Raw genomic sequence first — 55405 nt, 5'->3', positions numbered from 1 at the left:
CCAAGAGCTGGACTGTGCCACGCGGGCGGCTGGCATCCGCCGCCTTGCGGCAGGCTGCTGCCCGAAATCGAAAACGTCTATGGCAGCCGCTGCGCTAGTGCGATAGCTTTAGCCATGCGTTATGTGATTGTCATTGCCGCCATCGCGTTCTTCCTGATCTGGGACGGTCTCTACAATCAGGGCCGGTATCTCGACGTCACGGTCAGGGAACTCTCCCATGTCGTGCGCTACGTCACCGGAAAAGCCTGATATCCCCTCTTGAGATAGCAGCCTGGCGCCTCATTTGAGGTGCTCACCGGCGTGAGACGAGGTCCAGCCCGATCGAGGCGCGTCGCAAGGACGCGTGGCGCCATGACCGGTTGACGCAAAGAGACCGCCGTCACAAAAGACCCCGACATTTCAGATCGAGGAGGCGGGATTGATCCGGCATATCGTTTTCTTCAGCGCGCGCCGCAAGGAAGATGTGGAAGCAGTTCGCACCGGACTGCTGGCGCTTGGGGACATTCCTCATTCCAGTCTCTTCGAGGTCACGTTGAACACCAAGGTCGACCCGCTGTCGGATGAAGTCGATGTCGTCGTCTACGCGGAATTTGCCGATGACGCGGCGCTGGCAGCCTACAAGTCGCATCCGCTCTATGCGCAGACCACCAGCAAGGTCAAACCATTGCGCGAGCTGCGCTATTCCGCTGATGTCGTCGCTGGAAGCTGATCCCGTGCCGGGGATAGCCTCATGTCAAGTCGAGTTGCGGCGGAAGGGAAAAGTCCACGACTGTTCCAGGTGGTTGTTGCGGGGCCGCCGCCGGCGGCATTGCGATCAAGTCTTGAACCGATCTTCCGAATGATGCACATCGCGCTTCCATGACCTCGTCAGGCATTCATCCGCTCGATCATCTGGTTCTGCCGACGCAGAGCCTCGATGTGGCGCGTGCCCGGCTCAACGCCCTTGGCCTCGTCGTCGCTCCGGCCGGAATCCATCCGTTTGGCACGGAAAACTGCTGCGTTTTCCTCGCCGACGGCACCTATCTGGAGCCGCTTGCGATCGGCCGTGAACAGGCTGCGACAGAGGCGGCTGCCGAGGGCAATGTCTTCGTTGCGCGCGATCGCCTCTATCGCGAAAGCCGTGGCAACGAGGGATTTTCCGCGGTGGTCCTCGGCACGGACAATGCCGATGACGACCATGAACGCTATGTCGAAGCGGGTCTGTCGGCGGGAGACAAGCTGAGCTTCTCCCGAGCCTTCACAGACACGGCGGGCAAAAGCGATACGGCGTCATTCAAGCTCGCCTTTGCCGCGGCTCTCGGCCAAACGGACGCATTTCTTTTTGCCTGTCAGCGCATCAACGCGCCGAGAGTGGACCGAGGAGCCTTGCAGGCTCACCCCAATGGGGTCGACGGAATTGTCGAGGTGATTGCAATCAGCAGCGCTTCCGCCGAGCAGCATCGGCTGATTTCAGTGGCGGTCAATGATCAGGCCGCCGATGCGCACGACGGCGTTTTTCATCTGCCGAACGCGGTCTTGACCGTGCTGGACACCGCCGCTTTCACGGCGAGATTCGGCATACCGGCCGGTACGCCATCAGAATTGCACTTCGCCGCCGTGGTTTTTTCGATCCGCGACATTGGCGCCACCGCAGGTCTGCTTGCGGCCAATGCCGTCCAGCACGATATGTCGGGCAATGACATCATCGTGCGGCCGGCATTTGGGCAGGGCGCAGCCTTCATCTTTCGGGAGATCCCATGAGCAACCCCCTGGCGCCCAATTCGTCAGTAACCGTCGGCAACGTCGTCTTCGACAATGCGGGCCCCCTGGCGCTGATCGCCGGCCCTTGCCAGTTCGAATCGCGCCAGCATGCCTTCGACATGGCCGGCACGCTGAAGGAGCTGACCGGCAGGCTCGGCATCGGCCTCGTCTACAAGACGAGTTACGACAAGGCCAATCGCACCTCGCTGTCGGCAACGCGGGGTGCTGGCATGGACGCCGCGCTTCCCGTCTTCGACGAGTTGCGCAAGGAATTCTCGCTTCCCGTGCTGACCGATGTCCACACCGAGGAACAGTGCGCGATCGTGGCGCCGCATGTCGACGTGCTGCAGATTCCGGCCTTCCTGTCGCGCCAGACCGATATGCTGGTCGCCGCCGCGAGGACGGGCAAGGTCATCAATGTGAAGAAGGGGCAATTCCTCGCGCCCTGGGACATGAAGAACGTCGTCGCCAAGATCACCGGCTCGGGCAATGCCAATGTGCTGACCACCGAGCGCGGCGCTTCTTTCGGCTACAACACGCTGGTGTCGGATATGCGGGCGCTGCCTGTCATGGCCGAGATCGGCGCCCCGGTGATTTTCGACGCCACCCATTCGGTGCAGCAGCCGGGCGGGCAGGGCGGATCGTCTGGCGGGGAGCGCCGCTTTGTCGAGACGCTGGCCCGCGCGGCCGTTGCCGTCGGCGTTGCCGGCGTCTTCATCGAGACCCACCAGGACCCCGACAATTCGACTTCCTCCGACGGTCCCAACATGCTGCCGCTAAAGGATATGCCGGCACTGCTGGAAAGGCTGATGGCCTTCGACAGGATTGCAAAGGGCTGAAAAGCCAATGTCTTGTAGCGGATAAGCCCCGGTTCTAGGCTCGTCCGGCAAATGAGCGCTTTGGCAGGAGGAAGCCAATGTCCGTCGCCCGCGTCACCGAAATCACCTCGTCGTCCAGGAAAAGCTTTCAAGATGCCATCGAGAAGGGAATTGCGCGCGCCGCGAAGACCCTGAAGAACGTCGAAGGCGCCTGGATCCAAGACCAGAAGATCGTCGTCGAGGATGGCAAGATCGCAGCCTATCGCGTCAATATGAAGGTGACTTTCATCCTCGCGGAGTGATTGGGCAGCCGCCAAAAAAGTCGGGAACTTTCGCCCGCGCCCCTCATTGTCAAAGTGCGGATTAACGACAACGAGGAGCAAACAATGACGACGCAAACAGGCCACACCGAAGCCATTGCCGCTTCGCGAGTCATCGGCACGACCGTCTACAACACCCAAGGCGACAGCATCGGCAGCATCGAGGACGTCATGCTCGACAAGACGTCGAACGGCATCATGTTCGCGGTGATTGGATTTGGCGGCTTTCTCGGCATTGGCGAGAAGTACCACGCCATCCCCTGGGCAAGCCTCGACTATGATGAGGCAAGGGGCGGCTATGTCATCCCCTTCTCCAAGGAACAGCTGAAGGCAGCGCCTGCCCATTCCATCAACGAACTGGCCGGCGCGGATGGCGAGAGCGCGCGCGACGAGTCATACGAATATTACAAGGTCGCGCCCTACTGGCATTGACGCCACAATCGAAAAAGGGGGTCGTTTCCACGGCCCCCTTTTTGATTCAAATGCAACGCTACTCGCTGATGTGCAAAGCCGGCAAAGACGCAATAGCCTTTGGCGGCGACTGCTGGTTGTCGCATGACGTCAGGAACGCCGCGGCGATCAGGAACAGACTGACAATACCGCTCAACTCAGACATGGCGAACCCCTCCTGTTTCGCCCCGCGATAACATTCCTAACCCGAAATGCGCGTCCGGTGGCATGACTTATGATGACAGGAAATTGCGCTTCGTGAATCGGGCGGGCGGCACTATTCGATCAGGCCCCGATTGCCTTTTGCGTCGCTTTGGCTAAGACGGGCGCGACGTTTTCTCCAGATCAATCGAGGACATCGCAATGACCGCCATCATCGACATTGTCGGGCGTGAAATCCTGGACAGCCGTGGAAACCCGACCGTCGAGGTCGATGTTGTTCTCGAAGACGGTTCGATGGGCCGCGCCGCGGTGCCGTCGGGTGCCTCCACCGGCGCCCACGAAGCCGTCGAGCTTCGCGACGGCGGCGCCCGCTACCTTGGCAAGGGCGTGCTCAGGGCCGTCGAGGCGGTCAATGGCGAATTGTTCGAGGCGATCGGCGGCATGGAAGCCGAAAACCAGATCCATATCGATCAGACCATGATTGAGCTTGATGGCACGCCCAACAAGAGCCGGCTTGGCGCCAACGCCATCTTGGGCGTTTCGCTGGCGGTCGCGAAGGCCGCGGCCGATGCAGCCGGGCTGCCGCTCTACCGCTATGTCGGCGGCACCAAGGCGCATGTCCTGCCCGTGCCGATGATGAACATCATCAATGGTGGCGCGCATGCCGACAATCCGATCGACTTCCAGGAATTCATGATCCTGCCGGTCGGTGCGTCGACGCTGCGCGAAGGCGTGCGCTGGGGCTCGGAAATCTTCCACACGCTGCGCAAGAAGCTGAAGGATGCCGGCCACAACACCAATGTCGGCGACGAGGGCGGCTTCGCCCCGAACCTGAAGAGCGCGCCGGTGGCGCTCGACTTCATCATGGAGTCGATCGAGAAGGCCGGATTCAAACCAGGTGAAGAGATCGCGCTCGGCCTCGATTGCGCCGCGACCGAGTTCTTCAAGGACGGCAACTATGTCTATGAGGGCGAGAAGAAGACGCGCGATCCCAAGGCGCAAGCCAAGTACCTCGCCAAGCTCGCGGCCGACTATCCGATCATCTCGATCGAGGATGGCCTTGCCGAGGACGATTGGGAAGGCTGGAAGTACCTGACCGACCTGATCGGCAAGAATACGCAGCTCGTTGGTGACGATCTCTTCGTCACCAACACGGCGCGCCTGCGCGACGGCATCCGCATGGGCGTCGCCAACTCGATCCTGGTCAAGGTCAACCAGATCGGCTCGCTGACCGAGACGCTGGATGCGGTCGAGACCGCGCACAAGGCTGCCTACACCGCCGTCATGTCGCACCGTTCGGGCGAAACCGAGGATTCGACCATCGCCGATCTCGCCGTCGCCACCAATTGCGGGCAGATCAAGACCGGCTCGCTGTCGCGCTCCGACCGCATGGCCAAATACAACCAGCTGATCCGCATCGAGGAAGAACTCGGCAAGCAGGCGCATTATGCCGGCAAGTCCGTGATCAAGGGCTGATCCGGCCGCACATCGTTGATACGGAGAGGGCGGGACATCCCGCCCTTTTTCATTTCAGGCCGGCATGGCGGTCTCCCGTAACCGTCCGTTAAGCACAATCAGGCGAAAAGACTTCGAGCCGTTTGAGTTCGCGGCACGGGGAATCGGTTATGTGGACGCGTCAGCACAAGCAGAGAAACACCGGCCGGCTGATCATTCCCTCGCTGTGCGTGCTGTTCCTGGCTTATTTCGGCTTCCATGCCTATCACGGTGAATTCGGCATCAATTCGAAATACAAGCTTGAGGCCGAGACGGTTGCGTTGCAGGGTCAGCTCGATGCGATCAAGGCACGCAGGATGGAACTCGAGCGGCGCGTCAAGCTCATGCATGACGGCACGCTGGAGAAGGACATGCTGGACGAGCAGGCGCGCAAGGCACTCAATCTGTCGCAGGCCGACGAGATCACCATCATGCTGCCGGCTCCGGCGAAGTAACCAATTTCAGGTTAATCACCAATATTTTCAATGATTTTAATTGCTTAGGCGCATGCCAGCTATGCAATTTCGACATGGCGGAACGCCTTTCTACGTGTTAGCCTCCCATAAATCGAAGGGGAGGGCGATCTCCCCGGAGCAGTTTGATCTTGCTCCAGTGTCCGCAAAGAGACGCCAACAGGGAGTGATGCATGGCCACCGCAGCCAGAAAAGCGCCTGCCAAATCGAAATCCGACGGCAAATCCGGTCTATCAGCACCCAAGCCTGTTGACTTCACCAAGGACGAAGAGCTTGCCGCCTACCGGCATATGCTGCTCATCCGTCGCTTCGAGGAGAAGGCCGGCCAGCTCTACGGCATGGGCTTCATTGGCGGTTTCTGTCACCTCTATATCGGCCAGGAAGCGGTCGTCACCGGCATGAAGATGGCGCTGATCGACGGCGACCAGATGATCACGGCCTATCGCGATCACGGCCACATGTTGGCGATGGAGCTGTCGCCGCGTGGCGTGATGGCCGAGCTGACCGGACGCCGCGGCGGCTTGTCCAGGGGCAAGGGCGGCTCCATGCACATGTTCTCCAAGGAGAAGCATTTCTATGGCGGTCACGGCATTGTCGGTGCGCAGGTGTCGCTTGGAACAGGTCTGGCTTTTGCCAACCGCTACCGCGACAACAACAATGTCTCGCTGACCTATTTCGGCGACGGTGCCGCCAACCAGGGCCAGGTCTACGAAAGCTTCAACATGGCCTCGCTGTGGAAGCTGCCGGTGATCTACATCATCGAGAACAACCGCTACGCCATGGGCACCTCGGTGTCGCGCTCTTCGGCGGAAACCAATTTTTCGCATCGTGGCGCGTCGTTCAAGATTCCGGGCATCCAGGTCGACGGCATGGATGTGCGTGCGGTGAAGGCGGCTGGCGATCTGGCTACCGAGTGGTGCCGTGCCGGCAATGGGCCGATCATTCTCGAAATGCAGACTTATCGCTATCGCGGCCACTCGATGTCTGACCCGGCGAAATATCGCTCCAAGGAAGAAGTCCAGAAGATGCGCTCCGATCATGATCCGATCGAGCAGGTCAAGGCGCGGCTCATCGAGAAGAAGTGGGCGACCGAGGACGAACTCAAGACCGTCGACAAGGAGGTTCGCGACATCGTCGCCGACGCCGCCGAATTTGCCCAGCACGACGCGGAGCCGGATCCGTCCGAGCTCTGGACCGATATCGTATTGTAAGGGAGGGCCAGGACATGCCGATCGAAATTCTCATGCCCGCCCTCTCGCCGACCATGGAAGAGGGCAATCTTTCCAAGTGGTTGAAGAACGAGGGCGACAAGGTCGTCGCCGGCGACGTCATTGCCGAGATCGAAACCGACAAGGCGACGATGGAAGTCGAAGCCGTCGACGAAGGTACGCTGGGCAAGATCCTGATCGCCGCCGGCACCGAAGGCGTCAAGGTCAACACGCCGATCGCCGTTCTGCTGCAGGATGGCGAAAGTTCTGGCGACATCGACAAGGCCTCCAAGGCGGCTCCCGCCTCGACGCAAGACGCGGTGTCAACTGGTGGGCAGCGCGCCGACGCGGCCGAGGAAGGCTCGCAACGGGCGCCGCAGGATGCTGGAGAGGCGCCGAAAGCCTCCGTCCCCGCCGCCCCGGTGGTCAACCTCGCTGCCGATCCGGACATTCCTGCCGGCACCGAAATGGTCTCGACCACGGTGCGCGAGGCGCTGCGTGATGCCATGGCCGAGGAAATGCGCCGCGACGGCGATGTCTTCGTCATGGGTGAGGAAGTCGCCGAATACCAGGGCGCCTACAAGATCACACAGGGCTTGCTGCAGGAATTTGGGCCGCGGCGCGTCGTTGACACGCCGATTACCGAGCATGGTTTTGCCGGCGTTGGTGTCGGCGCGGCGATGGCTGGGCTGAAGCCGATCGTCGAGTTCATGACCTTCAACTTCGCCATGCAGGCGATTGACCAGATCATCAACTCCGCCGCCAAGACGCTTTATATGTCGGGCGGCCAGATGGGCGCGCCGATCGTGTTCCGCGGGCCAAATGGCGCGGCGGCCCGCGTCGCGGCGCAGCACTCGCAGTGCTATGCCGCCTGGTACAGCCACATTCCAGGCCTGAAGGTCGTGATGCCGTATACGGCCGCCGACGCCAAGGGCCTGCTCAAGGCAGCGATCCGCGATCCGAACCCGGTCATCTTCCTCGAGAATGAAATCCTCTACGGCCAGTCCTTCGACGTTCCGAAGCTGGACGACTTCGTGCTGCCGATCGGCAAGGCGCGCATCCACAAGGCAGGCAAGGATGTCACCATCGTCTCCTTCGGCATTGGCATGACCTATGCGGTCAAGGCTGAAGCCGAGCTGCGCGGCATGGGGATCGACGCCGAGATCATCGACCTCAGGACTATCCGTCCGCTCGATCTCGACACCGTCATCGCCTCGGTCAAGAAGACCAACCGGCTGGTCGTGGTCGAAGAAGGCTACCCGCAGAATTCGGTTGGCGACCACATCGCCAACCAGGTCTCGCAGCGCGCCTTCGATTTCCTCGACGCACCGGTCATCACCATTGCCGGCAAGGACGTGCCGATGCCTTATGCGGCGAACCTCGAAAAACTGGCTTTGCCGAATGTCGGCGAGGTCATCGAGGCCGTCAAAGCCGTCGCATATCGCTGAACCGGGTGGGAGGACAATATGCCAATCAACATCACCATGCCGGCGCTCTCGCCCACTATGGAAGAGGGCAATCTTTCCAAGTGGCTGGTCAAGGAAGGCGACAAGATTTCGCCCGGCGACGTGATCGCCGAGATCGAAACCGACAAGGCGACGATGGAGGTCGAAGCCGTCGATGAGGGCACGGTTGCCAAGCTCGTCGTGCCGGCCGGAACCGAAGGGGTCAAGGTCAACGCGCTGATCGCGGTGCTTGCGGCGGAAGGCGAAGATGCCGGCGCCGCGGCGAAAAGCGGCGGCGCCACACCGGCGAAAGCCGAAGCTCCGAAAGCCGAAGCGCCGAATGCTGAAGCGCCAAAGGCCGAGGCCGAGGCCCCAAAGGCGCAGGCGGCTCCGGCCGCCAATGGCAACGCGGCTGGCGACCGCACCTTTGCATCGCCGCTTGCCCGCCGTATCGCCAAGGACGCCGGCGTCGACGTCTCTGCGGTCACCGGCACCGGCCCGCACGGCCGCGTGGTCAAGGCTGACGTAGATGCCGCGATTGCCGGTGGTGGCGCCAAGGCGGCACCGGCTGCCAAGGCTCCGGCCGGCGCGCCTGCCTCCGCCCCGGCGGTAAAGGCGATGTCGGACGAGCAGGTGCTGAAACTGTTCGAGGAAGGCTCCTACGAACTCGTCCCGCACGACAATATGCGCAAGACCATCGCGCGGCGCCTGGTCGAAGCAAAAACCACCATCCCGCATTTCTATCTGACGCTCGACTGCGAACTCGACGCGCTGCTGGCTTTACGCACTCAGCTCAATGCCGCGGCACCGGTGAAGAAGACCGACAAGGGCGAGGCTCCCGCCTACAAGCTGTCGGTCAACGACATGGTCATCAAGGCGATGGCGATGGCCTTGAAGGCGGTGCCGGATGCCAATGCCTCATGGACCGAGAGCGCCATGGTCAAGCACAGGCATGCCGATGTCGGCGTCGCCGTTTCGATCCCCGGTGGCCTGATCACGCCGATCATCCGGCATGCCGATGAAAAGACGCTGTCGGTCATCTCCAACGAGATGAAGGACCTGGCCAGCCGCGCCCGCAGCCGCAAGCTGAAGCCGGAAGAATATCAAGGCGGCACGACCGCCGTCTCCAATCTCGGCATGTTCGGCATCAAGGACTTTGCCGCCGTCATCAACCCGCCGCATGCGACGATCCTGGCGGTCGGCGCGGGCGAGGAGCGGGCGGTGGTCAGGAACGGCGAGATCAGAATAGCCACCGTGATGTCGGTGACGCTGTCAACCGACCATCGTGCGGTTGATGGCGCGCTGGGGGCCGAACTGCTGGTCGCCTTCAAGAAGCTGATCGAGAATCCGATGGGCATGCTGGTCTAGGAAAGGGAAAGGCTGTGCGGATATTCTTCACCAGCCTTTTCGCCTTTTTGATTTCCGGCTTGGCCGGCGGCCTTATCGCGCAATGGTTGGCTGTCGCCACCGGCGCCGAGGAAGAATACATCATCGTCTTCATGTTCTCGGTGCTGGTGACTTTTGTCGTCACCTTCATCTTCTTCGTTGCGCAATTGACGAACGATCCGGTCGCGGCCGTCGCCAGCGCAGGCAAGTGGACGCTGATTGCCTTTGTGGCGCTTCTCGTCCTGCTGGTCGCGCTGATCCTCTACAGCGACAGCAGCGCCGCGGTGGTCAGGAAAGACATACCGGTGGTTGCCGGTCTCGGTCTGCCGGGCCTGGTGACGATCGTCATCCATTGGTTGTTCGTACGCTGGCGCGTGAAGCGCGGCGTGGCCGACACAAAGGCAGGTTGAACGGATGAAGACGGTGCTTTGTTACGGCGACTCGCTGACCTGGGGCTACAATGCCGAAGGCGGCCGTCATGCGCTTGGGGATCGCTGGCCAAGCGTGCTGCAAGCAGGCCTCGGCGAAGGCGTTCAAGTCGTCGCCGAGGGGCTCAATGGCCGCACCACCGCCTTCGACGATCATCTGGCCGGGGCCGATCGCAACGGCGCGCGGCTGCTGCCGGCGGTGTTGACGACGCATGCGCCGATCGACCTGATCGTCATCATGCTCGGGGCCAATGACATGAAGCCATGGATCCATGGCAACCCGGTTGCCGCCAAGCAAGGCATCCAGCGGCTGATCGATATCGTGCGTGGCCACGACTATCCGTTCGACTGGCCGGCACCGCAGATCCTGATCGTTTCGCCGCCTCTTGTCAGCCGCACCGAAAATGCCGACTTCAGGGAGATGTTTGCCGGCGGCGATGAGGCCTCGAAGCAGCTTGCGCCGCAATACGCCGCACTCGCCGACGAGGTCGGCTGCGGCTTCTTCGACGCTGGCACGGTGGCGCAAACAACACCTCTCGATGGCGTCCACCTCGATGCCGAGAATACGCGAAACATTGGCGAGGCGCTGACGCCGGTCGTGCGCGTCATGCTGGAATTGTGATTGAAGGAGAAACCCGTGGCTGAGAACTATGACGTCATCATCATCGGCTCCGGCCCCGGCGGCTATGTCACCGCGGTGCGTTCCGCCCAGCTCGGCTTCAAGACGGCGATCGTCGAGCGCGAGCATCTGGGCGGCATCTGTCTGAATTGGGGCTGTATTCCGACCAAGGCGCTGCTGCGGTCGGCCGAGATCATGCATTATTCCGATCATCTGAAGGATTATGGCCTGAAGCTCGATGGCGGCAAGATCAGTGCCGATACCGCCGCCGTCGTCGATCGGTCGCGAAAAGTGTCGCTCAGGCTCAATGGCGGCGTCGCCTTTCTGATGAAGAAGAACAAGGTCGACGTCATCTGGGGTGAGGCCAAGCTGACAAAACCAGGCGAGATCGTCGTCTCCAAGACGGCCAAGAAGCCGATGGAGCCGCAGCCTCCAGTGCCGAAAGGCGTCAAGGGCGAGGGCACCTACACCGCCAAGCACATCATCCTGGCGACCGGCGCCCGGCCGCGCGCTCTGCCCGGCATAGAGCCGGACGGCAAGCTGATCTGGACTTATTTCGAAGCCATGGTGCCGAAGGAGATGCCGAAGTCGCTGCTGGTGATGGGCTCAGGCGCTATCGGCATCGAATTCGCCTCCTTCTATCGCACAATGGGCGCCGAGGTCACGGTGGTCGAGCTGCTGCCGGCGGTGATGCCGGTCGAGGACGCCGAGGTCTCGAAATTCGCGCAAAGGCAGTTCGAGAAGCAAGGCATGAAGATCATCCTCGAGGCCAAGGTAACCAAGGTCGAGAAGGGGACGAACTCGATTACCGCGCATGTCGAGATGAAAGACGGCAAGGTCGAGAAGATCACCGCCGATCGCATGATCTCGGCCGTTGGCGTCCAGGGCAATATCGAGAACCTCGGCCTTGAAGCACTCGGTGTTAAGACCGAGCGCGGTTGCGTGGTCATCGACGGTTATGGCAAGACCAATGTGCTTGGTATCTACGCCATCGGCGATGTCGCCGGTCCGCCCATGCTTGCTCACAAGGCCGAGCACGAGGGCGTCGTGTGCGTCGAGAAGATCGCGAACTTCCCCGGTGTTCACGCCACGGACAAGCTCAAGATCCCTGGTTGCACCTACTGCAATCCGCAGGTCGCCTCGGTTGGACTGACGGAAGCAAAAGCCAAGGCCGAGGGCAAGGATATCCGCGTCGGCCGCTTCCAGTTCGGGGCCAACGGCAAGGCCATCGCGCTTGGCGAAGACCAGGGCTTCATCAAGACCATCTTCGACAAGAAGACCGGTCAGTTGCTCGGCGCACACATGGTCGGCGCCGAAGTCACGGAACTGATCCAGGGTTTTGTCGTGGCGATGAACCTCGAAACCACCGAGGAAGAGCTGATGCACACCATCTTCCCGCATCCGACGCTGTCCGAGATGATGAAGGAAAGCGTGCTCGACGCCTATGGCCGCGCCTTGAACGCATGATAGATTCCCCGCGGGAGACTCAGCTGTCAAAGCCGTGGGATCTCGACGGCGAGGCAGTTCGTTTCCGAATGCATTTTTACTGGCGCAAGGAGAAGGCATATGCACTTGAACGGCGTGGGCTGGATCGCAGCAATCATTATCGGCGGCCTGGCAGGCTGGTTGGCCGAAATGGTCATGAAGAGCAACACCGGCATATTCATGAACATTATCATGGGCATCGTTGGCGCGGTGGTGCTGAACGCAGTCTTGCAGGCGCTCAACATCGGCGTGTTCGGCGTCGGCTGGACCGCCTATCTGATCACCGGCTTCATCGGTGCCTGCCTGCTGATCTGGGTAGGTCGCCTGTTGCGCCGTTAGTCGATATCGTTTTCGGCTATGCGAAAACGGTTGTAGCGGCATGCGCCGCTGCAGCCTTTTTCTTTGTCCCGAAAAGTCCTAGATGACGTTAAGGTGACGATCGCCGACGGGCGGTCGCAAGAAAGGCCAGGGTTCAGATGGTCACTGTCCTCGACACGATCGCCAACGCGCCGCGGCTGCGGCATCCCGAGAAGGCCCACAAGCCCGACCAGGAGGTATTGCGCAAGCCGGACTGGATCCGCGTCAAGGCGCCGGTGTCGAAGGGATATGCCGAGACACGGGAGATCGTGAAATCGCACAAGCTGGTGACGGTATGCGAAGAGGCCGGTTGCCCGAACATCGGTGAGTGCTGGGAAAAGAAGCACGCCACCTTCATGATCATGGGCGAGATATGCACGCGCGCCTGCGCCTTCTGCAATGTCGCCACTGGCATCCCGACCGCACTCGACTCCGACGAGCCCGCGCGTGTCGCGCATGCCGTCAAGCAAATGGGCCTCAGCCACGTCGTCATCACCTCCGTTGACCGCGACGATCTCGACGATGGCGGTGCGCAGCACTTCGCCGATGTCATCCGTGCGATCCGGGCGGCAACGCCTCTGACGACGATCGAAATCCTGACGCCCGATTTCCTGCGCAAGGAAGGCGCGCTGGAGATCGTCGTGGCGGCCAGGCCCGATGTCTTCAACCACAACCTCGAAACCGTGCCGTCGAATTATCTCAAGGTCCGGCCGGGCGCCCGCTATTTCCACTCGATCCGGCTGCTGCAGCGGGTCAAGGAACTCGATCCGTCGATTTTCACCAAGTCCGGCATCATGGTCGGCCTTGGCGAGGAGCGGAACGAAATCCTGCAATTAATGGACGATCTGCGTTCGGCCAATGTCGACTTCATGACCATCGGCCAATACCTGCAGCCGTCGAAGAAGCACCACCCGGTGATCCGCTTCGTCACGCCGGAGGAATTCAAGTCCTTCGAGACGATCGGCAAGACCAAGGGTTTCCTGCTGGTGGCATCGAGCCCGCTGACACGCTCTTCGCACCATGCCGGCGACGATTTCGCCCGGCTGCGCGCCGCGCGCGAAGCGCAGCTCCAGAAATTGATCTAACGCCGGTTTCATGCCGAAATTCGAAGCCACCCGACGCGTCGCCCACACGCCTGAGCAGATGTTCGCGCTGGTCGCCGACATCGAAACTTACCCGCAATTCCTGCCGCTTTGTGAAGCGTTGGCGGTCCGCTCGCGCAAGGAGCGTGACGGCCGCACCATCCTCGTGGCCGACATGAGCATCGGCTATAAGGCGATCCGGGAGACTTTCACGACGCAGGTGCTGCTCAAGCCCGACGAACATGCCATCGACGTGAAGTATATTGACGGCCCGTTCAAATATCTGAGCAATGTCTGGCGGTTCGAGCCGGATGGTGCCGGTTGTGCCGTGCGCTTCTTCATCGACTATGAATTCAAGAGCCGCATCCTGGGTGCGCTGATGGGCACGATGTTCGATCGTGCCTTCCGCATGTTCGCCGAAGCTTTTGAAAAGCGCGCCGACATCATCTACGGCAAGAAACCGGCGGCCTGACTCTCGCCAAGCGCCTTCAAGCCGATCTCAAGTGCATGATGGACCGTTTCCCGGCGGATGAAGTCACGGCCATTGTCGGCAAACAGCTTGCGTTCAGCCGTCACGGGTCGGCCGTTCACCGCAACGCCAAACCAGACCAGCCCGACCGGCTTTTCCCTGGAACCGCCACCCGGACCGGCAATGCCGGTGACGGCCAGCGCCAGCCCGGCACGCGAACGGGCGAGCGCTCCGGCGGCCATCTCGATGGCTGTCTCGCGGGAGACCGCACCATGCACGTCGAGCGTGGCGGCGCGAACGCCGAGCATGTCCATCTTGGCTTCATTGGAATAGGTGATGAAGCCGCGATCGACTACGGCGGAAGAACCGGCAATGTCGGTCAGCGCGGCGATGATCATCCCGCCGGTACAGCTTTCCGCGGTCGCCAGCATGATGCCGCGCTCCCGGCACGCCTCAAACAGGGCGGTTGCCAGTTCGCTGTTGGTCATTCCGGAACCTCGCCTGGAAACACCACACTGGCGGTGGCGATCGCCGCGATACCTTCCTCGCGGCCGACAAAGCCGAGCTTCTCGTTGGTTGTCGCCTTGACCGAGATGCGGTCGGCGGAAATGCCCAGCATCTGCGAAAGGACTGATGTCATCGCCTCGCGGTGCGGGCCGACGCGCGGCGCCTCGCAGATCAGCGTGATATCGGCATTGGCGATGCGTCCGCCGCGCTCGCGCACCAGTCTTGCCGCATGTTCGACGAATATCCGCGATGCAGCGCCTTTCCACTGCGGATCGGATGGAGGAAAGTGCGTGCCGATATCGCCGGCCCCGCAGGTCGCCAGCAGCGCGTCGGTCAGGGCGTGCAGGCCGACATCCGCGTCGGAATGGCCCGACAATTTCCTGTCATGCGGGATGGCGACGCCACAAAGCGTAACATGGTCGCCGGGCTCGAACGCGTGGACATCATAGCCATTGCCGGTGCGTATGTCGGGAAAGTGTGTCCGCTCGCTGGAAAGTCGCTGGTGCGCCATGGCGATGTCCCGTGCCCATGTGAGTTTGACATTGTCGGGCGATCCAGGAACGAGCTTCACCGGCATTTGCATCCATTCGGCGATCGACGCGTCGTCGGTAAAGTCGGATTTGCCGCTGTTATAGGCTTGCTCATGCATCGTCATGATCGCGAGGAAGGGAAAGCCTTGCGGCGTTTGCGCCGCGTGCAGCCCGCTCCGTGGCACCGTTTCGCCGACCATGCCGGTCGCCGATTCGCGTTTCAGTGTGTCGGCGACCGGCAGGGCGGGAAGCGCGCCTTCACGTTCGCCGATGGCCGCGATGGTGCGGTCGATCAGATCCATGTCGACAAAGGGGCGCGCGGCGTCGTGGATGAGGACCTTGTCCGGCGCGTAGCTTCTCAGCGCCTGTAGCCCGAGCCGAACCGAATCCTGCCTGGTGGCGCCTCCGGCAATTGCCGTTACCCGATCCGCATCGGTTCCGACAGCTTGCTGAAAAAGCTCGCGGTCTTCGGCATGGATGGCCACGACGACCCGGCCGATGAGCGGGTGCGCCAGAAAAATGTCTATGACACGAGCGATGACGGCGCGTCCGCCAATTCGTTGATATTGCTTAGGACCATCGGCTTGTCCGGCGCGCGCGCCGCGGCCGGCCGCGACGATAACCACCGCGACTTTGCCACCCGGATCCGGAGCCTGATTTTCGGTTGCGCCAGTCATGCAGTCCGGTCCTAATCGCGGCCAAGGCCGAAGGCCAGCATTTTCCCAATTGCGCCTTAATGTGGCGTCATTCCGCGTTGCACATTTCTCTCGATCTGGCTAGAGAATGTGCAACGAATGGACGTGCTTGGTTTTTGTGCATGGTTAACTTGACCGGATTGGCCCAGTCTCTCGACGTCGGCGGCGTCAGAATACGCAACCGCGTCTTCCTCGCGCCAATGTCGGGGATCACGGACGAGGCGTTCAGGCAGCGCGCCCATGGGCATGGCGCAGGCCTGGTGGTGTCCGAAATGGTGGCCAGCGGCGAACTCGCCAAGGGCAGGGCGGGTTGTGGTCTGCGGATACGCCATTCCGGGCTGCCCGTCCACATGGTGCAGCTTGCCGGGCGCGAGGCCATGCATATGGCCGAAGGCGCGCGGATCGCCGCCGGCGAGGGCGCCGACATCATCGACATCAATATGGGCTGCCCGGCCAAGAAGGTCACCGGTGGCTATGCCGGTTCGGCATTGATGCTGGACCTCGACCACGCGCTCTCGCTGATCGAGGCCGTGGTAGGCGCGGTCAAGGTGCCGGTGACGGTCAAGATGCGGCTGGGTTGGGACGAAGGCGCACTCAACGCTCCTGTCCTGGCGCGCCGGGCCGAGCAGGCGGGCGTCAGGATGGTCACGGTCCATGGCCGCACACGCTGTCAGTTCTACCAGGGCAAGGCGGACTGGCGCGCCATCGCTCGCGTCAAGGAGGCTGTCTCCATTCCGGTCGTCGCCAATGGCGATGTCTGCTCCCCAAGCGAGGCAGCCGCCGTTCTCGAACAGTCCGGCGCCGATGCATTAATGGTCGGCCGCGCCCATTATGGCGCGCCGTGGGTCGCCGGCGGCATCGCTGCGGCTGCCGCCGGGACATTTTCGCCCGGCATTCCCGAGACCCCGCAAGCGCTTACCGATTATGTCGTCGCCCACTACGAGGACATGCTGGCGCTTTACGGCATCGAGAGCGGCCTGCGCCAGGCGCGCAAGCATCTGGGCTGGTATCTCGATCGACATGCCGGGGGTGTCGCTGGCGAGAGTAGGAAAGCGATATTGACCGCGTCCGAACCGGCCCGCGTCATTGCCTTGCTGCGTGACGTGTTTTCGCGCGACCCGCAAACCTTGAACCTGCGGAGCGCCGCATGACCGCAATTCCTGGCCAAGGCGTTGAAATGGCGGATGCTGCCCAGATCGTACTAAACACGATCCGCCGCCCGGTGATCATGATCAGCGAGGAAGGCTTCATCACCTTTGCCAATGCCGATGCCGAGGACTTCTTTCGCTCCAGCGCGACCATGCTGGCGCGCAACACCCTGTCCAAGCTCATACCCTTCGGCAGTCCGCTGCTTACACTGGTCGACCAGGTGCGCGAGCGCCGCGCGCCCGTCAACGAATATCGGGTCGACGTTTCGTCGCCGCGCCTCGGCATCGAAAAGGTCGTCGATCTCTATGTCGCGCCGGTGCCGGAGTTTCCGGGCTCCGTCGTGGTCATGTTCCAGGAGCGGTCGATGGCCGACAAGATCGACCGGCAGATGACGCATCGCGGCGCGGCGCGCTCGGTGACCGGTCTGGCGGCGATGCTGGCGCATGAGATCAAGAACCCGCTCTCCGGCATCAGGGGGGCGGCTCAGCTGCTCGAGCTGTCCGCTTCCGATGAGGATCGCGCGCTGACGCGGCTGATCACCGACGAGACGGACCGTATCGTATCGCTGGTCGACCGCATGGAGGTGTTTTCCGACGAGCGGCCGATCGACCGCTATCCCGTCAACATCCATGTGGTGCTCGATCACGTGAAAGCGATCGCAAAGAACGGTTTCGCTAGGAAAATCAAGATACTGGAGGACTATGATCCATCATTGCCTCCGGTGTTTGCCAATCGTGATCAGCTGATCCAGGTGTTCCTTAATCTGATCAAGAACGCCGCCGAGGCAATCGGTAGCGACCCCCAGGGCGAGATCGTGCTGTCCACCGCCTTCCGGCCCGGTATTCGCGTTTCGGTTCCGGGGACGCAGGACCGCGTGTCGCTGCCGCTGGAGTTCTGCGTGCGCGACAATGGTTCCGGCGTGTCGGAGGATATCCTGCCGATCCTGTTCGATCCCTTCATCACCACCAAGCCGAACGGCTCGGGGCTCGGGCTGGCGCTGGTCGCCAAGATCGTCGGTGAACATGGCGGCATCATCGAATGCGATTCGACGCCGCGCGCGACAACATTCCGGGTCCTCATGCCGGCCTGGAAGGAAACGGCGCTTGGCGCTGATCAAGACGGTGAAGGAGACCGCAAATGACCGTTCGCGGCAATATTCTGGTCGCCGACGACGATGCTGCGATCCGCACCGTTCTCAATCAGGCCCTGTCGCGTGTCGGTCACGAGGTGCGCGTCACCTCCAACGCGTCGACCCTGTGGCGCTGGGTCGCGGCCGGCGAGGGTGATCTCGTCATCACCGACGTCGTGATGCCGGACGAGAACGCTTTCGACATGCTGCCGCGCATCAAGAAGGCGCGGCCGGAACTGCCTGTCATCGTCATGAGCGCCCAGAATACCTTCATGACGGCGATCCGCGCTTCCGAAACGGGCGCCTATGAATATCTGCCGAAGCCCTTCGATCTGACCGAACTCCTCAACATCGTCAACCGCGCTTTGTCCGAGCCCCGGCGGCCGAAGATCGATGCCAGGCAAGAAGAGCCGCCCGAAACGATGCCGCTGGTCGGCCGTTCGGCGGCCATGCAGGACATCTACCGCATGCTGGCGCGCATGATGCAGACCGACCTGACGGTGATGATTTCGGGCGAATCGGGCACCGGCAAGGAACTGGTGGCACGAGCGCTGCATGAATATGGGCGCCGTCGTGGCGGCCCGTTCGTTGCCATCAACATGGCGGCTATCCCGCGCGACCTTATTGAATCGGAACTGTTCGGTCACGAGAAGGGCGCCTTCACCGGCGCGCAGAGCCGCTCGACTGGCCGTTTCGAGCAGGCGGAGGGCGGCACGCTGTTCCTTGACGAGATCGGCGACATGCCGATGGAGGCGCAGACGCGCTTGCTGCGCGTCCTGCAGCAGGGCGAGTACACGACTGTCGGCGGCCGCACGCCGATCAAGACCGATGTGCGCATTGTCGCCGCCACCAACAAGGACCTGCGTACGCTGATCAACCAGGGCCTCTTCCGCGAGGATCTTTTCTACCGTCTCAATGTCGTGCCGCTCAGGTTGCCGGCCTTGCGCGAACGCTCCGAGGATGTGCCCGATCTGGTGCGCCATTTCTTCAAGCTCGGCGAAATGGAGGGGCTGCAGACCAAGCGCATCTCTTCCGGGGGCATCGAACTGATGAAGCGCTATCCCTGGCCAGGCAATGTGCGCGAGCTGGAAAACCTGGTCCGCAGGCTCGCCGCGCTTTATTCGCAGGACGAGATTTCCGCCGAGATCATCGAGACGGAGCTCAAGACGGGCGAACGCCCCGTGGTCCCGGGTGGCGGCAACCTCATTCCCGACGATCTTTCCATCGGGCAGGCGGTGGAGCACTTCCTGCAGCGCTATTTCGCCTCCTTTGCGGGCGAATTGCCGCCTGCCGGTCTGTACGAGCGTATCTTGTCCGAAGTCGAATATCCGTTGGTGCTGGCTTCGATGACGGCAACCCGCGGCAACCAGATCAAGGCCGCTGAGCTCCTGGGACTCAACCGCAACACCCTGCGCAAGAAGATTCGCGAATTGGGCGTCAACGTTTACAAGTCCTCCCGCCAGACCTGAGCCCGCGCTGCATACAGGATCTTTTCAGGGGACCGACCGGGGAAAGAGTCCTGTAGTTGTCACACTTGTTGCATAATCGCCACAATGCGTTGCATAGATCGGACGCAATCACTGGCTCTAGACGGCGACATGGCTCCGCAGACACCTGTACTCAACAAACCGCTCTTCAGCGAACCTGGCGCGCGCGACGGGCGCCGGCTGCTGGCACTCCCCGGCGTGGTGGCGGTCGTCGGTGCCTTGGTCATGGCGGCTATTTCGTTCGCCATCCTGGTCGGTGCGACACCGATTGCGCCTGACGCCAAAACGACCTGGGCGCTGATCGCTCTCAACGCCGCCTTCGTGCTCTTCCTCATCGCGCTGGTTGGACGCGAGGTGCATCGCATCGTCATGGCGCGCCGGCATGGCAAAGCGGCTTCTCGGCTGCATGTGCGCATCGTTGCCATGTTCGCTCTCGTTGCCGCCATTCCCGCCATCATGGTGGCGATCATCGCCTCGATCACGCTCGATATCGGCCTTGATCGCTGGTTCGAAATTCGCACCAAGACGATCGTCAATTCGTCCCTGTCGATCGCCGACGCCTATGTGCAGGAGAACGCGCGCAACCTGCAGGGTACGACGTTGTCGATGGCCTACGATCTCGATGCGTCGCGAACGCTCTACGGCCTCGATCGCACCGGCTTTCTCGATCTCATGAACAAGGAAGCCGTGGGGCGCTCGCTGGCGCATGCCGCCCTGATCAAGCCCGATGGCTCCTTCGTCATGAGCGCCAAGACCGATGCCGATTTCGCCATGCCGGAACCGCCGGAAGGAGCGGTGGCCACCGCCACCGACGGCAAGCCGGTGCTGATCGAGCCGCGCACGCGCAACATCATGGGCGCCATCGTCAAGCTGCGCGAGCTCGATGGCCTCTATCTCTACACCATCCGTCTGGTCGACCCCGAGGTGATCAAGGCGCGGCAGATCGTCAGGTCCAACACCGACGAGTATCGCAATCTCGAGGACAACAGGCGTACCTCGCAAGTGGCGTTTGCGCTGCCCTATCTGTCGCTGACCCTGATCATCATCCTATCGGCAATCTGGACCGGCATAGCTGTTGCCGACCGGCTCGTGCGGCCGATCCGTCAGCTGATCGGCGCTGCCGACGAAGTCGCGACCGGCAATCTCGACGTCGCGGTGCCGGTGCGGCCATCCGATGGCGATGTCGCCTCGCTCGGCGACACGTTCAACAAGATGCTGCTGGAGCTCAAATCACAACGCAACGAGATCCTGTCGGCGAAGGACCTGATCGATGAGAGGCGGCGTTTTTCCGAAGCCGTGCTTGCCGGCGTCACCGCCGGCGTCATCGGCGTCGACCCTTACGGCATCATCACCATCGTCAATCGTTCTGCCGAATCGATGCTGGCCGTTTCCGCCAGCGCGGCACTTGGGCAGAATCTTTCCGCGATCCTGCCGCATGTCGGCCGCGTCTTCGAGATCGGCCGTAAATCCGGCAAGCCGGTCTACCGCGAACAGGTGACCTTCTATCGCGCCGGCGCCGAGCGGACCTTCAATGTGCAGGTCACCATCGAGGCAGGCGACGACGGCTCGGAGGAAAAATCCTATGTCGTGACCGTCGACGACATCACCGATCTGGTTCAGGCCCAGCGCTCATCCGCTTGGGCCGACGTGGCGCGGCGCATCGCCCACGAGATCAAGAATCCGCTGACGCCGATCCAGCTTTCCGCCGAACGCATCAAGCGCCGCTACGGCAAGGTCATCACCGAAGACCGCGAGGTTTTCGACCAGTGCACCGACACCATTATCCGGCAGGTGGAGGATATCGGCCGCATGGTCGACGAGTTCTCGGCTTTCGCGCGCATGCCAAAGCCCGAGATGAAGGCCATCGACCTGCGCGAATCGCTGCGCGAGGCTTCCTTCCTGGTCGAAGTCAGCCGCGCCGACATCACCTTCGAGCGGATATTCGGCAACGAGCCGCTCAAGGGCACGTTCGACAGCCGGCTGATGGCCCAGGCTTTCGGCAATGTGATCAAGAATGCCGCCGAGGCGATCGACGGACTGGAACATAAGGACGGTTCGCACGGCATAATCCGGATTCAAGCCGGCCGTCAGAATGGCGCGATTCGCATCGATGTCATCGACAATGGCAAAGGCCTGCCGCGCGAGAATCGCCAACGGTTGCTGGAGCCCTATATGACCACGCGTGAAAAGGGCACCGGGCTTGGTCTCGCTATCGTCAAGAAGATCGTGGAGGACCATGGCGGCAGGCTGGAACTCCATGACGCGCCTGCGGATTTCCACGGCGGGCGCGGCGCGATGATCAGCATCATCCTGCCGCCTGCAACCAGCGCGCTGCCGCGCGGCGAAACCAAGGCGGACCACGAAAGAGAAACTGAAAAGGTCGATAATGGCGTCTGATATTCTCATCGTCGATGACGAGGAAGACATCCGCGAACTCGTCGCGGGCATCCTGAGTGACGAGGGTCACGAAACCCGTACGGCATTCGATGCCGACAGCGCACTGGCGGCTATCGCCGACCGAGCACCGAGGCTGATCTTCCTTGATATCTGGCTGCAGGGTTCGCGTCTGGACGGCTTGGCGCTGCTCGACGAGATCAAGACCATGCACCCGAACCTGCCGGTAGTGATGATTTCAGGCCACGGCAACATCGAAACGGCGGTTTCCGCCATCCGTCGCGGCGCCTATGATTTCATCGAAAAGCCGTTCAAGGCCGACAGGCTGATCCTCATTGCCGAACGCGCACTCGAGACCTCGAAACTGCGCCGCGAAGTTTCCGACCTCAAGCTGCGCAGCGGCGAGACTTTCGATTTGATCGGCATGTCCTCGGCGATGAGCCAGTTGCGCCAGACCATCGAGCGTGTCGCGCCGACCAACAGCCGGGTGATGATCGTTGGCCCTTCCGGATCGGGCAAGGAACTGGCCGCCCGCGCCATTCATACGCTGTCGACGCGCAAGGGCGGGCCGTTCGTGACACTGAGCGCCGCCAATATCACGCCTGAACGCATGGAGATCGAACTGTTCGGCACCGAATCGAACGGGGTCGAACGCAAGGTGGGGGCGCTGGAGGAGGCCCATCGCGGCATTCTCTACATCGACGAAGTGGCCGACATGCCGCGCGAGACGCAGAACAAGATTTTGCGCGTCCTGGTCGAACAGCAATTCGAGCGGGTGGGCGGTACTAAGCGGGTCAAGGTCGACGTCCGCATCATTTCCTCGACCTCGCAGAACCTCGAGGCGATGATCGCCGACGGGCGTTTCCGCGAGGATCTCTATCACCGACTCGCCGTGGTTCCGGTCATGGTGCCGGGACTGGCCGAGCGGCGCGAGGACATTCCCTATCTCGTCGACAACTTCATGAAGCAGATCGCCCGCCAGGCTGGCATCAAGCCACGCCGTATCGGCGACGACGCGCTGGCCGTGCTGCAGGCGCACAACTGGCCGGGCAACGTGCGCCAGTTGCGCAACAACGTCGAGCGACTGATGATCCTGGCGCGCGGCGAGGACGTGGACGCGCCGATCACCGCGGATCTGCTGCCGTCCGAAATCGGCGATGTCATGCCGCGCACGCCCAACCAGTCGGACCAGCATATAATGGCGCTGCCGCTACGCGAGGCACGCGAACAGTTCGAAAAGGACTATCTGATCGCCCAGATCAACCGGTTCGGCGGCAACATTTCGAAGACAGCCGAGTTCATCGGCATGGAGCGTTCCGCCTTGCACCGCAAGCTGAAGTCGCTGGGCGTCTGACCCAATCCTCGGTGGCCCACGCGATTGTCCGTTACCTGCACGGCGGAATCGCCTAAACAGGCCGAACCAAATCTCCCGAGGTGACCATGCCGCGCATTGCCTATGTTAACGGGCGCTACATCACTCATGCCGATGCCGCCGTGCATATCGAGGATCGCGGCTACCAGTTCGCCGACGGCGTCTACGAGGTCTGCGAGGTGGCGCGCGGCTTCATCGTCGACATGCCGCGCCACCTTGCCCGGCTGAACCGCTCGCTGACCGAACTGTCGATCGCCTGGCCGGTGACACGCAATGTGTTGCCGCTGATCCTGCGCGAAGTGGTCAACCGCAATCATGTCGTCAACGGCCTGGTCTATGTTCAGGTGACGCGCGGTGTCGCCAGCCGGGAATTTGTCTTCCCATCGGCGAACGTCAAGCCCGCGCTGGTGGTGACAGCCAGGAAGGCTGATCCTGCCGCGGGTGCCAAGCGAGCCGAGACCGGTATCGCCGTCATCACCGTGCCGGAGAACCGGTGGGACCGTGTCGACATCAAGACCGTCGGGCTGCTGCCCAATGTATTGGCCAAGCAGAAGGCCAAGGAAGCGGGCGCACAGGAGGCGTGGTTCGTGGATGCCGACGGCAACGTCAAGGAAGGCGGGTCGTCGAATGCCTGGATCGTTACCAAGGATGGCGTTCTGGTCACCCGGCCGGCCGAACATGGCATTCTGCGCGGCATCACGCGCACCACCATGTTCGAAGTCGCGGCAAGGCTCGGCCTGAAGATCGAGGAACGGGAATTTTCCGTCGCCGAGGCCAAAGCGGCCCGCGAAGCATTCATCAGTTCCGCGACGACTATTGCCATGCCGATCGTGGCCATTGACGGCGATCCCATAGCCAATGGCCACCCCGGCTCAATAACACTTTCGTTGCGGCATGCCTTTTTTGACATTGCGGAAAAAAGTCCAGCCTGATAACCGCACAGGTGGAATGAACATCAATATATCTCGTTCTGCTTGTCGTTACTGACGGCAAGAGGGTGTTTGCGCGCTTGACATGTGCCCGCTAATTTGGCGCATTGGCTGCAAACCGAAGGGGATCGGCGAAAGACAAAAACAATGGCGGAACGATCGCAAAACCTTCAGGACCTGTTCCTGAATTCAGTTCGCAAGAGCAAGAACCCACTCACCATCTTTCTTATCAACGGCGTGAAGCTGACCGGCGTGGTCACTTCTTTCGATAATTTCTGCGTCCTGCTGCGCCGCGACGGTCACTCCCAACTCGTCTACAAGCACGCCATTTCCACGATCATGCCGAGCCAGCCGGTTCAGATGTTCGATGGCGAGGAAAGCCAGGGCGCCTGATTGGCACGTGAGAAGGACGCGGACGGCACGGTTCGCGGAAAACCAGCGCATCATCCCGGGACGGAAGCCAAGGGTCCGACCCGGGCTGTTGTCATTGTGCCTGTGCTTACGCGCCAACCGCGTAACGACGATGACACGAACCGTCCGCGGCTGACGCGCTCGGCCGAGGCGCGCCACGACGAAGCAGTCGGCCTTGCCCGCGCCATCGACCTTGATCTGATCCATACGGCGGTCGTGACCGTCAACGACCCGCGCCCGGCGACGTTGCTGGGCAGCGGCAAGGTCGAGGAGTTCGCCGGGATCGTCAGGGAAGGGCACGCGGAAGTGGTCATCGTCGACCATCCGCTGACGCCGGTGCAACAGCGCAATCTCGAGAAGCAATTCAACGCCAAGGTGCTGGATCGCACCGGGCTGATCCTGGAGATCTTCGGCGAGCGGGCGCGCACTAAGGAAGGCACGCTGCAGGTCGAGCTTGCCCATCTCAACTACCAGAAGGGCCGCCTGGTGCGCAGCTGGACCCACCTGGAGCGTCAGCGTGGCGGTGCAGGCTTCCTCGGTGGCCCCGGTGAAACGCAGATCGAATCCGATCGGCGGCAGTTGCAGGAAAAGATCATAAAGCTGAAGCACGAGCTGGAAACCGTGCGCCGCACCCGCGACCTGCACCGCGCCAAGCGCAAGAAGGTGCCGTTTCCAGTGGTGGCGATCGTCGGCTACACCAACGCTGGCAAGTCGACGCTGTTCAACAAGCTGACCGGAGCAGGGGTGCTGGCGCAGGACATGCTGTTCGCCACGCTGGATCCGACACTGCGCCGCGTGCGGCTGCCGCATGGCACGCCGATCATTCTTTCCGACACGGTGGGCTTCATTTCGGACCTGCCGACGCATCTGATCGCAGCGTTCCGGGCGACCTTGGAAGAGGTGGTCGAGGCCGATCTCGTCATCCATCTGCGCGACATTTCCGATCCCGACACGGCGGCGCAGGCCGAGGACGTCGAGCGCATCCTCGCCGATCTCGGCGTCGACGCCAGCGACACCAGGCGCGTGATCGAAGTCTGGAACAAGATCGACCTGCTGGACGAAGGCAACAGGCAGCGGCTGCTCGCCGATAGCACCGACGGTTCCAAGGAGCCGCCGATTGCCGTATCGGCGGTGTCAGGCGAAGGCATCGATGCGCTGAAAGCGGTTATCGAAACGCGGATGGCCGGCGAACTGCAAGACCTGACGGTGACCATCGAGCCGGCACAATTCGGCCTGGTCGACTGGCTTTATCGCAATGGCGATGTCGTTTCGCGAACCGACAATGACGATGGAAGCGCCACCGTTTCGCTGAAGGCCACGCAAAGCGCCCGAGAAGAGATTGAAAGCCGATTGCGTCGCAAAAACAACGGCTAACGCGCAGAAATTCCAGGATAAGTATCGCGCTTTCCGTCCGGAATTGCCGGAGCTATAGAGGCTTACCTTGCAGTCTTTGCTTCCTGCCAGAGCGCTTCCATCTCCTCCAGGCTAGCTTCCTCCAGCGAGCCGCCTGATTTTTCCAGGGCCTGCTCGACATAGTGGAAGCGTGAGCGGAATTTCTCGTTGGTGCCGCTGAGCGCCGCCTCCGAATCGAGCTTCAGGTGACGGCCGAGATTGACGACGGCAAACAACATGTCGCCGAACTCGTCCTTGATCGAGGCCGTCTCACCCCTGGCCAAAGCCTCGCGCAACTCCCCGATCTCTTCCTCGATCTTGTCCAGGATGGGAGCAGCCTCGCTCCAGTCGAAGCCGACGCGGGCGGCTTTTTCCTGAAGCTTCAGCGCTCGCGTCAAGGCGGGCAGGGCGACCGGAACGCTGTCCAGGAACCCCTTGCCGTTGTCCTCCGGGTCAAGACCGCGCGCGAGCCGGGCTTGTCGCTTCTCGGCCTTCTCCTGCGCCTTGATCTTCTCCCACATGCCCTTGGCCATGCCGGCGCTGCGGGCCTTCTCGTCGCCAAAGACGTGCGGATGGCGGCGGATCATCTTGGTGGTGATGGCCTGGACAACGTCAGGGAAGGCGAATTCGCCGGCTTCCTGCGCCATCTGGGCATGGTAGACGACCTGCAGCAGGAGGTCACCGAGTTCGTCGCGCAAATCGTCGAGATCGCCGCGCGCGATGGCATCCGCCACCTCGTAGGCCTCCTCGATCGTGTAGGGCGCGATGGTGGAGAAGTCCTGCTCGATGTCCCACGGGCAGCCGGTCTTCGGCGCGCGCAACGCCGCCATGATCTCGATCAGGCGTGAAATGTCTTTCGATGGCGTCATGGAGCGGATGCTACCGCGCGAACCGCCACTCGGCCAACGCTGTCAGCCGGCGAGGGGACCTTGTCCACAGGCGCACCGTACCCGCCTCGTCAGTCCAGCACGGAAACGATCGCCTTGGCGAGGTCATCCATGCCGTCCTCGGGCAGGCCGGCCACGTTGATGCGGCTGTCGCCGACCATGTAGACGGCGTGCTCGGCGCGCAGCCTTTCGACCTGCGCTTCCGTGAGGCCGAGCCGCGAGAACATGCCGCGATGACTGGCAACGAAGTCGAAGCGGTCGGAATTGGATTGCCGGCGCAGCGCCTCGGCGAATGCGACCCTAAGCCTCAGCATACGAAGACGCATCTCTTCCAGTTCTGCTTCCCAGTCGGCACGCAGCGCGGCGTCTTCCAGGACGATGCGCACCGCCGCCGCGCCATGGTCGGGCGGCATAGAATACATGGCGCGCGCCGCCGACAGCATTTGGCTCATCGCGACGTCGGCCTGCGCGCCGTCCCTGGCCAGGACCATCGCCGCGCCGACCCGGTCGCGGTACACCGCGAAATTCTTCGAGCAGCTCGACGCGACAACCATTTCCGGAATTTTCGCGGCCAGCAGCCGCAAGCCGAGGGCATCGGTCTCCAGGCCGTCGCCAAAGCCTTGATAGGCGATGTCGACAAATGGCAGCAGGCCGCGCTCGACGACGAGGTCGGCGATGGCCTCCCACTGGGCCGCGTCCAGATTGGCGCCGGTCGGATTGTGGCAGCAGCCATGCAGCAGCACCACGTCGCCGCTGTTGGCCGACCGCAGCGCCGCCAGCATGTCGTCGAAACGAACCGCTCCCGAGGCCGCATCGAAATAGGGATATTCGCGAATCTGCAGGCCGGCGGCACGCATCACCGGCATATGGTTCGGCCAGGTCGGGTCGGAGACCCAGACCGTGGCATCCGAACGCGTCCGCTTGAGCAGTTCTGCCACCAGCCGCAGCGCGCCGGAGCCACCGGGCGCCTGTGCCGCCCGGATGCGCGACAGGTCCGCGCCTGGACCGAAGGCGAGCTTGGCCATCATAGTGTTGAACCCGGTATCGCCGGCAAGGCCGAGATAGGTCTTGGTATCCTGGCTCTGCAGCAGTCGCTTCTCGGCCTCGCGCACGGCCCGCATAACCGGCGTCTTGCCGTCGCGATCCTTGTAGACGCCGACACCGAGATCGACCTTGCCAGGGCGTGGATCGGCGCGATAGAGGCCGATCAGCGCAAGAATCTTGTCGGCGGCAGCTGGCTGCAGGTCTTCGAACATCATTATGGTTCCGTTGGCGCGGCGGAGTGATACGCAAATTGGCCACGTTTCACCAGCGGTTTTGATCGCGCCGGCGCGAAAGGCGGCACCTGCTGGTGCGGCTTTTCAACCACTTCAGAGAAGGCATGCCATGCTCGTCCGTCTGACCATGATCTGCGCCGGTGCCACGGCGGCGACCCGGAAAGGGCGGTTTCCCTCGGATGAACCGCTGGAGCCACGATCGCTGACATTGGCAAAGGCGATGCGCGGGACGCTGCGTCGCGCCGACCGTGTGTGGACAGCGCCGGCGCTTCGCGCCTGTCAGACCGCCGACGCGCTGTCGCTGAACGCGACTGTCGATCCGATGCTGGCCGACCAGAATAACGGACGATGGGCAGGCAAGAGCTTTGAAGAGGTGCAGGCGCGACAGCCTGAAGAAATTGCCGCATGGCTTACGGATCCGAATGTGGCCCCGCATGGTGGTGAGTCGGTGGCCGATGTTGCCCGACGGACCGCTGGATTGATGGATCGATTGATCGCCGAACGTGGCCATACCATCGCCGTGACCCATGCCAGCGTCATCCGCGCCGCGATCCTGCATGTTCTCGGGGCGCCGCTTGCCGCCAGCTCAAAGATCGACGTCGAGCCACTGAGCATCACCGATTTTCGTAGCGACGGCCGCCGGTGGGTGTTGCGCGCGTGCGGTGTCACGGTTCCCCAACCGGCAAAACCACTTGGACCTAAGGGCGCTCACGGCACCTAGGCGAGACGAAATACCTGCAACCGATATTTTCGCGCGAAGAAAAATCGGCAGGGCCGGGATTAAAATCCCCACATGCTCCGTAAACAGGGCATGAAACGGTCGATGCCACGCTTTGACATCCTAGGACAGCTCGGGTCGCTGCGGCGCTACGCCCGTTCGCTGACGCGCGACGGCGTCGAGGCCGAGGATCTCGTCCACGACGCGCTGGTGCGCGCCTATGAGCGGCGCGGCACGTTCCGCTCGGGCGGAAACCTGCGCGCCTGGCTGCTGTCGATCGTCCACAACACCTTCGTCGACCGTCTGCGCTCGCGCCGCTCGGAAGCCGCTCGCCTCGAACAGGCCCGATATCTGGCCGACGGCAGCACCCCGGCGCCGCAAGACCATTCCGTGCGCCTGGCGCAGGTTCGCGAAGCCTTTTTCAGCCTGCCGGAAGAGCAGCGCTCGGCACTGCATCTGGTCGCCATCGAAGGGCTCTCTTACCAGCAGGCAGCCAACGCCAGCGGCGTGCCGCTGGGCACGCTCATGTCGCGTATCGGCAGGGCGCGCGCCGCCCTGCGCCAGATGGAAGAGGCGCCGGCACGCGGAAAAAATCATCTCAGGATCGTGGGAGGTGACTCATGACCGCTCTTGTCGACCCGGTTACGGACGCCGATCTCGACGCCTATGTCGACGACCAGCTCGACGTTAGCCGCCGCATCGAGGTCGAAGCCTTCCTGTCGGCGCGTCCGGACACGGCCGCGCGTGTGATGTCGGATCTGCGCACCCGCGATGAATTGCGCGTGGCGCTGGCCGGCTCCGAAGGCATGGCGCGGCCGGCGACGGCCGATGCCGCGCGGCGGCTGGAGAGGGGGCTTGGCCGGGGCCGCATCTTCGGTGTGCTGCAACGCGCGGCAGCGGTCGCCGCTTTCGTTGCCGCCGGTTGGTTGGCCAACGGCATCGTCGGGCCGATGTCGGTGACCAAGGTCGTCGCTTCACCGCAGCCGCCCGCCTATGTCGACGAGGCGGTACAGGCACACAGGACGACGCTGCTGCGCGAAAACATGCCCTCGCAGACCGAGACGCCTAATTACAATGCCGGCGAGATCCGCGCCGCCACCGCCATCGTCATGCCGGCGCTGCCGAAGGATTGGAAGGTCCGCGACGTGCAGATCTATCCGTCGCGCTTCGGCCCGAGTGTCGAGATTGCGGTCGACACCAAGGAGATGGGCCTGGTTTCGCTGTTTGCGATCCGGCCGGGCACTTTCGATGTAGTCAAGCCGACCATGGCGCCCTCGGGCGACATCTCCTCGGCCTATTTCCAGATCGGCGATGTCGCCTACGCTGTCGTCGCCAAGAGCGAGGTTCATGATCTCGACCGCGCCGCCGAAACGCTCGCCAGAACGCTTTACTGACCAATCCACAAAGGAGACCTCGAATGAATACGCCCAATCTTGGATACCGCGTGGGCACAGGCGCCCGGACTGGAGCCGTCTATGACGAGGGCCTGCGCCAGCACATGCTGCGCGTCTACAATTATATGGGTCTTGGCCTGGTGGTTACCGGCCTTGTCGCCTTCCTGGTGTCGTCGACGCCGGCGCTTTATGTGCCGATCTTTTCCAGCCCGCTGAAATGGGTGGTGATGCTGGCGCCGCTCGCCTTCGTGCTCCTGTTTTCGTTCAAGATGCAGACCATGTCAGCGGCAAGCGCGCAGGCGATGTTTTGGGCCTTCTGTGCCGTCATGGGCCTGTCGCTGGCTTCGGTGTTCCTCGTCTTCACCGGCACCAGCATCGCGCGCACCTTCTTCATCGCCGCCACCATGTTCGGCGCCACCAGCCTCTATGGCTACACGACAAGGCGCGACCTGACGCAGTTCTCGTCCTTCCTGATCATGGGCCTGATCGGCGTGGTGATCGCCAGCATCGTCAACATCTTCCTCGGCTCGACCGCGCTGCAGTTCGCCATCTCGGTCATCGGCATCGCCGTGTTCATTGGCCTGACGGCCTGGGACACGCAGACGATCAAGGAGCAATACGCGGAGAATTTCGATGCGGAGTCGCGCCAGAAGCTCGCCGTCTTCGGTGCCTTCTCGCTCTATCTGAACTTCATCAACATCTTCCAGCTGCTGCTGAATTTTACCGGCGAGCGGGAATAGTCCGGACCGTAGCAGGCAACAGCTTTGAGTCTTGGCTGGCCGGAGGGAAACCTCCGGCCATCTTCTTTCGAAAGGGGCGCCTGGCCCACCATCAAGGTTCATCGTGATCGCGTGAAATGCAAATGCCGTCCGCCACCTTGAGTTCACGCCCGGCCATTTGCTAGCCTGCCGGCCACGCCGGACGAACCGCGAGGACATATGGAACAGGACAGTCTGACGCTTCATGGCGATGGCATATCGGCAACCATCATCGCCCACGGCGCAGAGTTGGTTTCCCTGCGGGATGCACGAGGATTTGAGTTCCTGTGGCAGGCTGGACCGGCCTGGCGGCGCCATTCGCCGGTGCTGTTTCCGATCGTCGGCCGGCTGAAGGGCGATCACCTGCACCATCGCGGCCAGACCTATCCGATGACGCAGCACGGCTTCGCCCGCGACAAGCCTTTTATGTGGGCGGAGAGGGGGCCTCGATCCTGCACGCTGGTGCTCACCGACGACGCGGAAACCCGAACGCACTACCCGTTCGCATTTCGACTGGCCGTGACCTATACGCTGGGCGAGGCGCAACTCGACATAGAATTCGAGATTACCAACCCGGGCGACGAACCGATGCCGGCGTCGATCGGGGCGCATCCGGCGTTCAACTGGCCGGTTCTGCCCGATATGGCCAAGGACGCCTATCACCTGACGTTTGCCCAGGCAGAGCCAGCGCCGATCCGCCGGCTGAAGGATGGCCTGCTCATCGCAACGCCGCAGCCAACGCCGGTCAAAGGCAATGTGCTCGAGCTGTCCGAACGGCTGTTTGACGACGACGCTGTGATCCTGGACCGGCCGGCCAGCAACAGCGTTCGCTACGGCGCCGATGACGGTCCGGCGATCGAGGTCTCATGGCAGGGATTTCAGGAACTGGGCATCTGGTCCAAACCCGGCGGCGCGCCGTTCCTGTGCATCGAGCCCTGGCACGGCATTGCCAGTCCGTTGGATTTCGATGGCGAGTTCACCGACAAGCCCGGCCTGATGCTGATCGCGCCGGGCGCGAGGCGTTCGCTGAGTTACCGGATCAGCCTGGAGCGGGGGCCTCGGTAAAAGTTTTCCTGCAAGCATGAAGCGGGCGCAAAGGCGGACCGGGGCCGTATTCGACCTCAGGTCGGGTCTCAAACCTGCCTGACCAGGGCGCCGATAACATTGACAAGAAGTCGCGCGGCGGTGAGCGCCGACAGGCCGTCGATATCGGCTGGCGGATAGAGCTCCACAAGATCGAATCCGGCGATCCTCGCTCGCTTGCCCAGGCCCGCGATGAGATCGATGACCTGTGTGTAGGTAAGGCCGCCGGGCGTACGCGCGGCCACGCCCGGCATGGTGCAGGGGTCGAGACTGTCGCAGTCGAGGGTAACGACGACGCGCGCGCCTTCCGGAATATGGCCGAGCGCCGCTTCGACACCCAGGGCGTGGACCTCGCGGGCGGTGACGAAACGGCTGCCATAGTGCCGCGCCGCTTCGATTTCCGTAAGGCGCGCGCTGCCGACGCTGCGCAGTCCGACCTGCACCATGCCGGCGACATGCGCCATCTCGCTCGCGCGGCGCATCGGGCTGGAGTAGCCATGGCGTTCGCCATGCACCTCGTCTCGCCAGTCGATATGGGCGTCAATCTGCAGGATCCAGACAGGCCCGTGATCCGCGAAGCCGGCGAGGAAGGGACTGACCACGGAATCGTCGCCGCCGAGCAGGATGGGCACGGCCGCCAAGGACAGGACCTCGCGCGTCTTCGCCTCGATCCGGGCGCGGTTGCCGGCATTGTCATGCATGATGGTCAGGATGTCGCCGGCGTCGACGCAGCAGACCGGCTTGCCGTCGAACAGCGGGCCGCCGAGATCGAAATCCCAATGCTCGACAAGCGCGGCATCACCCTGGCTCGAACCGCGGATAGCATCGGCGGCAAAGGCGTGACCGGTGCTGTCCTTGCCGGGATAGGTGCTGCCGTGCCCGGCGCCGAAGATCACCGCGCGGGGCGCAGTGCCGTCGGCGAGGCGATCGGGCAAGCCGAGAAAGGAAGATCGTGTGGTCATTCTTGATAAGCCTTTGAGTCCAGCCGAGGCGTGATGGATTGAAGCTAGCGTAGTTGCTGGGATGGTCGAATTCCATTGCCGAAATCGCCGTCCAGAAGTTCCGTCGGTTCCAAGCTGGAGGCGGCCCTGAGACGGGGACATTGAGCTTGCTAAAGTGGGTAAACGTTGCAGATTACTGGAACTGCGATAAAGCGAATGGACCGACCGAGGAAAATCCGCATGATCTATCTTTGTTGTCGAGTGCCGCGGTTCTTATGGCTGAACGCATCCGCATAGATGTGGTTGATGGGGAAGGGAATGACATTGCCGAAGTTCTCATGGCAGGCAGGTCTCCTTTTCGGCCTATGCGCTACTCCCGTTGCCTTCCTGCTGGCACTCTTTTCGGCCGGAGCTGGGCATGGCGACTATGTGCTAGCCCGCATTCTCTATCCAATCCCCATGTTGGCAACTCTTTTGACCGACAACACGATTACCAGCCTTTCCCTAGGGTTGGCTGTGGCACAGTTTCCTGCCTATGGGGCATTTGTTGCTCAAGCCGGCCGCGCCGGTTGGTTGGCGCTTGGCCTCGTCCACGTCATTGCAATAGCAACTGCTTTCAGCGGGGTGCTCGACTATTTTTAGGAACGGAATCTGCGCTGGCAGCTATGCCTATTTGCGCGAAAGACAGCCGCCGACTCTCATCGCCTGGGGAACGGAAGATGGCTACATGCCGGCCGCAGTGAAAGGCGCCGGCCACTGGCTTCTGGAAACCCATTTCGATAGCGCGCTTCCGCTGGTGCGGGACTTCCTGACGCGCGTCCATGGCTCAGCACAAGGGTTGAAGAGGTGCAAAAGGAGAAAGATCGATGACGACAACGCCGACCATCGCACGCATCTGGCGCGGCCGTACCGGGGCTGACGTAGGCGACGCTTACGAAGTCTATTTGAGAGCCGAAGGTATTCCGCCGCTTGAGAAAACCGCCCTGGGCGTCCAGCTGTTTCGCGAGGATCGCGAAGGGGAAAGCTGGTTCACCACCATCTCGTACTGGCCCGACCACGAATCGATGACGGCTTTCACCAAGGGTGAGCCAACCAAGGTCCACCATCTCGACCGCGACCCGGAGTTCCTGATCGAATTACCGGAGCGAATCCAGATCTACCGCATCCTGCTCGACCACCGGAGGCTGCCCTGATGCGACCGGTCGCGATGTAGGAACACATGGAAAGCGTCGCGCGCCGCCGCCGCGTCATCTGGCATGATATGCTCGGTACGGGCGTCCGCCAAACCGGACGCGATGTCTCGAGCGACGTGCCGGTGTCGGCGGCGCCGGGTCAGGAGGTCGGGTGAAAATCTATAGTCCGCGTGTAGTGGAGGGACAGGAATGGGTTCTTCCCCAACAAGCCGAGGACTACCAGCTATTCGCGAGCCTCGGCGACCTGGGCCAGAAGCGATGGCGTCCGCCGCGGATGAAATTCCTGCGCGAGCAAGAAGACGGAACACCCCGGCTATATTCGGATTTTCCTTGGCTCGGCGAGCACGTGCTCATTCTGAGGAGCACGCGTTGAAGTTGCTAAGGCCGATTCTAGAACCGTATGGTGACTTCCTGTCGCTTCGTGCTGACGAACCCATATCGCTGTTCAACGTCACCAATGTGGTCGATGCGATGGACGAAGAACGTTCAAGAACCGTCCGGTTGACGATGGCGGTATCATGATGATCGAAAATCTCGTCCTTCGGCCGGAGGCCATCGGCGGGGCCGAGATATTCAAGTTGCCGGAGCGGCCCGATGGCGTGCGACTATCCGATATCTATCTGCAAGAGACCATTGTGCGTCAGATCGGCGAGCTCGGATTCAAAGGCATCGCCTTTGAATTGGTCTGGAATGACGAAGCGGTCGGTCGCGACAGGATCGAATACCGCGGCATGGAGAGGCGTGCGCCAGTTTCATTCGCGAGTTTGAGACGCTTTTGGTCCGGTCTGCTTCGGAAGCGCGGGCTGTGAAGCAGGGCTGTGAGATGGATTCGAGATGCTTTCACGCCGTGATAAAAGTCGCATAAGATAGATTATGGAACCTACACACGTAGCGCGGCCGGGGAATTGCTGCGGTTCCGACCGCTCTCGGCAAACATTATGAATGGGCACCACCGGCACTTCACGACCTCGAACCCATGGTCGAGCGTTCAACGACGACTTGAAACCCCACCTGAGCAGCAGCCTCTACCGGTTTGACTCGTATGGGATTTCGATCACCATGCCATCATAGGCTGGTTCGACATTGTCGGGCGTCTCGGCCATCACGGCGGTGTAATCGAGCGGCACGTGCATGTGCGTCAGCACGGCGCTCCCAGGCGAAAGCGCCTCGATCCAGTCCAGCGCCTGGCCAAGCGAAAGATGGCTTGGATGCGTGTTGTATTGCAAAGCGTCGATGACCAGCATGTCGAGACCTCGCAGCCGTTCTGCGGTGGTCTTGGGAAAGTCGCTGACATCGGGACAGTAGGCGAGCCCACCGATGCGGAAACCCAGCGAAATGATGTCGCCATGGATCTGGGGCAGCGGCTCGAAGGTGAGGGCGCCCCCCTCACCTTCGACCACGACCGGCCTGGTATGATCGATTATGTGGGCGTCGACGATCGGCGGATAGGAACTGCCTGCCGGCGTCTGGAAGCAATAGCCGAACGCCTCGCGCAGCCGCAGCATGGTGGGCTCGTCGGCATGGATGCCGATGCGATGCCGTTGTTCCAGCACATAGCCGCGCAGGTCATCGATGCCGTGGATGTGGTCAGCATGCGGATGGGTGTAGATCACCCCGTCGATGCGCCTGACTGAAGCCATCAGCATCTGCTCGCGGAAATCCGGGCCGGTGTCGATGACGACCGTGGTGCGGCCGCCATTGACGGCAATGCGCTCGACAAGTGCCGCCGTGCGCATGCGCCGGTTCCTGGGATTGGTGGGATCGCAATTGCCCCAGTCGCCGGTGATGCGCGGCGTGCCTGGGGATGACCCGCAGCCGAGAATTGTCAGGCGCAGCCGGTCGCTCATGTCTCGAGCGCCTGCTGGCGAGGCATTTTTCCAAACAGCCGAAAGAAATTATCGGTCGTCACCGCCGCGATCTCAGCCTCGCTGACGCCGATTGTCTCGGCCAGCACCTTCGCGGTTTGCGCGACGTAAGCCGGCTCGTTGCGCTTGCCGCGGAACGGCACCGGCGCCAGATATGGCGCGTCGGTCTCGACCAGCAGCCGGTCACGCGGCAAATCGGCGGCGATGGCACGCAATTCGATCGAGTTCTTGAAGGTCAGGATGCCCGAGAACGACACATAGCCGCCAAACGACACGCCGACCTCGGCGAGCCGCCGTCCCGACGAAAAACAATGCAGGATGAACGGGAAGGCGCCCTTCCCTGTCTCGTCCTCGAGAATGGCGGCCATGTCGTCGTCGGCATCGCGTGAATGGATGACGAGAGGCAGCCCGGTCTCGCGGGCGGCGGCGATATGAGCGCGAAAACCCTGCGCCTGCGCATCGCGCGGTGCCTTGTCGTAGAAATAATCGAGACCTGCTTCGCCGATCGCCACCACCTTTGGGTGAGTGGACAGGCGGACAAGGTCGGCGGTGGTGACGTCGAGCTCCTCGGCGGCATTGTGCGGGTGAGTGCCGACCGAGCAATAGACTTCGTCGAAAGTCTCCGCGATCTCAAGAACTTGCTGAAACCGCTTCACGCGCGTGGAGATCGTCACCATGCGGCCGATTCCGGCCGCCTTGGCGCGGGCGACAATGGCCGCCCGCTCCTCGGCGAAGTCCGGAAAGTCCAGATGACAATGGCTGTCGACGAGCATCAGGCGTTCGCGTCCGTCTGTTCGACATAGCGCGGAAACACGCCCTCCGGCGCAGGCAGCGCCGTCCCGGAAACAAGCGCGTGGTCGGCGTGGACATGCACGAACTCGCGATAATCCGCCGGCACCGCCAGCAGGTCGAGCAGCTTGCCGGCCGAGCCCGGAATGAAGGGCTGGCATAGAACCGCCACGCGCCGGACCACTTCGGCCGTAGTCCACAGCACCGTTTCCATGCGCTCGGGATTGGTTTTCTTGAGCGCCCAGGGTTCCTGTCCGGCGAAATACCGGTCGGCTTCCGCAACCACGCCGAAGATCGCCGCCAGTGCCAGATGGATGCCCTGTTCGGCCATTGCCTTGCGCGCGGTGGCGAGAGCGTCGATCGCTTGATCCAGGATCACCTTGTCGGCTTCCGCCAGGTCGCCGCGCTTCGGTACCACGCCGCCGCAATTCTTGGCGATCATCGACAGCGAGCGCTGCGCCAGATTGCCGAGACCGTTGGCCAGATCGGCGTTGGTGCGGTTGACGATCGCTTCATGGCTGTAGCTGCCGTCCTGGCCGAACGGCACTTCGCGCAGGAAGAAGTAGCGTACCTGGTCGAGGCCATAATGCTCGATCATGGTGAACGGGTCGATGACGTTGCCGACCGATTTCGACATCTTCTCGCCGCGGTTGAACAGAAAGCCGTGGCCGAAGACGCGCTTCGGCAGCGGGATGCCGGCCGACATCAGGAAGGCCGGCCAATAAACCGCGTGGAAGCGCACGATGTCCTTGCCGATGATGTGCGCATCGGCTGGCCAGAACTTCCATTTCTCATCTTTTTCATCGGGATAGCCGACGCCGGTGATGTAGTTGGTCAGCGCGTCGACCCACACATACATGACATGCTTTTCGTCGCCGGGTACCGGCACGCCCCAGTCAAATGTGGTGCGCGAGATCGACAGGTCCTTCAGTCCCGACTTGACGAAGCTCATCACCTCGTTGCGGCGCTCGGCCGGACCTATGAAGTCGGGCTGGCCTTCATAAAGCGCGACGAGCTTGTCCTGATAGGCCGACAGGCGGAAGAAGTAGCTCTCTTCCTCGACCCATTCGACCGGCGTTCCCTGCGGCCCGTAGCGGACATTGTCGGGACGGACCTCGGTCTCCTCCTCGCCGTAATAGGCTTCGTCGCGCACCGAGTACCAGCCGGCATAGCCGCCCTTATAGACGTCGCCATTGGCGGCCATCGCCTTCCAGATCGCCTGCGAAGCAGCGTAATGGCGCTCCTCCGTGGTGCGGATGAAATCGTCGTTGGAGGCGTTGAGCGCGGTCGCCATGCGCTTGAACTCGGCTGAATTGCGGTCGGCCAGTTCGCGCGCAGAAATGCCTTCGCGCTTGGCTGTCTGCAGCATCTTGATGCCGTGCTCGTCGGTGCCGGTAAGGAAGAAGACCTGCTTGCCGTCGAGCCGCTGGAAGCGGGCAAGAGCATCGGTGGCGATCAGCTCGTAGGCATGGCCGATATGCGGCTTGCCGTTCGGATAGGAAATCGCGGTCGTGATGTAGAATGTGTCGCGTGACATGAATGAACCGTCATGAATGTCTGAATGGAGGCCGTGGCGGTGGATATCGCATCGGAATGGCGATTGCCATCCCGAGACCAGTGCATGCCGCCCAAAAGTGGCCCCGGTTTAAGGGGCAACGGCATGCACCAAAAAAGGCCCGTCACATTCGCATTGCAGAATTCAGGCGGTCGATCATGGTCAGGGCGTGCTGCTTTTTATCGAGATTGTAGGTGTCCGTCTCAGATATAGCGTCCAGCGCCTCATGCCAACTGTCCGACAGCGTTTTGGCCCGCTTGAGATCGCCAGCCCGCGCCGCCTGGCTTGCCGCATCCGACAGAAGGTCCAGCGCCCGGCGATTGAAGATGTCGAACTGTATCGCCTGGTCCTTGCCCGCGACCGCCTCGGCCAGGCGATAGGCGCCGCCAATATCGCTCTTTCCCGTCGCCACCAGTCCATCCAGCGTCCGCGCGATCTCCAGCCCGCCATACTGCGTCAACAGGATCGCGTTGCGGGCGCTGCCCCCTGCCCGCTCGACCAATGCAGCCCTCGCGGCCGGATCGTCGGGCGGCGGCGGCTCCGCTGTCTCCAGCACCGCCATCAGTTCGTTGGCGTCGAGCGGTGTCAGCCGCACCACCTGGCAGCGCGAGCGGATCGTCGGCAGCAGACTGCCGGGTGCATGGACGATGAGAATGAACAGGGTCCGTGCCGGTGGTTCCTCGAGATTCTTCAGCAAGGCATTGGCCGCATTGGCATTCATGTCGTCGGCCGGATCGACGATCACCACCCGGTAGCTGCCGTCATGCGAAGTCAGCGACAGAAAGCGGCTGACCTTGCGGATTTCGTCGACGGTGACGACGGTCTTGAAACTCTTGGTCTTGTCGTTCAACGGGCGGGTCAGATGCAGTACGCCGGGATGCGCGCCGGTTGCGATCTGGCGAAACAGCGGCGAGGCCGGATCGGGAACTGCTAGGTTGCCAGGCGCCTGGTCGAAGGCCGGATACTTCAAAAGGTGGTGGGCGAGATGGAAGGCGAGCGTCGCCTTGCCGATCCCGACCGGACCGGCGAAGATAAGCGCATGCGGCAGCTTTCCCGCACGATAGGCGGCGGCAAGCATGGTGACGGCCTGCCCGTGTCCGACCAGACGCGGTGTTTCGGAGGGTTCCGGCACACCGTCCAGCGTATCATGCTGTTCCGGCGCGATGCGTTCGAAGATCATACGGGTGCGACCTGCCTGTTGCGCTCGGACGCCCTTGCCTCCAGTGCCGCGAACACGGTCGCCGTGACGACATCCTCCACCGTGTCCGGATCGGCGGACGCATCGACGACGATGCAGCGTTCCGGCTCTGCCGCGGCGATCGCCAGGAACGCTTCGCGGCGGGCCTGGTGGATGGCCAGCGTCTCTTTTTCGAAGCGGTCGGCTGTGGCATCGCTGCCACGCCGCAATGTCGCGCGCTTCAAACCCTCGGCCGGGTCGATATCGAAGATCAGCGTCATGTCGGGCATCATGCCGTTGATGGCGACCTGTTCCAGCATGGTCATGAATGCCGGATCGATCCCACCCGTAACGCCTTGATAGACACGCGAGGAATCCAGGAAGCGGTCACAAAGCACGATGGAGCCGCGTTCGACCGCCGGACGGATGACCTGCTCGACGTGGTCAGAACGCGCGGCTGCGAAGAGCAGCGCTTCCATCTTGGGCCCGAACGGTTCGGCGGCACCCGAAAGCAGGACATGCCTGACCGCTTCGGCGCCCGGCGAGCCGCCCGGCTCGCGTGTCCGTACGACATCATACTTCTTGGCGCGCATCTTGGTGGCCAGCCGCTCGATCTGTGTCGACTTGCCTGCGCCTTCGCCGCCTTCGAAGGTGATGAAAAAACCGCGCGCCAATCGAGGGCCTTTGTTCGTGTTCGAGTGGATTGTTGGGCTGTAGATAGTCCGCGTTCGGGAAAACGTCCATGCCGTCGGCGCTATCGAAGCCAGCCGATCGCTAGTTCCTTGACGGCATCGAGAGCGCGTTGCGGCAACGTGCCGACGCTGATCGACTCGGCGGCGAACAACGGTGTCTCCTGGCTCAGCGTGTCGCCGATCCAGACGCGCAGTGCGCCCACCGGCTGCCCCTCCTCCACCGGTGCCGCGACCGGGCCGGTGTAGATGATCCTGGCCGTCAGCTTGTCGCGGTTGGTGATCGGCAGGAAGATGTCGATCGGACCTTTTGCCTTGAGCGTCACGCCGGATTTCATGCCGCCAAAAACCTGGGCCTCTCCGACCACCTCGTCCTTGGCGAAGATTTCGGTCTTCTCGAACGAGCGAACGCCCCAATCGAGCAGTTTGCGTGCCTCTTCTGCGCGCTCCTTGTCATTTGCCAGCCCGCTCATCGCCGCGATCACCCTCGTGCCGTTGTGGCTGACCGAAGCCACGATGCCGAAACCGGATGTCTCGCTTGCGCCGACAGCCAGGCCGTCGGCGCCGATGTCCATCGCCAGCAACGGGTTGCGGTTCCTCTGCGAGATCTTGTTCCAGGTGAAATCCTTCAACCCGTAATACCGGTAGAAATCGGGGTATTCGCGCCATAGATGCAGGGCGAGCTGCGCCAATTCGCGCACGTTTGTCTGCTGGCCGTCGGCCGGCAGGCCAGTGGAGTTCACGAAAGTCGACGTCTTGAGGCCGATCTGGCGCGCACGTTCGGTCATCTCTCCGGCAAAATTGTCCTCGGATCCGGCCATGCCTTCGGCGATGACGATACAGCCGTCATTGGCGGCCTGCACGGTCACCCCCTGGATCAGGTCCTCGAGCCGGATCGCCGATTTGAGCTTGGCGAACATCGTCGAGGTCCCCGACGGCGCGCCACCTTTGCGCCAGGCGTTTTCGCTGACCACGAACGTATCGTCGAGTTTGAGGCGCCCGGATTTGAGGGCGTTGAAAACCACTTCCATCGTCATCAGCTTGGCCATCGAAGCCGGCGGAATGGGTTTATCGGCATCTTTCGAAAACAGCACCGTGCCGGTATCGGCATCGATCATGAAGGCTTGCGCGGCCTTGGTCTCGAAAAGCTGCGCTTGGGCCGGCGAAAGCGTAAGCAGGAGGCTGAGGAGAAAAAAAACGGCGAAAGGCTGTAGCAAGCGAAACTGCATGAAAATCGACCCGTTGGCCGGCCCCTCCGGCGTCCCGAAACTATCGGGCTTTTTCGGTGAGGGATCAACTGCCGGGCGCAAACCGGCGCTGGATCAGTCGCGCACGACCAGCGCGTCGGGCGCGCCATGAGACCACGCCGCCTTCAGCAACTCGTCCAGACCGCCATGGCCGTCCGGATAGAGGTTGACCGCATACCAGTCATTGCCGTCGAGATCGGAGCGCTGGATTTCTATTCTGCCGAAGGGCTTTAGTGCCGAGGCCACACGTGTGGCTTCGGTGGCGTCGTCGAACGTGCCGGCGGCGACATAATCGGCACTGGATGGCGCCGCTTGGCGGCCGGTGTTTTTCCACGACCGCAGGATGTCTGCGGGCGACATGCCGCTGTCGTCCAGAGCGGCAAAGACATCCGCGCGATGGACGCGTTCATCCGCATAGGACAGCGATGCCATGGCGAACGGCGATTGCGGCGGCAGGCTGATCTGCGGCCGTTCCGGCACGATCGGTCCAAAATCGGGCAGCGCCGGATCGCCGAAGGCCGGCTGTGCGGCCATCCGTCCCTGCATCGGTGCCGCGGCATCCGTCAGCTGACCTGGAAACGGCACGGCGGCCGCGCTGACCGGAAGGCTCGGCGAAGGCCCGTTCATGGCCACCATGACGCCGGTCGGCAGGCCGTCCGATGGGTCCGGTATGCGGTTGCCTGGATGGTAAGAGGCCATCAGGTACTGGTCGTCATTGCCGTCGAGCGGCGCGCGGCCGACATATTCGACCTTCACCTTCGCGGTGCCGACCTTGTCGTAGTCCAGCATCTGCGCGGCTCGCTCCGAGACGTCGATGATGCGGCCCTCATGGTAGGGGCCGCGGTCATTGACGCGCACGATGACCGAACTGCCGGTTTCGAGGTTGGTGACGCGGGCATAGCTGGGCAGCGGCATGGTCGGATGCGCCGCCGTCAGATGCGCCATGTCGTAGACTTCGCCATTGGCGGTCAGCCGGCCATGGAAGGCGTCGCCATACCATGATGCCAGACCCACCTTGGCGTACTTCTTGTCTTCCTTGGGATAATACCACTTGCCGCGCACCTGATAGGGCTTGCCAAGCTGGTCGCGACCGCCGCCGCGCCGCATGAAGGCAGCGCGCGGACTGGCCTTCACCCCATATTCGGTCTCGGCGAAATATTCCTTGGAGCGGGTCTTCTTGTAGACCATCCCTTTCGGCTCGGGCTGCGACGCGCAAGCGGCGAGCAATGCAGCCGACGCTGCAAGCAACGCAACCGTGGCAACGCGACGAAGACGCGGGTGCGTCACAGCCTGCATTCTTGATTGCCCCCTAAATCTCATGAAGACGTCGCATCCGACCATCAGAGGAGCCAAAGCACTCACTCGACAATGCCAACGACGCCTCGAACCCCGATCCTTTGTGCGCAGGAATTGTTTATCACGGTATTAACCGATTGTGGCCGGAACCGGGCAAGATTGTGACGCCGCCTGTCCTGTCCTAGGCTCAGGGAGCGACCTGCTCACGCAAGCCGGTTGACAGGCCTTTGCCGGGCACACTAGAGCAGTGACCGGCAGTCGCTGGAGGGATGGCCGAGCGGTTTAAGGCACCGGTCTTGAAAACCGGCGTGGGCGCAAGTTCACCGTGGGTTCGAATCCCACTCCCTCCGCCATAACGTCTATGAATCAGATAGGGACCCCACCGCTATCCCCAGCCCGCTTGGCTGCGGTGGTGCCGCAACATCTTCACCAAATCATCCGCGGGTGCCATGGTCGAGTTCGAGACGGGCATCTGGGGCCGCCGATTTGAGAGCCGATAAGGGGTGACTGCAAGGGCCGTAAAGCGTCTCGTAGTTACCATTCACGATGATTTTGGGCATGGTGGGCACAGGGAACCGGTAGCTATCCACCGCGTTCTCTCGGCATGCTCAAGAAAATCGCCTTTGCCGCCGTGCTTGTTCAAGTTGCAGCCTTGTCAGCCCTCCTGACGCAGACATTCCTCCTTGCATCCACGCCTACCCAAGCGGCCAGTGTGCAAGGCGAGCCCGTGGTGGCCGTTACGGCATCGGAATGCGCCAAGGCGACATGGCCTAATATTCCCGTTCAGTGCCTTGAGAGGGTTGAGGCGAGAGCGCAATAAACTGGAGAAACGCAAGCCGGCGGGCCGCCTCCGACACACGGAATTGTTCCATTGCGTCCAAGGCGATCATTGCCATCGTCGAAAGCTACAGATTACTGCTGACGCCCGACCGGCGAAACTGTCACGATTAACGAATCATTGACCGCGCTGTCCTATTCTGAGACAGCGCGGTCAAATCCCAACCGGACTGCGCAGGCGGCTCCGGCAACCCAGCCCCCGCCGCACTGTCGGAGCCGCCACCATAAATGGAATACCAGCAATGGTTGAATCAACCGTTACTGCAGTTGTTGCAACTAGAACGAACGATTCCACTGTTCCGCATCATTCCACCTAGCGCGCCCGGTTCAAAAAACCGCAGGACGTCATAGGAGCCAAAAAAAGCCCGCCGGCGGAGCCAGCCCGCTCAGCGTGACAAACAGGAGACTGATAGCGAATCCGTTTCGATTTATGCTCTGAGCATGGAATGCGCCTTCGATGACATCGCCAACGCCCAGACAGCCCGCAAACGGCAAACGGCAATGGGAAGCGCTATAGCAGCGAGTCCTGCTCTAGCTCCCTCTCGCAAGGCATGGGCCGTGCCACAGCCGGCTGACGCTCTACAGAAGAGCCGAGCAGTCTATCTGATCGCGCATCGAGGCTAGATCGTCGCGAACGAGCCATTCCGAGTAAGCCCTCAGTCGCCTGAGGCCAGCGGTCTTGGCGTCTCGCTCGGTTCGCTCGGTTTCCAGCGTTGCTGACGCTGGGAGCCACGCGATGCATTTAGGCTTCGGATGATACCGAAGTGATCCGACAATTTGATCCTTCACCGGCCATTCCCCTCATACGCCCTGTGAAGCTTTCACATGTGGCGGGGTAAGTCGTCCGTCATTGTGATGATGTCACGGCCAACTGCTATGCGTTAGCAATCGCTTGTTCCCTCTGGACTATCGCCGTGCCGACCGCGTTGTTTCCCGGCTGGTTCCAATGGCGGCACCTCCCAGCTGCGCGGGTGCAAAAAAGCCTTCGGCCGGGGCAGGAGGCAGTTCAAAGGGGCGAACCGATAACAGGGAAGCGGACCAGTTCCGAACCTTCATGACCGGCACATATTTTTCAACCCACCAGCAAAAGGCCCGCCAGGTGGGAACCGGCGGGCAAGTTCTGGAGTGCTGGGATCAACCAGCATAGGTCAACGATGGGCGGCGAAGTTGGTTGCGGGGGCGACCCAACCGTAGACGGCTATTTCGACTCCACGCCCGGCTCAGGCTGAATGTCGATCGTGTCGCCATCTCCATGCACGGCATCACGGTCCCAATCATTGGCCTTGTCAGGTGTTTTGGCAATCGCTTTTCGGGTGTCCCTTCCTCGGTCCTTGCGGGGTTCTGGACCTGGCAGTTCGCGTGATGACTTTGGCTCCACATGCGCCTCCTGTTCTCTACCAAAACAAAGTCGGGGGGCTCGGGTTCCAACAAAGCAAAGCCCGCCGCCTCCGGGAGGAGCGCAGCGGGCCATTCGGCTAGGAGTTGAGGGGACATCTCCACGCTGCCAAAACAACAGATCGGCAGCGGATTGGTTCCCTGAGACGGGACCGTGAGATAGCGTGTTAGCCCAACAGCCGCCGCAACCGCTCCGCCCGGCAAACGATCGGCGTTTGCTATTTGGCTTTTAGCCGGAGACATGTCAGCCAGATTTTTTGGCTCGGTCGCTTTTCGCTGCGCGTTCGTCTGGTGGCCCCGACGCTTCGTGCAACCCGACCGTCTCCCGCCGTTTGAATGATGCCGTTTCTGGAAGCTGGCGTATTAACGGTCAAGCTGGCGGGTAATCATCCCAACCCAACACCGCTGGTCAGGCCCGGCGGCGTCCCACCCCTCCTCGCCGGGCCGCCCGCATGTTGCACAAAAGGCGAAGGTCGCCACCTTGCTCAGTCGGACTGCTGTGTGCGCTCCGCGATGGCAAACGCCTGCAGGTTCCTGGCCTTGCCGATGTCCCGGTCGGCGTTCGCGATGATCGAAAAGAAGGCTGCTCTGGCGATATCCTTCTTGGAGGCCTTGGGGTGCGCTTTCCGGGCAGCCTTGACGAGCTGCTTGGGAGACATGTCGGGCGTGACGATCCTCATGAGGGTATCGCCGATCGCACTCATTTCGCTTGCATCCATGATGGGCGTCCCTGCTGACCGCAATGCCACAATAGCAAGGACAACTCGCGACCGACAATATGGTTCTGAAAATGAGAAACCCCGCCGGCAGGGACCGGAGGGGTTAGTCCTGGAAGGACGCGCGTTGCGCTGCGTTCGACAAGCGCGCATTGTCCAGATATCGCGCGGTTGCGACACCGATGTGACACAAGGACAGATGGCTGCGTACGCCCTTCGCAAGGACGATCGGTACGCGTCTCGCGGTCTTGCGACATCGGTGGCGATCACATGCCGGCCATAAGCATTATCGGAGATCCCTTCAGCCTTTGGAAAGGGAGATGTGGTTCTGCTGAGGAGTTGAAGCGCTGGCGGCGTGCCGGCGACAGGCTGGGCGATAGATGGACATCTTTGGCATCAAGGCGCTTTTGATCTGTGCGCTGATCTTCATTCCGTTCGAACATCTGTTTGCCGAGCAGCCGCAGAAGGTCCTCCGCAAAGGCTTGGATGTCGATCTGATTTATGTGCTGTTCAACACCTTCGTCATAAAGGCAGCCATGGCCATGATGGCGCTCGGCACCCTCGAAGCCGCCGCGATCCTTGTCCCGCAATCGGTAACGCGGGCCGTCAGCGGCCAGCCCATCTGGCTGCAGGTTGCGGAAATGATCCTGATCACCGATATCGGCGTCTATTGGGCGCATCGGGCCTTCCATAAAATCCCCGCTCTCTGGAAATTCCATGCGATACACCATGGCATTGAGGAGCTGGACTGGCTCGGCGCTTTCCATTCCCACCCGGTCGACGCGATCGTCACAAAGGCAATATCGTTGACGCCGATCTACCTCCTTGGCTTCTCCGACGCCTCACTCGCCGTCTTTTCGCTTATCTACTTCGGCCACACGATGCTTGTTCATTCAAACCTGCGGATTGCGTTCGGCCCCTTCAAGTGGTTGATCGCCAGCCCGCAGTTCCATCGCTGGCACCATGCCAACCAGCGCACAGCCTACGACAAGAACTTCGCCGGCCAATTGCCGTTCCTCGACGTGATATTCGGCACCTACAATGCCACCGGCAACAAGCTGCCCGAGAAATACGGCGTCGATGATCCCATCCCCTCCAGCTATTTCGGCCAGCTCGGCTATCCGTTCTTGCCTCACAGGAAGCCGTCGAAACGGGCAGCGCCGAGCGTCGAAGCAGGCTGGTTGCCGGACACGCCGGGCATCGAGCATGTCGACAGATGAGTTCGGGGCCACGGTGCCGAGGCCTTTCATGGCGAATCGGCTAAGCCTCGAGGCATGAACGAGACCTCACTCTACGCGCCGGTGAAGCGCTTCCTCGAAAACCTCGACTTCGTCGTGAAAGGGGAAATCGGCGGTTGCGACATCGTCGCGCTGCGCGAGGGAGAGCCGCCGATCGTCGTCATCTGCGAGCTGAAGCTGCAGTTCAATCTCGAACTGGTTCTGCAGGGCGTCGACCGTGCGGCTGCTTGCGATGAAGTTTGGCTGGCAGCGCGCATGTCGGCGCGGGGCAAGGGGCGCGAAAGCGATGCCAGGTTCCGCAATCTCTGCCGTCGGCTTGGCTTCGGCCTGCTCGCGGTGACCGCCAATGACAGGGTCGAAGTGCTTCTCAGTCCGGTCGCCCAGGCACCGCGCAAAAATGCGCGACGGCGTTCTCGCCTTGTCGATGAGCATCAGCGCCGCCGCGGCGATCCTGTCGCTGGCGGCGGATCGCGCACTCCGATCATGACCGCCTACCGGCAGAGCGCCCTCGCCTGCGCCGTCGCGCTTGCGGACGGCCCCAAACGGCCGCGCGATCTGAAAGCCTTGACGTCGATCGCGCCGAAGATTCTTCAGCACAATGTCTATGGCTGGTTCGCAAGGGTCGAGCGTGGTCTCTATGATCTCACGGATGCCGGCCGAGCTTCGCTGGTTCGTTGGCCGCAGGTCGCGCACGATGAAGCCCGACACGAGATTTTGATTGCGCCGGACCTCTGAATGCCAGGGTTTGCCGAGCATGAACCGCCGCTATTGGTTGATTTTTCAGACAAAACATGTTGCTTGTCCCGCCCATGAAGACACTCTGCATGATGGCCATTGCGTCCCTGACGCTGGCCTTTCCGGCCAGTGCGATGGACAACGCTTTGCGCGCCGGGCTGATGAAACTTGATCCGCAAACCCGCCTCGAACAGCGTTGCGATGCCGAAATCCTGGACCGGATCACCCACGATGATCGCAAGTTCAAGGCCGACCGCGTCGTCGCTTACGCCTTCGCGACGCCGGAGATGAGCGCCGACGCAATCCGGAGTCCCGGTGCGGCGTTCCGCAGCAAGGGGCAATGGTACCGGCTGAAATTCAAATGCCAGACGGGACCGGACCATATGGAAGTTCTCCAGCTCCGCTATCGGATCGGGGACGAGATTCCGGAAGCCGACTGGGCGAAATACAATCTCTACGATTAGGTTCTCGCGGGCTTGCGCCCGCCTCCGGCTTGTGCCGGCGGCTGTCGAGAACCTCCCGCAATTCCACCGCCACGAAAATGGTTTTCCAGCGTTGCCCGTTGCCGCACTTGACGCCAGCGGACCATGCCTTTAGGCCCGTTCGGACGATCGACGACGAACACTCGACGAAGGGCTTCCAGGTCGATGGAAATATTTACCGCCGCGGGCTTTTCGGCTCTCCTTCAGGTCATCGCCATCGACCTTGCGCTCGCGGGCGACAATGCCATCGTTATCGGCCTTGCCGCTGCCGGCCTGCCGGCCAGCCAGCGCCAGCGAGCCATTCTTGTCGGCATCGCGGCGGCCACCGTTCTTCGCATTTTCTTCGCCCTGATCACGCAATGGCTGCTGACCATTGGTCCCATGCTGCTTATCGGCGGCGGCCTGCTTTTGCTGTGGGTTTGCTGGAAGATGTGGCGCGAATTGCGTGTCAGCCACGACGACGAGCGCGACGCCACCGAAGCGCTGTCGAACGGCGACTTCGACAAGGACGGCGTCATTGGCGGCAAGGGGCCGAGCAAAACCTTCTCGCAGGCCGCTTGGCAGATCGTCATTGCCGACGTCTCGATGTCGCTCGACAATGTTCTGGCCGTCGCGGGAGCGGCTATGAACCATCCGACGGTGCTGATTGTCGGACTGGCGCTGTCGATCGCGTTGATGGGCTTTGCGGCGTCGTTCGTCGCGCGCTTGCTGCACAAATACCGCTGGATTGCCTATATCGGCCTGGTCATCATCCTCTATGTCGCGGTCAAGATGCTGCTGGACGGAGCCGTGCAGCAATTCCCCGATCATTTCGCCTTCCTGTCACCCTGGTTCGGGTCAAGCGGGCACTGACGCAAATGTCGGGCCGCAGGGCTCCGTTTGCCTGATTGAGCAAGCCGTGCTATTGCGCCGCCCAAATTGAGCTCCTGCCAGGAGCCATGCAAGCCATCATATGTTGAGACTGCGGGCCGGATCGGTGTTTCCGGTTCGCGTCCATTGGAAAATTGCCCATGTCCGCCCCACGCGTCAGCTTCGTCAGTCTCGGATGTCCCAAAGCCCTTGTCGATTCCGAGCGCATCATCACGCGTCTGCGGGCCGAGGGCTACGAGATCGCCCGCAAGCATGACGGCGCCGATCTCGTTGTCGTCAACACCTGTGGCTTTCTCGACTCCGCCCGCGACGAGTCGCTCAACGCCATCGGCTCGGCACTGTCGGAAAACGGCAGGGTCATCGTCACCGGCTGTCTGGGCGCCGAGCCGGACGTGATCCGCGAGAAGCACCCCAACGTGCTGGCGATCACCGGCCCGCAGGCCTATGAGAGCGTGATGGCCGCGGTCCATGAGGCCGCCCCTCCCTCACACGATCCCTACATCGACCTGCTGCCGCCGCAAGGCGTCAAGCTGACGCCGCGCCATTATGCCTATTTGAAGATTTCGGAAGGCTGCAACAACCGTTGCACCTTCTGCATCATTCCGGCACTGCGCGGCGATCTCGTCTCGCGGCCGGCCGCCGATGTGCTGCGCGAAGCCGAGAAACTGGCCAAGGCCGGCGTCAAGGAACTGCTCGTCATCTCGCAGGATACCAGCGCCTACGGCATCGACATCAAGTACCAGACGTCCATGTTCGGCGACCGCGAAGTGCGGGCGAAATTCCTCGATCTCTCGGAGGAATTGGGCAAGCTCGGCATCTGGGTGCGCATGCATTATGTCTACCCCTATCCGCACGTCGCCGACGTCATCCCGCTGATGGCCGAAGGAAAAATCCTTCCCTACCTGGACATCCCCTTCCAGCATGCCTCGCCACAGGTGCTGAAGAACATGCGCCGGCCCGCTCATGGCGAGAAGACGCTCGAGCGCATTCGCGGCTGGCGCGACGTGTGCCCGGATCTCGCCATCCGCTCGACCTTCATCGTCGGCTTCCCCGGCGAAACGGATGACGACTTCGAGATGCTACTCGATTGGCTGGATGAAGCGAAAATCGATCGCGCCGGCTGCTTCAAATACGAGCCGGTCAGAGGCGCCCGCTCCAACGAGCTCGGGCTTGAGCAGGTGCCGCAGGAGATCAAGGAAGCGCGCTGGCATCGCTTCATGCAGCGCCAGCAGAAGATCTCGGCAGCGCAGCTGGCCAGGAAGGTCGGCAAGCGTCTGCCGGTGCTGATCGACGAGGCGCACGGCACTTCGGCAAAGGGTCGCACCAAATATGATGCGCCCGAGATCGATGGTTCGGTCCACATCCAGTCGCGCCGCCCGATGCGCGCCGGCGACATCGTCACCGTCAAGATCGAGCGCGCGGACGCTTACGATCTCTACGGCTCGGCTGTCTGAGCCTTCCGTCAAGTTCACCATCCAAATGAAAAAGGGCGCCTCGCGGCGCCCTTCCCATAGAGACGTGGCGTGCTGCCTATTGCGGCAACTTGTCGTCGACGCCCTTGACGTAGAAATTCATGCCGAGCAGCGTGCCGTCGTCGGCGACCTCGCCGTCCTTCAGCCATGCCGAGCCGTCCTGCTTGGCGATCGGCCCGGTGAAGGGGTTCCAGCCTCCGGCGATCTTCTTTTCGGTCGCTTCGGCCATCGCCTTCACGTCGTCGGGCATGTTGGTGTAGGGCGCGAGCTTGACCGCGCCGTCCTTGATGCCGAGCCAGACATTGTCCGGCTTCCAGGTGCCGTCGATGGCCGCCTGCACGCGGCTGATATAATACGGACCCCATTCGTCCGTCAGCGAGGTCAGCTGCGCGTTGGGCGCGAACTTGATCATGTCGGACGACTGGCCGAAGCCGTGCAGCTTGCGCTCCTCGGCCACCTGCAGGGCCGCGGTCGAGTCGGTGTGCTGGACGATGATGTCGGCGCCCTGGTCGAACAGCGCCTTGGCGGCGTCGGCTTCCTTGCCCGGATCGAACCACGAATTGACCCAGACGATCTTGGCCTTGAAGTTCGGATTGATCGACTGCGCGCCGAGCATGAAGGAGTTGATCCCCATCACCACTTCCGGGATCGGGAAGGAGACGATGTAGCCGGCGACGCCGGACTTCGATTCCTTGGCGGCGATCTGGCCGAGCACATAGCGGCCTTCATAGAAGCGGGCATTGTAGATGCCGAGATTGTCCCCGGTCTTGTAGCCGGTGGCGTGCTCGAACATCACTTTGGGAAACTTCTTGGCGACCTTCACTTCGGCGTCCATGAAGCCGAACGAGGTGCCGAAGATGATCTTGCAGCCTTCGCGCGCCAGGCGCTCGAAAGCACGGTCGGCATCGGGGCCTTCGGAGACGTTTTCCAGGTAAGCAGTCTCGACCTTGTCGCCGAGCGCCTTCTCGACCTCGAGGCGTCCCTGGTCGTGCTGGTAGGAATAGCCAAAATCGCCGATCGGGCCGGTGTAGACCCAGCAGGCCTTCAACTTGTCGGCGGCCTCCGCGGACACGGCCAGCGACAAAGCCGCTGTCGTCGTCATCAGGGCAATAAGCAGTTTTTTCATTGTGTTACCTCTCTGAGTTAAGCCTTGGAGCTTCCCGTCTTGTTCTTGTTGTCAACGATCCGGAACGAATGGCTGCCCCAGGGATGCCGGCGTGTTCATCATCGTCAGACGCTTGTTGCGCGAGATTAGAACGAGAACCACGACGGTTGCCAGATAGGGCAGAGAAGAAAGCATCTGCGAGGGCACTGGAATGCCAAAAGCCTGTGCATGAAGCTGGCCGATCCACACCGCGCCGAAGATGTAGGCGCCGGCCAGTACCCGCCATGGCCGCCAGGACGCGAACACCACCAGTGCGAGTGCGATCCAGCCTCGGCCCGCGGACATGTTCTCGACCCACTGTGGCGTATAGACGAGCGACAGATGCCCACCGGCGAGACCGGCGCAGGCACCGCCGAAGATGACCGAGAGATAGCGGTAACGAATGACCTTGATGCCGAGCGCATGCGCCGAGGCATGGCTGTCACCAATCGAGCGCAGCGTGAGGCCGGTACGCGTCTTGAACAGGAACCACATCACCGCGGCCGTCAGCGCGATCGAAATGTAGAAGATCGGATCCTGGCCAAAAAGAAGCCTGCCCACGACCGGTATGGAACTGAGGCCGGGAATATCGAGATTGGGCAGCCTGACACCGGGCTGGCCGACGAAGCTTGTTCCCATCATGCCGGAAAGGCCGAGACCAAGCAGCGTCAGTGACAGGCCTGTTGCCACCTGGTTGGTGGCCAGCGACAGCGTCATCACGGCAAAAAGCAAGGAGAACAGCGCGCCCACGACGATCGCCGCCAGAAGGCCGATCCAGGGCGATCCCGTCAGATAGCCGGCCCCGAAGCCGCCGACGGCGCCCATGACCATCATGCCTTCGACACCGAGGTTGAGCACGCCGGAACGTTCGACCACCAGTTCGCCAATCGCCGCGATCAAAAGCGGCGTCGCCGCCGTGGCTATGGTCAGGAGGATGTTGACGGTGATGTCCATCAGCGGGCTTCCTTCAACTTTGGTGCGGCCTCGAGCTTCGCGGGCGTTTCCTGTTTCGTCAGCGCCAGACCGATCAAGCGGATGCGGTAATGAATGAGCGTGTCGCAGCCGAGCACGAAGAACAGCAGCATGCCCTGGAACACCCTCGCCACCTTGTCGGAAATGCCGAGTGCGCTTTGCACGGCCTCGCCGCCGAGATAGGTCAGGGCCAGCACCAGGCCCGCGGCGACGATGCCGAGCGGATTGAGGCGGCCGAGGAACGCAACGATGATGGCCGTGAAGCCATACCCGGGCGAAATCACGGGCTGAAGTTGCCCGATGGCGCCGGAAACTTCGGAGATGCCGGCAAGGCCGGCCAGCGCTCCCGATAGCAGGAAGGCAAAGAACACCATCCGGTTGAGGCCGAAGCCGGCGAAGCGCCCTGCCCTTGGGCTGGAGCCCAGCACGCGGACCTCGAAGCCCTTGAGCATGCGGGCCATCAGGATCCAGATCAGCACCGCGGCCACCAGGGCAAACACAAACCCCCAATTGGCGCGCCCGGCATCGGGCATCAGTTCCGGCAGCACGGCCGCGTCGCCGAACTGGATCGTCTGCGGAAAGCCGTGGCCCTGCGGATCGCGCCAGGGACCCCGCACCAGCCAGTCGAGGAAGAGCTGCGCGACATAGACCAGCATGAGGCTGGTCAGGATCTCGTTGGTATTGAACCGGGTCTTCAGCAAGGCCGGGATCGCCGCGTAGGCCGCACCGCCGACCATGCCGAGCAGAAGCATCAGCGGCAGCACCAGCGGGCCATCGAATTGCGGGAACAGCACGGGAATGATCGAGCCGAAGATTGCGCCGAAGATGAACTGGCCTTCGGCGCCGATGTTCCAGATGTTGGCCTTGTAGCAGACCGACAGGCCGACAGCGATCAGGATCAGCGGCGCTGCCTTGATCGCCAGCTCATGCAACTGCCAGACCTGGCTGATCGGCTCGATGAAATAGATCTGGAAGGCATTCAGCGGGTTGACGCCGAGCAGAGCGAACAGAACCGCGCCGGCAATGATGGTCAGCCCGAAGGCGATGAATGGCGACAGCATCGAAAACAGCGCCGAGCGCTGCGGGCGTTTGACAAGTTCGAGGCGCATCATGCCGTCTCCAGCGTATGTTCGGCGTGGCCGGGCTCGGCGCCACCCATCAGCAAGCCGACCTTCTCGAAAGTCGCTTCGGCGATCGGCATCGGCCTGGACAATTCTCCATTGTGCATGACGGCGATCGCGTCCGATATTTCGAACAGCTCGTCGAGATCCTGGCTGATCACCAGCACCGCCGATCCGCCGCGCGACAGTTCGATCAAGGCCTGACGGATGTGCGCTGCGGCTCCTGCGTCGACACCCCATGTCGGCTGGTTCACCACCATCACGCTTGGGCGGCGGTCGAGTTCGCGGCCGACGATGAATTTCTGCAGATTGCCGCCCGAAAGTGCTGCCGCTTCGGGATCCGGCGCGCTCTTGCGCACATCCATCGCCTCGATGATGCGCTGCGAGGCGGCATAGACGGCGCCGCTCTTGACCATCCCGCCGCTGCCGACAAAAGCCTTGCCGTCCGTGGCATGGCGCGACAGCAGGAGGTTTTCCGAGAGCTTCATGCGCGGCGCGGCGCCATGGCCGAGACGCTCCTCCGGCACGAACGCGGCCCCCAACAGGCGCCGCCCGGTAATGGTGAGGCTGCCGGCGTTCTTGCCGCGGATGCGCACTGAGGCGGCATCCTGCTGCAAAACCTCGCCGGAGACGGATTCGAAGAACTCGCCCTGGCCGTTGCCGGCGACACCGGCAATGCCGATCACCTCGCCAGCGCGGACATTGAGGCTGATGTTCTTGAGCGGAATGGAAAACGGCGTTGCCGGCTTGCGGTTGAGGTTGAGGATTTCGAGCAGCGGCTGCGCGGTTTCGATCCCCTCGACCGGCGCCCGCACCACAGCCTGCACTTCGTTGCCGACCATCATGCGGGCGAGCGATGAGGCTGTCTCCTCGCGCGGGTTGCAGTGACCGACCACCTTGCCGTGCCGCAACACCGTGGCGCGGTCGCAGATGCGTTTGACCTCTTCAAGCCGGTGCGAAATGTAGAGGATCGATTTGCCTTCCGCGCGCAAGCGCTCCAGCGTCTCGAACAGCTTGTCCGCCTCCTGCGGCGTCAGCACCGATGTCGGCTCGTCCAGGATGATGAGCTGCGGCGTCTGCAGCAGGCAGCGGATGATCTCGATGCGCTGGCGCTCGCCGACGGACAGATCGCCGACCAGCGATTCCGGATCGAGCGGCAGGCCGTAGCTGTAGGAAAGCGCCCTCGCCTTGGCCGCGATGCTGCCGATCGGCGAGCCGTCATCCAGCGACAGCGCGATGTTCTCGGCGGCCGTCAGGGCTTCGAACAGGGAAAAATGCTGGAAAACCATGCCGATGCCGAGCTTTTTGGCAACGCCTGGGCTGGTGATCCGCACTGCCTGGCCGTTCCAGAAAATCTCGCCGGAATTGGGTTCCAGCGAGCCGAACAGCATCTTGACCAGCGTCGATTTGCCGGCGCCGTTCTCGCCGAGCAAAGCGTGGATCTCACCTTTGGCGATGTTGAGATCGATATGATCGCACGCTGTCAGCGTGCCGAATATCTTGGTCAGGCCACGAACCTCGAGCAGGTTCGCCCCATCATGATTTGCACTCACAGTGCCTCCCATCCGGATTACCGGACATGTTCTGTATTCCCGCAAGCATCGTATGCGCGGCCGGCTCTCG

At 62.1% G+C, this 55405-nt stretch carries 57 protein-coding genes, 1 tRNA gene and 1 pseudogene; 41 read left to right on the top strand and 18 right to left on the bottom strand.

Annotation, left to right across the window (positions count from 1 at the left end):
* The first annotated feature begins 114 nt into the window (after positions 1 to 114).
* The 6 genes from FJ943_RS30130 to FJ943_RS07040 all read left to right on the top strand — a co-directional run bounded on the left by FJ943_RS30130 (position 115) and on the right by FJ943_RS07040 (position 3310).
* Positions 115 to 249 (top strand): hypothetical protein, encoded by a 135-nt coding sequence (locus FJ943_RS30130; protein WP_023773660.1) that lies wholly within the window; start codon positions 115 to 117, stop codon positions 247 to 249.
* A gap of 169 nt (positions 250 to 418) precedes the next feature.
* Complete coding sequence (locus tag FJ943_RS07060) at positions 419 to 709, top strand: Dabb family protein (RefSeq protein ID WP_015317942.1); 291 nt, start codon at positions 419 to 421, stop codon at positions 707 to 709.
* Positions 710 to 858: 149 nt separating this feature from the next.
* On the top strand, positions 859 to 1740 hold the full coding sequence (locus tag FJ943_RS07055; protein WP_140720508.1) for a VOC family protein: 882 nt from the start codon (positions 859 to 861) through the stop codon (positions 1738 to 1740).
* Positions 1737 to 2579 (top strand): 3-deoxy-8-phosphooctulonate synthase, encoded by an 843-nt coding sequence (gene kdsA, locus FJ943_RS07050; protein WP_140664385.1) that lies wholly within the window; start codon positions 1737 to 1739, stop codon positions 2577 to 2579. The genes FJ943_RS07055 and kdsA overlap by 4 nt, the downstream gene beginning before the upstream one ends.
* A 77-nt stretch (positions 2580 to 2656) precedes the next feature.
* Positions 2657 to 2860: a dodecin family protein gene (locus FJ943_RS07045; RefSeq protein ID WP_015317939.1), complete on the top strand. Its 204-nt coding sequence runs from the start codon at positions 2657 to 2659 to the stop codon at positions 2858 to 2860.
* Positions 2861 to 2944: 84 nt separating this feature from the next.
* On the top strand, positions 2945 to 3310 hold the full coding sequence (locus FJ943_RS07040; RefSeq protein WP_015317938.1) for a PRC-barrel domain-containing protein: 366 nt from the start codon (positions 2945 to 2947) through the stop codon (positions 3308 to 3310).
* A 58-nt stretch (positions 3311 to 3368) separates the two neighbouring features.
* On the opposite strand, the gene FJ943_RS30125 is transcribed toward FJ943_RS07040, so the two are convergent.
* A complete protein-coding gene (locus tag FJ943_RS30125; protein ID WP_140619584.1) occupies positions 3369 to 3494 on the bottom strand; it encodes a hypothetical protein in 126 nt (41 codons plus the stop codon).
* A gap of 197 nt (positions 3495 to 3691) precedes the next feature.
* On the opposite strand from FJ943_RS30125, the gene eno reads away from it, so the two are divergent.
* The 11 genes from eno to FJ943_RS06980 all read left to right on the top strand — a co-directional run bounded on the left by eno (position 3692) and on the right by FJ943_RS06980 (position 13939).
* A complete protein-coding gene (gene eno, locus FJ943_RS07030) occupies positions 3692 to 4966 on the top strand; it encodes a phosphopyruvate hydratase (protein ID WP_140720506.1) in 1275 nt (424 codons plus the stop codon).
* A 149-nt stretch (positions 4967 to 5115) separates the two neighbouring features.
* Positions 5116 to 5439, top strand: a complete 324-nt coding sequence (locus FJ943_RS07025) for a septum formation initiator family protein (RefSeq protein WP_140619588.1) — start codon at positions 5116 to 5118, stop codon at positions 5437 to 5439.
* A 191-nt stretch (positions 5440 to 5630) separates the two neighbouring features.
* Positions 5631 to 6668: a pyruvate dehydrogenase (acetyl-transferring) E1 component subunit alpha gene (pdhA, locus tag FJ943_RS07020; RefSeq protein ID WP_140619590.1), complete on the top strand. Its 1038-nt coding sequence runs from the start codon at positions 5631 to 5633 to the stop codon at positions 6666 to 6668.
* A gap of 14 nt (positions 6669 to 6682) precedes the next feature.
* Positions 6683 to 8113: a pyruvate dehydrogenase complex E1 component subunit beta gene (locus tag FJ943_RS07015; protein ID WP_015317933.1), complete on the top strand. Its 1431-nt coding sequence runs from the start codon at positions 6683 to 6685 to the stop codon at positions 8111 to 8113.
* Between the two features lie 18 nt (positions 8114 to 8131).
* Entirely contained in the window at positions 8132 to 9478 is a 1347-nt protein-coding gene (locus FJ943_RS07010; RefSeq protein WP_140720505.1) for a pyruvate dehydrogenase complex dihydrolipoamide acetyltransferase, read from the top strand.
* A gap of 14 nt (positions 9479 to 9492) precedes the next feature.
* The gene (locus FJ943_RS07005; protein WP_140720503.1) at positions 9493 to 9906 is read left to right on the top strand and encodes a hypothetical protein; all 414 of its coding nucleotides are present in this window, start codon (positions 9493 to 9495) and stop codon (positions 9904 to 9906) included.
* Between the two features lie 4 nt (positions 9907 to 9910).
* Positions 9911 to 10546: an SGNH/GDSL hydrolase family protein gene (locus FJ943_RS07000; RefSeq protein ID WP_140720502.1), complete on the top strand. Its 636-nt coding sequence runs from the start codon at positions 9911 to 9913 to the stop codon at positions 10544 to 10546.
* A gap of 15 nt (positions 10547 to 10561) precedes the next feature.
* Positions 10562 to 12010, top strand: coding sequence for a dihydrolipoyl dehydrogenase (gene lpdA, locus FJ943_RS06995; RefSeq protein WP_140720500.1), 1449 nt, complete (start codon positions 10562 to 10564; stop codon positions 12008 to 12010).
* A gap of 99 nt (positions 12011 to 12109) precedes the next feature.
* Complete coding sequence (locus tag FJ943_RS06990) at positions 12110 to 12367, top strand: GlsB/YeaQ/YmgE family stress response membrane protein (protein WP_015317928.1); 258 nt, start codon at positions 12110 to 12112, stop codon at positions 12365 to 12367.
* 137 nt (positions 12368 to 12504) lie between these two features.
* On the top strand, positions 12505 to 13470 hold the full coding sequence (gene lipA / locus FJ943_RS06985; protein WP_015317927.1) for a lipoyl synthase: 966 nt from the start codon (positions 12505 to 12507) through the stop codon (positions 13468 to 13470).
* A gap of 10 nt (positions 13471 to 13480) precedes the next feature.
* On the top strand, positions 13481 to 13939 hold the full coding sequence (locus FJ943_RS06980; protein ID WP_015317926.1) for a type II toxin-antitoxin system RatA family toxin: 459 nt from the start codon (positions 13481 to 13483) through the stop codon (positions 13937 to 13939).
* On the opposite strand, the gene FJ943_RS06975 is transcribed toward FJ943_RS06980, so the two are convergent.
* Together FJ943_RS06975 and FJ943_RS06970 are read right to left on the bottom strand one after the other, a co-directional pair.
* On the bottom strand, positions 13915 to 14424 hold the full coding sequence (locus FJ943_RS06975) for a CinA family protein (protein WP_140720499.1): 510 nt from the start codon (positions 14422 to 14424) through the stop codon (positions 13915 to 13917). The genes FJ943_RS06980 and FJ943_RS06975 overlap by 25 nt on opposite strands.
* The gene (locus FJ943_RS06970; RefSeq protein WP_140720497.1) at positions 14421 to 15650 is read right to left on the bottom strand and encodes a bifunctional 2-C-methyl-D-erythritol 4-phosphate cytidylyltransferase/2-C-methyl-D-erythritol 2,4-cyclodiphosphate synthase; all 1230 of its coding nucleotides are present in this window, start codon (positions 15648 to 15650) and stop codon (positions 14421 to 14423) included. The genes FJ943_RS06975 and FJ943_RS06970 overlap by 4 nt, the downstream gene beginning before the upstream one ends.
* Positions 15651 to 15790: 140 nt before the next feature.
* Here FJ943_RS06970 and dusB point away from each other — a divergent pair, with 140 nt between their 5' ends.
* The 8 genes from dusB (at position 15791) to hflX (ending at position 25913) form a co-directional block, all read left to right on the top strand.
* Positions 15791 to 16819 carry a tRNA dihydrouridine synthase DusB gene (gene dusB, locus FJ943_RS06965; protein WP_140720495.1) on the top strand — a complete coding sequence of 343 codons (1029 nt, stop codon included), beginning with the start codon at positions 15791 to 15793 and terminating at the stop codon, positions 16817 to 16819.
* Complete coding sequence (locus FJ943_RS06960) at positions 16816 to 17958, top strand: nitrogen regulation protein NR(II) (RefSeq protein WP_140720493.1); 1143 nt, start codon at positions 16816 to 16818, stop codon at positions 17956 to 17958. The genes dusB and FJ943_RS06960 overlap by 4 nt, the downstream gene beginning before the upstream one ends.
* Positions 17955 to 19415, top strand: a complete 1461-nt coding sequence (gene ntrC, locus FJ943_RS06955; protein WP_023783973.1) for a nitrogen regulation protein NR(I) — start codon at positions 17955 to 17957, stop codon at positions 19413 to 19415. The genes FJ943_RS06960 and ntrC overlap by 4 nt, the downstream gene beginning before the upstream one ends.
* 129 nt (positions 19416 to 19544) lie before the next feature.
* On the top strand, positions 19545 to 21830 hold the full coding sequence (locus tag FJ943_RS06950) for a PAS domain-containing sensor histidine kinase (RefSeq protein WP_015317920.1): 2286 nt from the start codon (positions 19545 to 19547) through the stop codon (positions 21828 to 21830).
* Positions 21820 to 23181, top strand: coding sequence for a sigma-54 dependent transcriptional regulator (locus FJ943_RS06945; protein ID WP_015317919.1), 1362 nt, complete (start codon positions 21820 to 21822; stop codon positions 23179 to 23181). Before FJ943_RS06950 ends, FJ943_RS06945 begins: the two co-directional genes overlap by 11 nt.
* An 86-nt stretch (positions 23182 to 23267) precedes the next feature.
* Positions 23268 to 24131, top strand: coding sequence for a D-amino-acid transaminase (locus tag FJ943_RS06940; protein ID WP_140619610.1), 864 nt, complete (start codon positions 23268 to 23270; stop codon positions 24129 to 24131).
* A 144-nt stretch (positions 24132 to 24275) separates the two neighbouring features.
* On the top strand, positions 24276 to 24521 hold the full coding sequence (hfq, locus tag FJ943_RS06935; protein WP_006202172.1) for an RNA chaperone Hfq: 246 nt from the start codon (positions 24276 to 24278) through the stop codon (positions 24519 to 24521).
* Positions 24522 to 25913, top strand: a complete 1392-nt coding sequence (hflX, locus tag FJ943_RS06930) for a GTPase HflX (RefSeq protein ID WP_015317917.1) — start codon at positions 24522 to 24524, stop codon at positions 25911 to 25913.
* Between the two features lie 62 nt (positions 25914 to 25975).
* On the opposite strand, the gene mazG is transcribed toward hflX, so the two are convergent.
* The gene (gene mazG / locus FJ943_RS06925; RefSeq protein ID WP_015317916.1) at positions 25976 to 26800 is read right to left on the bottom strand and encodes a nucleoside triphosphate pyrophosphohydrolase; all 825 of its coding nucleotides are present in this window, start codon (positions 26798 to 26800) and stop codon (positions 25976 to 25978) included.
* Between the two features lie 89 nt (positions 26801 to 26889).
* Complete coding sequence (locus FJ943_RS06920; protein WP_140720977.1) at positions 26890 to 28074, bottom strand: amino acid aminotransferase; 1185 nt, start codon at positions 28072 to 28074, stop codon at positions 26890 to 26892.
* A 130-nt stretch (positions 28075 to 28204) separates the two neighbouring features.
* Here FJ943_RS06920 and FJ943_RS06915 point away from each other — a divergent pair, with 130 nt between their 5' ends.
* From FJ943_RS06915 to FJ943_RS06895, 5 genes are all read left to right on the top strand, one after another.
* The gene (locus FJ943_RS06915) at positions 28205 to 28816 is read left to right on the top strand and encodes a histidine phosphatase family protein (RefSeq protein ID WP_140720491.1); all 612 of its coding nucleotides are present in this window, start codon (positions 28205 to 28207) and stop codon (positions 28814 to 28816) included.
* Positions 28817 to 28918: 102 nt separating this feature from the next.
* Complete coding sequence (locus FJ943_RS06910; RefSeq protein ID WP_246671839.1) at positions 28919 to 29437, top strand: sigma-70 family RNA polymerase sigma factor; 519 nt, start codon at positions 28919 to 28921, stop codon at positions 29435 to 29437.
* Positions 29434 to 30207, top strand: coding sequence for an anti-sigma factor (locus tag FJ943_RS06905; RefSeq protein WP_140720487.1), 774 nt, complete (start codon positions 29434 to 29436; stop codon positions 30205 to 30207). Before FJ943_RS06910 ends, FJ943_RS06905 begins: the two co-directional genes overlap by 4 nt.
* Positions 30208 to 30230: 23 nt before the next feature.
* Entirely contained in the window at positions 30231 to 30947 is a 717-nt protein-coding gene (locus FJ943_RS06900) for a Bax inhibitor-1/YccA family protein (protein WP_015317911.1), read from the top strand.
* Between the two features lie 198 nt (positions 30948 to 31145).
* Entirely contained in the window at positions 31146 to 32030 is an 885-nt protein-coding gene (locus FJ943_RS06895; RefSeq protein ID WP_140720485.1) for an aldose 1-epimerase family protein, read from the top strand.
* A gap of 68 nt (positions 32031 to 32098) precedes the next feature.
* On the opposite strand, the gene FJ943_RS06890 is transcribed toward FJ943_RS06895, so the two are convergent.
* Positions 32099 to 33010 carry an agmatinase gene (locus FJ943_RS06890; RefSeq protein WP_140720484.1) on the bottom strand — a complete coding sequence of 304 codons (912 nt, stop codon included), beginning with the start codon at positions 33008 to 33010 and terminating at the stop codon, positions 32099 to 32101.
* Positions 33011 to 33307: 297 nt separating this feature from the next.
* Between FJ943_RS06890 and FJ943_RS06885 the strand changes: the two genes are divergently transcribed.
* From FJ943_RS06885 to FJ943_RS29885, 5 genes and pseudogenes are all read left to right on the top strand, one after another.
* Complete coding sequence (locus tag FJ943_RS06885) at positions 33308 to 33631, top strand: hypothetical protein (RefSeq protein WP_140720482.1); 324 nt, start codon at positions 33308 to 33310, stop codon at positions 33629 to 33631.
* 28 nt (positions 33632 to 33659) lie between these two features.
* Positions 33660 to 33818, top strand: a pseudogene (locus FJ943_RS29895) (alpha/beta hydrolase); the annotation flags it as partial.
* Between the two features lie 37 nt (positions 33819 to 33855).
* The gene (locus FJ943_RS06875) at positions 33856 to 34182 is read left to right on the top strand and encodes a hypothetical protein (protein WP_140720480.1); all 327 of its coding nucleotides are present in this window, start codon (positions 33856 to 33858) and stop codon (positions 34180 to 34182) included.
* Positions 34183 to 34333: 151 nt separating this feature from the next.
* A complete protein-coding gene (locus FJ943_RS29890) occupies positions 34334 to 34555 on the top strand; it encodes a hypothetical protein (RefSeq protein WP_246671838.1) in 222 nt (73 codons plus the stop codon).
* 145 nt (positions 34556 to 34700) lie between these two features.
* On the top strand, positions 34701 to 34991 hold the full coding sequence (locus FJ943_RS29885) for a hypothetical protein (protein WP_246671837.1): 291 nt from the start codon (positions 34701 to 34703) through the stop codon (positions 34989 to 34991).
* 216 nt (positions 34992 to 35207) lie between these two features.
* Here FJ943_RS29885 and FJ943_RS06865 read toward each other — a convergent pair whose 3' ends face one another.
* The 7 genes from FJ943_RS06865 to FJ943_RS06835 all read right to left on the bottom strand — a co-directional run bounded on the left by FJ943_RS06865 (position 35208) and on the right by FJ943_RS06835 (position 42800).
* Positions 35208 to 36029: an MBL fold metallo-hydrolase gene (locus tag FJ943_RS06865; protein WP_140720478.1), complete on the bottom strand. Its 822-nt coding sequence runs from the start codon at positions 36027 to 36029 to the stop codon at positions 35208 to 35210.
* Positions 36026 to 36820 carry a TatD family hydrolase gene (locus FJ943_RS06860; RefSeq protein ID WP_015317903.1) on the bottom strand — a complete coding sequence of 265 codons (795 nt, stop codon included), beginning with the start codon at positions 36818 to 36820 and terminating at the stop codon, positions 36026 to 36028. The genes FJ943_RS06865 and FJ943_RS06860 overlap by 4 nt, the downstream gene beginning before the upstream one ends.
* Entirely contained in the window at positions 36820 to 38373 is a 1554-nt protein-coding gene (metG, locus tag FJ943_RS06855) for a methionine--tRNA ligase (protein WP_015317902.1), read from the bottom strand. Before metG ends, FJ943_RS06860 begins: the two co-directional genes overlap by 1 nt.
* A gap of 142 nt (positions 38374 to 38515) precedes the next feature.
* The gene (locus tag FJ943_RS06850) at positions 38516 to 39571 is read right to left on the bottom strand and encodes a DNA polymerase III subunit delta' (RefSeq protein ID WP_140720477.1); all 1056 of its coding nucleotides are present in this window, start codon (positions 39569 to 39571) and stop codon (positions 38516 to 38518) included.
* Positions 39568 to 40242 carry a dTMP kinase gene (gene tmk, locus FJ943_RS06845; RefSeq protein ID WP_140720475.1) on the bottom strand — a complete coding sequence of 225 codons (675 nt, stop codon included), beginning with the start codon at positions 40240 to 40242 and terminating at the stop codon, positions 39568 to 39570. Before tmk ends, FJ943_RS06850 begins: the two co-directional genes overlap by 4 nt.
* A gap of 80 nt (positions 40243 to 40322) precedes the next feature.
* Positions 40323 to 41486 carry a D-alanyl-D-alanine carboxypeptidase family protein gene (locus tag FJ943_RS06840; protein ID WP_140619636.1) on the bottom strand — a complete coding sequence of 388 codons (1164 nt, stop codon included), beginning with the start codon at positions 41484 to 41486 and terminating at the stop codon, positions 40323 to 40325.
* A 93-nt stretch (positions 41487 to 41579) separates the two neighbouring features.
* Positions 41580 to 42800 (bottom strand): septal ring lytic transglycosylase RlpA family protein, encoded by a 1221-nt coding sequence (locus FJ943_RS06835; RefSeq protein ID WP_140720473.1) that lies wholly within the window; start codon positions 42798 to 42800, stop codon positions 41580 to 41582.
* Between the two features lie 263 nt (positions 42801 to 43063).
* Here FJ943_RS06835 and FJ943_RS06830 point away from each other — a divergent pair.
* Positions 43064 to 43153, top strand: a tRNA-Ser gene (locus FJ943_RS06830).
* A gap of 2364 nt (positions 43154 to 45517) precedes the next feature.
* On the opposite strand, the gene FJ943_RS06820 is transcribed toward FJ943_RS06830, so the two are convergent.
* The gene (locus tag FJ943_RS06820) at positions 45518 to 45751 is read right to left on the bottom strand and encodes a hypothetical protein (RefSeq protein WP_023784107.1); all 234 of its coding nucleotides are present in this window, start codon (positions 45749 to 45751) and stop codon (positions 45518 to 45520) included.
* A gap of 377 nt (positions 45752 to 46128) precedes the next feature.
* Between FJ943_RS06820 and FJ943_RS06815 the strand changes: the two genes are divergently transcribed.
* From FJ943_RS06815 to rimO, 5 genes are all read left to right on the top strand, one after another.
* Entirely contained in the window at positions 46129 to 46968 is an 840-nt protein-coding gene (locus FJ943_RS06815) for a sterol desaturase family protein (RefSeq protein ID WP_015317896.1), read from the top strand.
* A gap of 54 nt (positions 46969 to 47022) precedes the next feature.
* The gene (locus FJ943_RS06810; RefSeq protein ID WP_140720471.1) at positions 47023 to 47721 is read left to right on the top strand and encodes a DUF2161 domain-containing phosphodiesterase; all 699 of its coding nucleotides are present in this window, start codon (positions 47023 to 47025) and stop codon (positions 47719 to 47721) included.
* 56 nt (positions 47722 to 47777) lie between these two features.
* Positions 47778 to 48185 (top strand): DUF930 domain-containing protein, encoded by a 408-nt coding sequence (locus tag FJ943_RS06805; protein ID WP_041163455.1) that lies wholly within the window; start codon positions 47778 to 47780, stop codon positions 48183 to 48185.
* A 183-nt stretch (positions 48186 to 48368) separates the two neighbouring features.
* Positions 48369 to 49055 carry a TerC family protein gene (locus tag FJ943_RS06800; protein ID WP_023773709.1) on the top strand — a complete coding sequence of 229 codons (687 nt, stop codon included), beginning with the start codon at positions 48369 to 48371 and terminating at the stop codon, positions 49053 to 49055.
* Between the two features lie 158 nt (positions 49056 to 49213).
* Entirely contained in the window at positions 49214 to 50527 is a 1314-nt protein-coding gene (gene rimO / locus FJ943_RS06795) for a 30S ribosomal protein S12 methylthiotransferase RimO (RefSeq protein WP_140718162.1), read from the top strand.
* 76 nt (positions 50528 to 50603) lie between these two features.
* Here rimO and FJ943_RS06790 read toward each other — a convergent pair whose 3' ends face one another.
* Genes FJ943_RS06790 through FJ943_RS06775 form a run of 4 tightly spaced genes read right to left on the bottom strand, consistent with a single transcriptional unit; the run spans position 50604 to position 55347 of the window.
* Positions 50604 to 51671, bottom strand: a complete 1068-nt coding sequence (locus FJ943_RS06790; RefSeq protein ID WP_015317891.1) for a BMP family ABC transporter substrate-binding protein — start codon at positions 51669 to 51671, stop codon at positions 50604 to 50606.
* Positions 51672 to 51722: 51 nt separating this feature from the next.
* Positions 51723 to 52643 carry an ABC transporter permease gene (locus FJ943_RS06785; RefSeq protein ID WP_015317890.1) on the bottom strand — a complete coding sequence of 307 codons (921 nt, stop codon included), beginning with the start codon at positions 52641 to 52643 and terminating at the stop codon, positions 51723 to 51725.
* A complete protein-coding gene (locus FJ943_RS06780; RefSeq protein ID WP_140718164.1) occupies positions 52643 to 53773 on the bottom strand; it encodes an ABC transporter permease in 1131 nt (376 codons plus the stop codon). The genes FJ943_RS06785 and FJ943_RS06780 overlap by 1 nt, the downstream gene beginning before the upstream one ends.
* Positions 53770 to 55347 (bottom strand): ABC transporter ATP-binding protein, encoded by a 1578-nt coding sequence (locus FJ943_RS06775; RefSeq protein ID WP_181174511.1) that lies wholly within the window; start codon positions 55345 to 55347, stop codon positions 53770 to 53772. The genes FJ943_RS06780 and FJ943_RS06775 overlap by 4 nt, the downstream gene beginning before the upstream one ends.
* Positions 55348 to 55405: the final 58 nt, after the last annotated feature.

Source organism: Mesorhizobium sp. B2-3-10 (assembly GCF_006442275.1).
Taxonomy (GTDB): domain Bacteria; phylum Pseudomonadota; class Alphaproteobacteria; order Rhizobiales; family Rhizobiaceae; genus Mesorhizobium; species Mesorhizobium australicum.
The sequence above is the reverse complement of the archived record's forward strand: the minus strand, read 5'-3'. Positions and strand labels throughout refer to the sequence as shown.

Bases quoted from the DNA above. Each gene is read 5' to 3' on its own strand.
- FJ943_RS30130 (WP_023773660.1), top strand. From the start codon at position 115: ATGCGTTATGTGATTGTCATTGCCGCCATCGCGTTCTTCCTGATCTGG.
- FJ943_RS07055 (WP_140720508.1), top strand. From the start codon at position 859: ATGACCTCGTCAGGCATTCATCCGCTCGATCATCTGGTTCTGCCGACG.
- kdsA (WP_140664385.1), top strand. From the start codon at position 1,737: ATGAGCAACCCCCTGGCGCCCAATTCGTCAGTAACCGTCGGCAACGTC.
- FJ943_RS07045 (WP_015317939.1), top strand. From the start codon at position 2,657: ATGTCCGTCGCCCGCGTCACCGAAATCACCTCGTCGTCCAGGAAAAGC.
- FJ943_RS07040 (WP_015317938.1), top strand. From the start codon at position 2,945: ATGACGACGCAAACAGGCCACACCGAAGCCATTGCCGCTTCGCGAGTC.
- FJ943_RS30125 (WP_140619584.1), bottom strand. From the start codon at position 3,494: ATGTCTGAGTTGAGCGGTATTGTCAGTCTGTTCCTGATCGCCGCGGCG.
- eno (WP_140720506.1), top strand. From the start codon at position 3,692: ATGACCGCCATCATCGACATTGTCGGGCGTGAAATCCTGGACAGCCGT.
- FJ943_RS07025 (WP_140619588.1), top strand. From the start codon at position 5,116: ATGTGGACGCGTCAGCACAAGCAGAGAAACACCGGCCGGCTGATCATT.
- pdhA (WP_140619590.1), top strand. From the start codon at position 5,631: ATGGCCACCGCAGCCAGAAAAGCGCCTGCCAAATCGAAATCCGACGGC.
- FJ943_RS07015 (WP_015317933.1), top strand. From the start codon at position 6,683: ATGCCGATCGAAATTCTCATGCCCGCCCTCTCGCCGACCATGGAAGAG.
- FJ943_RS07010 (WP_140720505.1), top strand. From the start codon at position 8,132: ATGCCAATCAACATCACCATGCCGGCGCTCTCGCCCACTATGGAAGAG.
- FJ943_RS07000 (WP_140720502.1), top strand. From the start codon at position 9,911: ATGAAGACGGTGCTTTGTTACGGCGACTCGCTGACCTGGGGCTACAAT.
- FJ943_RS06990 (WP_015317928.1), top strand. From the start codon at position 12,110: ATGCACTTGAACGGCGTGGGCTGGATCGCAGCAATCATTATCGGCGGC.
- lipA (WP_015317927.1), top strand. From the start codon at position 12,505: ATGGTCACTGTCCTCGACACGATCGCCAACGCGCCGCGGCTGCGGCAT.
- FJ943_RS06980 (WP_015317926.1), top strand. From the start codon at position 13,481: ATGCCGAAATTCGAAGCCACCCGACGCGTCGCCCACACGCCTGAGCAG.
- FJ943_RS06975 (WP_140720499.1), bottom strand. From the start codon at position 14,424: ATGACCAACAGCGAACTGGCAACCGCCCTGTTTGAGGCGTGCCGGGAG.
- FJ943_RS06970 (WP_140720497.1), bottom strand. From the start codon at position 15,650: ATGACTGGCGCAACCGAAAATCAGGCTCCGGATCCGGGTGGCAAAGTC.
- dusB (WP_140720495.1), top strand. From the start codon at position 15,791: ATGGTTAACTTGACCGGATTGGCCCAGTCTCTCGACGTCGGCGGCGTC.
- FJ943_RS06960 (WP_140720493.1), top strand. From the start codon at position 16,816: ATGACCGCAATTCCTGGCCAAGGCGTTGAAATGGCGGATGCTGCCCAG.
- ntrC (WP_023783973.1), top strand. From the start codon at position 17,955: ATGACCGTTCGCGGCAATATTCTGGTCGCCGACGACGATGCTGCGATC.
- FJ943_RS06950 (WP_015317920.1), top strand. From the start codon at position 19,545: ATGGCTCCGCAGACACCTGTACTCAACAAACCGCTCTTCAGCGAACCT.
- FJ943_RS06945 (WP_015317919.1), top strand. From the start codon at position 21,820: ATGGCGTCTGATATTCTCATCGTCGATGACGAGGAAGACATCCGCGAA.
- FJ943_RS06940 (WP_140619610.1), top strand. From the start codon at position 23,268: ATGCCGCGCATTGCCTATGTTAACGGGCGCTACATCACTCATGCCGAT.
- hfq (WP_006202172.1), top strand. From the start codon at position 24,276: ATGGCGGAACGATCGCAAAACCTTCAGGACCTGTTCCTGAATTCAGTT.
- mazG (WP_015317916.1), bottom strand. From the start codon at position 26,800: ATGACGCCATCGAAAGACATTTCACGCCTGATCGAGATCATGGCGGCG.
- FJ943_RS06920 (WP_140720977.1), bottom strand. From the start codon at position 28,074: ATGTTCGAAGACCTGCAGCCAGCTGCCGCCGACAAGATTCTTGCGCTG.
- FJ943_RS06915 (WP_140720491.1), top strand. From the start codon at position 28,205: ATGCTCGTCCGTCTGACCATGATCTGCGCCGGTGCCACGGCGGCGACC.
- FJ943_RS06910 (WP_246671839.1), top strand. From the start codon at position 28,919: ATGCCACGCTTTGACATCCTAGGACAGCTCGGGTCGCTGCGGCGCTAC.
- FJ943_RS06905 (WP_140720487.1), top strand. From the start codon at position 29,434: ATGACCGCTCTTGTCGACCCGGTTACGGACGCCGATCTCGACGCCTAT.
- FJ943_RS06900 (WP_015317911.1), top strand. From the start codon at position 30,231: ATGAATACGCCCAATCTTGGATACCGCGTGGGCACAGGCGCCCGGACT.
- FJ943_RS06895 (WP_140720485.1), top strand. From the start codon at position 31,146: ATGGAACAGGACAGTCTGACGCTTCATGGCGATGGCATATCGGCAACC.
- FJ943_RS06890 (WP_140720484.1), bottom strand. From the start codon at position 33,010: ATGACCACACGATCTTCCTTTCTCGGCTTGCCCGATCGCCTCGCCGAC.
- FJ943_RS06885 (WP_140720482.1), top strand. From the start codon at position 33,308: ATGACATTGCCGAAGTTCTCATGGCAGGCAGGTCTCCTTTTCGGCCTA.
- FJ943_RS06875 (WP_140720480.1), top strand. From the start codon at position 33,856: ATGACGACAACGCCGACCATCGCACGCATCTGGCGCGGCCGTACCGGG.
- FJ943_RS29885 (WP_246671837.1), top strand. From the start codon at position 34,701: ATGATGATCGAAAATCTCGTCCTTCGGCCGGAGGCCATCGGCGGGGCC.
- FJ943_RS06865 (WP_140720478.1), bottom strand. From the start codon at position 36,029: ATGAGCGACCGGCTGCGCCTGACAATTCTCGGCTGCGGGTCATCCCCA.
- FJ943_RS06860 (WP_015317903.1), bottom strand. From the start codon at position 36,820: ATGCTCGTCGACAGCCATTGTCATCTGGACTTTCCGGACTTCGCCGAG.
- metG (WP_015317902.1), bottom strand. From the start codon at position 38,373: ATGTCACGCGACACATTCTACATCACGACCGCGATTTCCTATCCGAAC.
- FJ943_RS06850 (WP_140720477.1), bottom strand. From the start codon at position 39,571: ATGATCTTCGAACGCATCGCGCCGGAACAGCATGATACGCTGGACGGT.
- FJ943_RS06840 (WP_140619636.1), bottom strand. From the start codon at position 41,486: ATGCAGTTTCGCTTGCTACAGCCTTTCGCCGTTTTTTTTCTCCTCAGC.
- FJ943_RS06835 (WP_140720473.1), bottom strand. From the start codon at position 42,800: ATGCAGGCTGTGACGCACCCGCGTCTTCGTCGCGTTGCCACGGTTGCG.
- FJ943_RS06820 (WP_023784107.1), bottom strand. From the start codon at position 45,751: ATGGATGCAAGCGAAATGAGTGCGATCGGCGATACCCTCATGAGGATC.
- FJ943_RS06815 (WP_015317896.1), top strand. From the start codon at position 46,129: ATGGACATCTTTGGCATCAAGGCGCTTTTGATCTGTGCGCTGATCTTC.
- FJ943_RS06810 (WP_140720471.1), top strand. From the start codon at position 47,023: ATGAACGAGACCTCACTCTACGCGCCGGTGAAGCGCTTCCTCGAAAAC.
- FJ943_RS06805 (WP_041163455.1), top strand. From the start codon at position 47,778: ATGTTGCTTGTCCCGCCCATGAAGACACTCTGCATGATGGCCATTGCG.
- FJ943_RS06800 (WP_023773709.1), top strand. From the start codon at position 48,369: ATGGAAATATTTACCGCCGCGGGCTTTTCGGCTCTCCTTCAGGTCATC.
- rimO (WP_140718162.1), top strand. From the start codon at position 49,214: ATGTCCGCCCCACGCGTCAGCTTCGTCAGTCTCGGATGTCCCAAAGCC.
- FJ943_RS06790 (WP_015317891.1), bottom strand. From the start codon at position 51,671: ATGAAAAAACTGCTTATTGCCCTGATGACGACGACAGCGGCTTTGTCG.
- FJ943_RS06785 (WP_015317890.1), bottom strand. From the start codon at position 52,643: ATGGACATCACCGTCAACATCCTCCTGACCATAGCCACGGCGGCGACG.
- FJ943_RS06780 (WP_140718164.1), bottom strand. From the start codon at position 53,773: ATGATGCGCCTCGAACTTGTCAAACGCCCGCAGCGCTCGGCGCTGTTT.
- FJ943_RS06775 (WP_181174511.1), bottom strand. From the start codon at position 55,347: ATGGGAGGCACTGTGAGTGCAAATCATGATGGGGCGAACCTGCTCGAG.